Source organism: Photobacterium sp. DNB22_13_2 (assembly GCF_052873915.1).
Genome location: NZ_JBNNXU010000015.1, coordinates 1 through 57,671, shown reverse-complemented (window position 1 = coordinate 57,671; position 57,671 = coordinate 1). Strand labels below are relative to the sequence as shown.

The 57,671-nt window shown below is 44.3% G+C and carries 52 protein-coding genes, 1 pseudogene and 1 riboswitch (1 of these 54 running past the window's edge); of the genes and pseudogenes, 22 read left to right on the top strand and 31 right to left on the bottom strand.

Annotated elements, in window-relative coordinates; all coding sequences use genetic code 11:
- Window positions 1-485, top strand: the 3' portion of a protein-coding gene (locus ACVA58_RS19435) for a hypothetical protein (protein ID WP_446512020.1). The gene continues 97 nt to the left of window position 1, outside the view; only the last 485 of its 582 coding nucleotides appear in the window; the start codon falls outside the window, past its left edge; its stop codon occupies window positions 483-485.
- Between the two features lie 484 nt (window positions 486-969).
- Complete coding sequence (locus ACVA58_RS19430) at window positions 970-1,464, top strand: YcxB family protein (protein WP_446512019.1); 495 nt, start codon at window positions 970-972, stop codon at window positions 1,462-1,464.
- A 27-nt stretch (window positions 1,465-1,491) separates the two neighbouring features.
- Here ACVA58_RS19430 and ACVA58_RS19425 read toward each other — a convergent pair whose 3' ends face one another.
- The 4 genes from ACVA58_RS19425 to ACVA58_RS19410 form a co-directional block, all read right to left on the bottom strand.
- A complete protein-coding gene (locus tag ACVA58_RS19425) occupies window positions 1,492-2,241 on the bottom strand; it encodes an RluA family pseudouridine synthase (protein ID WP_446512018.1) in 750 nt (249 codons plus the stop codon).
- 145 nt (window positions 2,242-2,386) lie between these two features.
- Window positions 2,387-2,578 (bottom strand): YwbE family protein, encoded by a 192-nt coding sequence (locus tag ACVA58_RS19420; protein WP_446512017.1) that lies wholly within the window; start codon window positions 2,576-2,578, stop codon window positions 2,387-2,389.
- 123 nt (window positions 2,579-2,701) lie between these two features.
- The gene (locus ACVA58_RS19415; protein ID WP_446512016.1) at window positions 2,702-3,994 is read right to left on the bottom strand and encodes a DEAD/DEAH box helicase; all 1,293 of its coding nucleotides are present in this window, start codon (window positions 3,992-3,994) and stop codon (window positions 2,702-2,704) included.
- A gap of 79 nt (window positions 3,995-4,073) precedes the next feature.
- Window positions 4,074-4,664: an AAA family ATPase gene (locus ACVA58_RS19410; protein ID WP_446512015.1), complete on the bottom strand. Its 591-nt coding sequence runs from the start codon at window positions 4,662-4,664 to the stop codon at window positions 4,074-4,076.
- Window positions 4,665-4,773: 109 nt separating this feature from the next.
- Between ACVA58_RS19410 and ACVA58_RS19405 the strand changes: the two genes are divergently transcribed.
- From ACVA58_RS19405 to ACVA58_RS19390, 4 genes are all read left to right on the top strand, one after another.
- Window positions 4,774-5,793: a permease gene (locus tag ACVA58_RS19405; protein WP_446512014.1), complete on the top strand. Its 1,020-nt coding sequence runs from the start codon at window positions 4,774-4,776 to the stop codon at window positions 5,791-5,793.
- A 39-nt stretch (window positions 5,794-5,832) separates the two neighbouring features.
- Window positions 5,833-6,069 carry a thioredoxin family protein gene (locus ACVA58_RS19400; protein ID WP_446512013.1) on the top strand — a complete coding sequence of 79 codons (237 nt, stop codon included), beginning with the start codon at window positions 5,833-5,835 and terminating at the stop codon, window positions 6,067-6,069.
- Between the two features lie 191 nt (window positions 6,070-6,260).
- A complete protein-coding gene (locus ACVA58_RS19395; RefSeq protein WP_446512012.1) occupies window positions 6,261-6,662 on the top strand; it encodes a cupin domain-containing protein in 402 nt (133 codons plus the stop codon).
- Window positions 6,663-6,740: 78 nt separating this feature from the next.
- Window positions 6,741-6,840, top strand: a riboswitch (purine riboswitch).
- Between the two features lie 61 nt (window positions 6,841-6,901).
- Window positions 6,902-7,912, top strand: a complete 1,011-nt coding sequence (locus ACVA58_RS19390) for an adenosine deaminase (RefSeq protein ID WP_446512011.1) — start codon at window positions 6,902-6,904, stop codon at window positions 7,910-7,912.
- 85 nt (window positions 7,913-7,997) lie between these two features.
- Here ACVA58_RS19390 and ACVA58_RS19385 read toward each other — a convergent pair whose 3' ends face one another.
- Window positions 7,998-8,336 (bottom strand): DUF1971 domain-containing protein, encoded by a 339-nt coding sequence (locus ACVA58_RS19385; RefSeq protein WP_446512010.1) that lies wholly within the window; start codon window positions 8,334-8,336, stop codon window positions 7,998-8,000.
- 269 nt (window positions 8,337-8,605) lie between these two features.
- Here ACVA58_RS19385 and norR point away from each other — a divergent pair, with 269 nt between their 5' ends.
- Window positions 8,606-10,192 (top strand): nitric oxide reductase transcriptional regulator NorR, encoded by a 1,587-nt coding sequence (norR, locus tag ACVA58_RS19380; RefSeq protein WP_446512009.1) that lies wholly within the window; start codon window positions 8,606-8,608, stop codon window positions 10,190-10,192.
- Window positions 10,193-10,200: 8 nt separating this feature from the next.
- On the opposite strand, the gene ACVA58_RS19375 is transcribed toward norR, so the two are convergent.
- The 7 genes from ACVA58_RS19375 to ACVA58_RS19345 form a co-directional block, all read right to left on the bottom strand.
- Window positions 10,201-12,090, bottom strand: a complete 1,890-nt coding sequence (locus tag ACVA58_RS19375) for a methyl-accepting chemotaxis protein (protein ID WP_446512085.1) — start codon at window positions 12,088-12,090, stop codon at window positions 10,201-10,203.
- A 253-nt stretch (window positions 12,091-12,343) separates the two neighbouring features.
- Complete coding sequence (locus tag ACVA58_RS19370; protein ID WP_446512008.1) at window positions 12,344-13,687, bottom strand: VpsR-related response regulator; 1,344 nt, start codon at window positions 13,685-13,687, stop codon at window positions 12,344-12,346.
- A 296-nt stretch (window positions 13,688-13,983) separates the two neighbouring features.
- Complete coding sequence (locus tag ACVA58_RS19365) at window positions 13,984-14,493, bottom strand: hypothetical protein (RefSeq protein WP_446512007.1); 510 nt, start codon at window positions 14,491-14,493, stop codon at window positions 13,984-13,986.
- Window positions 14,494-14,501: 8 nt separating this feature from the next.
- Complete coding sequence (locus ACVA58_RS19360) at window positions 14,502-15,176, bottom strand: C39 family peptidase (RefSeq protein ID WP_446512006.1); 675 nt, start codon at window positions 15,174-15,176, stop codon at window positions 14,502-14,504.
- Between the two features lie 76 nt (window positions 15,177-15,252).
- Window positions 15,253-15,843, bottom strand: coding sequence for a hypothetical protein (locus ACVA58_RS19355; protein ID WP_446512005.1), 591 nt, complete (start codon window positions 15,841-15,843; stop codon window positions 15,253-15,255).
- A 160-nt stretch (window positions 15,844-16,003) separates the two neighbouring features.
- Window positions 16,004-16,339, bottom strand: a complete 336-nt coding sequence (locus ACVA58_RS19350; protein ID WP_446512004.1) for a carbon storage regulator — start codon at window positions 16,337-16,339, stop codon at window positions 16,004-16,006.
- A 42-nt stretch (window positions 16,340-16,381) separates the two neighbouring features.
- Window positions 16,382-16,981, bottom strand: coding sequence for a hypothetical protein (locus tag ACVA58_RS19345; RefSeq protein ID WP_446512003.1), 600 nt, complete (start codon window positions 16,979-16,981; stop codon window positions 16,382-16,384).
- Between the two features lie 475 nt (window positions 16,982-17,456).
- Here ACVA58_RS19345 and ACVA58_RS19340 point away from each other — a divergent pair, with 475 nt between their 5' ends.
- The 3 genes from ACVA58_RS19340 (at window position 17,457) to ACVA58_RS19330 (ending at window position 19,447) form a co-directional block, all read left to right on the top strand.
- Window positions 17,457-18,491, top strand: a complete 1,035-nt coding sequence (locus ACVA58_RS19340; RefSeq protein WP_446512002.1) for a transporter — start codon at window positions 17,457-17,459, stop codon at window positions 18,489-18,491.
- 126 nt (window positions 18,492-18,617) lie between these two features.
- The gene (locus tag ACVA58_RS19335) at window positions 18,618-19,016 is read left to right on the top strand and encodes a DUF2750 domain-containing protein (protein WP_446512001.1); all 399 of its coding nucleotides are present in this window, start codon (window positions 18,618-18,620) and stop codon (window positions 19,014-19,016) included.
- Window positions 19,017-19,087: 71 nt separating this feature from the next.
- Window positions 19,088-19,447, top strand: a complete 360-nt coding sequence (locus tag ACVA58_RS19330; RefSeq protein WP_446512000.1) for a HopJ type III effector protein — start codon at window positions 19,088-19,090, stop codon at window positions 19,445-19,447.
- Window positions 19,448-19,465: 18 nt separating this feature from the next.
- On the opposite strand, the gene ACVA58_RS19325 is transcribed toward ACVA58_RS19330, so the two are convergent.
- Entirely contained in the window at window positions 19,466-19,795 is a 330-nt protein-coding gene (locus ACVA58_RS19325) for a hypothetical protein (RefSeq protein WP_446511999.1), read from the bottom strand.
- 358 nt (window positions 19,796-20,153) lie between these two features.
- Between ACVA58_RS19325 and ACVA58_RS19320 the strand changes: the two genes are divergently transcribed.
- The 3 genes from ACVA58_RS19320 (at window position 20,154) to ACVA58_RS19310 (ending at window position 22,466) form a co-directional block, all read left to right on the top strand.
- Window positions 20,154-20,942, top strand: coding sequence for a phosphoribosylglycinamide formyltransferase (locus ACVA58_RS19320; protein ID WP_446511998.1), 789 nt, complete (start codon window positions 20,154-20,156; stop codon window positions 20,940-20,942).
- Between the two features lie 258 nt (window positions 20,943-21,200).
- Window positions 21,201-21,986: a RelA/SpoT domain-containing protein gene (locus ACVA58_RS19315; protein ID WP_446511997.1), complete on the top strand. Its 786-nt coding sequence runs from the start codon at window positions 21,201-21,203 to the stop codon at window positions 21,984-21,986.
- 195 nt (window positions 21,987-22,181) lie between these two features.
- Entirely contained in the window at window positions 22,182-22,466 is a 285-nt protein-coding gene (locus ACVA58_RS19310; protein WP_446511996.1) for a Rho-binding antiterminator, read from the top strand.
- A gap of 87 nt (window positions 22,467-22,553) precedes the next feature.
- On the opposite strand, the gene ACVA58_RS19305 is transcribed toward ACVA58_RS19310, so the two are convergent.
- From ACVA58_RS19305 to mrcB, 4 genes are all read right to left on the bottom strand, one after another.
- Window positions 22,554-23,840, bottom strand: a complete 1,287-nt coding sequence (locus tag ACVA58_RS19305) for an L-cysteine desulfidase family protein (protein WP_446511995.1) — start codon at window positions 23,838-23,840, stop codon at window positions 22,554-22,556.
- A gap of 578 nt (window positions 23,841-24,418) precedes the next feature.
- Entirely contained in the window at window positions 24,419-25,000 is a 582-nt protein-coding gene (locus ACVA58_RS19300) for an NUDIX hydrolase (protein ID WP_446511994.1), read from the bottom strand.
- 88 nt (window positions 25,001-25,088) lie between these two features.
- Entirely contained in the window at window positions 25,089-26,786 is a 1,698-nt protein-coding gene (locus ACVA58_RS19295) for an asparagine synthase-related protein (protein WP_446511993.1), read from the bottom strand.
- Window positions 26,787-26,987: 201 nt separating this feature from the next.
- Entirely contained in the window at window positions 26,988-29,345 is a 2,358-nt protein-coding gene (gene mrcB / locus ACVA58_RS19290; protein ID WP_446511992.1) for a penicillin-binding protein 1B, read from the bottom strand.
- A 196-nt stretch (window positions 29,346-29,541) separates the two neighbouring features.
- Here mrcB and ACVA58_RS19285 point away from each other — a divergent pair, with 196 nt between their 5' ends.
- The gene (locus ACVA58_RS19285) at window positions 29,542-29,991 is read left to right on the top strand and encodes an exoribonuclease R (protein ID WP_446511991.1); all 450 of its coding nucleotides are present in this window, start codon (window positions 29,542-29,544) and stop codon (window positions 29,989-29,991) included.
- 69 nt (window positions 29,992-30,060) lie between these two features.
- Here ACVA58_RS19285 and ACVA58_RS19280 read toward each other — a convergent pair whose 3' ends face one another.
- The 3 genes from ACVA58_RS19280 to ACVA58_RS19270 form a co-directional block, all read right to left on the bottom strand.
- The gene (locus ACVA58_RS19280; protein WP_446511990.1) at window positions 30,061-31,767 is read right to left on the bottom strand and encodes a phospho-sugar mutase; all 1,707 of its coding nucleotides are present in this window, start codon (window positions 31,765-31,767) and stop codon (window positions 30,061-30,063) included.
- 206 nt (window positions 31,768-31,973) lie between these two features.
- Entirely contained in the window at window positions 31,974-33,887 is a 1,914-nt protein-coding gene (locus ACVA58_RS19275; protein WP_446511989.1) for a DEAD/DEAH box helicase, read from the bottom strand.
- Between the two features lie 280 nt (window positions 33,888-34,167).
- Window positions 34,168-35,928, bottom strand: a complete 1,761-nt coding sequence (locus ACVA58_RS19270) for a sensor domain-containing diguanylate cyclase (RefSeq protein ID WP_446511988.1) — start codon at window positions 35,926-35,928, stop codon at window positions 34,168-34,170.
- A gap of 296 nt (window positions 35,929-36,224) precedes the next feature.
- Between ACVA58_RS19270 and ACVA58_RS19265 the strand changes: the two genes are divergently transcribed.
- Window positions 36,225-38,225: an exoribonuclease II gene (locus ACVA58_RS19265; protein WP_446511987.1), complete on the top strand. Its 2,001-nt coding sequence runs from the start codon at window positions 36,225-36,227 to the stop codon at window positions 38,223-38,225.
- Between the two features lie 118 nt (window positions 38,226-38,343).
- Window positions 38,344-38,898 (top strand): DUF1415 domain-containing protein, encoded by a 555-nt coding sequence (locus ACVA58_RS19260; RefSeq protein WP_446511986.1) that lies wholly within the window; start codon window positions 38,344-38,346, stop codon window positions 38,896-38,898.
- 514 nt (window positions 38,899-39,412) lie between these two features.
- Here the strand turns inward: ACVA58_RS19260 and ACVA58_RS19255 are convergent.
- The 4 genes from ACVA58_RS19255 to malE (ACVA58_RS19240) form a co-directional block, all read right to left on the bottom strand.
- On the bottom strand, window positions 39,413-39,616 hold the full coding sequence (locus tag ACVA58_RS19255) for a hypothetical protein (protein ID WP_446511985.1): 204 nt from the start codon (window positions 39,614-39,616) through the stop codon (window positions 39,413-39,415).
- A gap of 242 nt (window positions 39,617-39,858) precedes the next feature.
- A complete protein-coding gene (malG, locus tag ACVA58_RS19250; RefSeq protein ID WP_446511984.1) occupies window positions 39,859-40,749 on the bottom strand; it encodes a maltose ABC transporter permease MalG in 891 nt (296 codons plus the stop codon).
- An 11-nt stretch (window positions 40,750-40,760) separates the two neighbouring features.
- A complete protein-coding gene (gene malF / locus ACVA58_RS19245; protein WP_446511983.1) occupies window positions 40,761-42,344 on the bottom strand; it encodes a maltose ABC transporter permease MalF in 1,584 nt (527 codons plus the stop codon).
- A gap of 65 nt (window positions 42,345-42,409) precedes the next feature.
- On the bottom strand, window positions 42,410-43,591 hold the full coding sequence (malE, locus tag ACVA58_RS19240; protein ID WP_446511982.1) for a maltose/maltodextrin ABC transporter substrate-binding protein MalE: 1,182 nt from the start codon (window positions 43,589-43,591) through the stop codon (window positions 42,410-42,412).
- A 607-nt stretch (window positions 43,592-44,198) separates the two neighbouring features.
- Between malE (ACVA58_RS19240) and malK the strand changes: the two genes are divergently transcribed.
- The 3 genes from malK (at window position 44,199) to ACVA58_RS19225 (ending at window position 46,580) form a co-directional block, all read left to right on the top strand.
- Window positions 44,199-45,308, top strand: a complete 1,110-nt coding sequence (gene malK, locus ACVA58_RS19235) for a maltose/maltodextrin ABC transporter ATP-binding protein MalK (protein WP_446511981.1) — start codon at window positions 44,199-44,201, stop codon at window positions 45,306-45,308.
- A gap of 90 nt (window positions 45,309-45,398) precedes the next feature.
- Window positions 45,399-46,271: an alpha/beta hydrolase gene (locus tag ACVA58_RS19230; protein ID WP_446511980.1), complete on the top strand. Its 873-nt coding sequence runs from the start codon at window positions 45,399-45,401 to the stop codon at window positions 46,269-46,271.
- A 126-nt stretch (window positions 46,272-46,397) separates the two neighbouring features.
- Window positions 46,398-46,580 (top strand): hypothetical protein, encoded by a 183-nt coding sequence (locus ACVA58_RS19225; RefSeq protein WP_255043241.1) that lies wholly within the window; start codon window positions 46,398-46,400, stop codon window positions 46,578-46,580.
- Between the two features lie 116 nt (window positions 46,581-46,696).
- Here ACVA58_RS19225 and ACVA58_RS19220 read toward each other — a convergent pair whose 3' ends face one another.
- From ACVA58_RS19220 to ectA, 6 genes and pseudogenes are all read right to left on the bottom strand, one after another.
- On the bottom strand, window positions 46,697-49,516 hold the full coding sequence (locus tag ACVA58_RS19220; RefSeq protein WP_446511979.1) for an amylo-alpha-1,6-glucosidase: 2,820 nt from the start codon (window positions 49,514-49,516) through the stop codon (window positions 46,697-46,699).
- Between the two features lie 103 nt (window positions 49,517-49,619).
- On the bottom strand, window positions 49,620-50,801 hold the full coding sequence (gene malE, locus ACVA58_RS19215; protein WP_446511978.1) for a maltose/maltodextrin ABC transporter substrate-binding protein MalE: 1,182 nt from the start codon (window positions 50,799-50,801) through the stop codon (window positions 49,620-49,622).
- Window positions 50,802-50,946: 145 nt separating this feature from the next.
- Window positions 50,947-51,118, bottom strand: a pseudogene (locus ACVA58_RS19210) (aspartate kinase); the annotation flags it as partial.
- Between the two features lie 101 nt (window positions 51,119-51,219).
- On the bottom strand, window positions 51,220-51,606 hold the full coding sequence (locus ACVA58_RS19205) for an ectoine synthase (protein ID WP_446511977.1): 387 nt from the start codon (window positions 51,604-51,606) through the stop codon (window positions 51,220-51,222).
- Window positions 51,607-51,618: 12 nt separating this feature from the next.
- Window positions 51,619-52,884: a diaminobutyrate--2-oxoglutarate transaminase gene (ectB, locus tag ACVA58_RS19200; RefSeq protein WP_446511976.1), complete on the bottom strand. Its 1,266-nt coding sequence runs from the start codon at window positions 52,882-52,884 to the stop codon at window positions 51,619-51,621.
- Between the two features lie 34 nt (window positions 52,885-52,918).
- Window positions 52,919-53,452 (bottom strand): diaminobutyrate acetyltransferase, encoded by a 534-nt coding sequence (gene ectA / locus ACVA58_RS19195; protein WP_446511975.1) that lies wholly within the window; start codon window positions 53,450-53,452, stop codon window positions 52,919-52,921.
- A gap of 670 nt (window positions 53,453-54,122) precedes the next feature.
- Between ectA and proV the strand changes: the two genes are divergently transcribed.
- From proV to proX, 3 genes are read left to right on the top strand one after another with little or no spacing between them, the layout of a single operon-like run.
- Window positions 54,123-55,310 carry a glycine betaine/L-proline ABC transporter ATP-binding protein ProV gene (gene proV / locus ACVA58_RS19190; RefSeq protein ID WP_446511974.1) on the top strand — a complete coding sequence of 396 codons (1,188 nt, stop codon included), beginning with the start codon at window positions 54,123-54,125 and terminating at the stop codon, window positions 55,308-55,310.
- 4 nt (window positions 55,311-55,314) lie between these two features.
- Window positions 55,315-56,400 carry a glycine betaine/L-proline ABC transporter permease ProW gene (gene proW / locus ACVA58_RS19185; RefSeq protein ID WP_446511973.1) on the top strand — a complete coding sequence of 362 codons (1,086 nt, stop codon included), beginning with the start codon at window positions 55,315-55,317 and terminating at the stop codon, window positions 56,398-56,400.
- Window positions 56,393-57,400 (top strand): glycine betaine/L-proline ABC transporter substrate-binding protein ProX, encoded by a 1,008-nt coding sequence (gene proX / locus ACVA58_RS19180; RefSeq protein WP_446511972.1) that lies wholly within the window; start codon window positions 56,393-56,395, stop codon window positions 57,398-57,400. The genes proW and proX overlap by 8 nt, the downstream gene beginning before the upstream one ends.
- A gap of 89 nt (window positions 57,401-57,489) precedes the next feature.
- Here the strand turns inward: proX and ACVA58_RS19175 are convergent.
- The coding region (locus tag ACVA58_RS19175; RefSeq protein ID WP_446511971.1) for a hypothetical protein at window positions 57,490-57,671 on the bottom strand (182 nt) is incomplete at its 5' end.

Here is a 57,671-nt window from a genome sequence, read left to right as displayed (position 1 = left end):
ACATAAATCAGCAAAATGGCGATTTAGTAGTAACTACAATCAATTCTGCATATATATTTCCATCGGAGAGTAAGTTAGGTGAGGCTCTTCTCCTTACAAGGGAAGAGACTTTTTACCCAGTGTTCGAGGACTTTTCTTTATCGAAAGAGAATGTAGTCAGTGGTCAGGTTTCGTTGGTATTTACTGGGGTTGACCCTTCCAGCGAATTTACCCATAAAATGATGAATCTTGGCTTCACTAATGATGACGTGATCAACCGGTTGAAACTAACTGAACAAATACAGGGTAAGAGATATACCATTGATGGAGCGCTTCCTCTGGAAATGCTAGAAAAGAATTATGTCATATGGGTTGCTCAACCAGCAGAGCCACTCGAAACGGCCGGTAAAGTCGTAGTTACACCTGTAACTATAGCTTACGATGCTGTTGTGACTGTTCCAGCGGTTTTTTTAATGGTGACAGTGATGGCTTTGGATCGCCCCTAACAAGACCATCAAGTCCACCCTTAATACGGCACAGCTTTGGTATGAATTGGCTTGTGAGTTTACGGTGGTCTTTCTAGTTTTGGGGCGGGCAACTTATGGCGGCGTTACCTTTCCATACCAAACTTAATCAATAATATTCTAATTTAGTAATATAGCTAACTCAGTTTTGTCCACAGGCGTGCCAGCACGATCACCGCTAGCATGTGATCACCAAGCGATTCTGTCGTATACGGTATCGGAATCCACGTATTAGCAAAGTAGCGAATCAATTCAAATTAAGATGCGTACGTATACTCAGCTTTACCGAACGCTAGATTTTTTGTTGGTAATGCATCATTGAATACCAATTTGGATAGCAAACTGGCTATGGTGAGAGTAGACCCTGTCGGTATTATTGATTTACAAAAGAGGGTCAAAACAGCTAAAGAAAAGCACCGAGAAGCTATACAATACTCATTCACAGAAAACCTCAAAGTAGCCACATATGTCTAAAGATTTTGATTTCACCACAGAATACACCCTCGACAAGACCTTTTTTGCAGAGTGTTATGATCAAACTAGCCGTCCTGCTGAATTTCCAAAAGCCTATTTAAAAGGAATACTTTTTCTTCTTTTTGGGGGGATTTTAGTAATATTTGAGCTACTACCCAGCGGTTACGTTGGTTGGTTCTTTGTTGTTTTGAGTATCATTGAGGCGCTTAGTGTTTATTTTAAGAGAACCTGGTGGTTATGGCGACAAACACTCAGCATGAGCTCTGGCAGCAAAGTGGTATTTCATGTTGACTTTAACGGTGTGAGTTATAAAAGCGGTAAAAATACCCGTAACATCGCCTGGAGTGAAATCGACCAACTTCAACAAAGCGATTTAGGTTTTATCCTTCATATGGGTAAACAGCGCCAATATATTAGTAAATCTTGCTTAAATGATGAAGTGATCGCATTCATGGTAGAGCAGCACGCTGTGTCAAAAATGAACTAACGACAATGCACGCAACACACTTATTACTTAAAATGGATTAGGGCTATGACCATGGATAGGCTCGCCTGTGGTTGGGTGAGTAAAGTAAATATCGCTGGCATGTAGCATTAAACGCAGTGGGATGTCATTCGCTTCAAGACTGTTGTTGAGTTCTGAGCTGTTATAAAGATCACAACCCAAAATAGGATGGCCAAATTCAAGGCTATGGATCCTCAATTGATGGGTGCGACCTGTAATTGGCCTGTATTGCACTAAAGTTCTAGGGGGGTTATCCAAGCGACTAATTACCTCATAGTCACTAATAGCACTTTTGCCCGTAGAGTGGCAAATCTTTACTCGGGGAAACAAAGCCTTATCTTTAGCAATAGGGGCAGATATTTGGCCACTGTCAGCTTCAACCCACCCAGCTAAAATAGCGAGGTAACGCTTTTGCACTGCCCGTGTTTGAAACTGTTTATTCAGACTCTTAGATGCAGCACTGTTAAGCCCCACAACCATAACGCCAGAAGTCCCTAAATCTAGCCGATGTGGCAATTTAGCATCTAAAAAAGCAGGTGTCGCTCTTGTAGTCAGGGTAGCGCTTTGGCCGTGAACTAAACGATGATGAACTGAATCCCAATTAAGCAGGTTTTTACCCGATAAACTTAACAAACCACTCGGTTTGTTAATCAATAAAATATCATCATCTTGATAAAGGATCTCTACCCTAGCCTGACACTCAGGTGCCACAAAATTATCAATTATTTCACTAGTAAGAAAAGAGTCCGATTTAGACATTTAAGGGTCCTGGTTAAATAAAAGTGAGAAGGTTATTTCCAAAAATGATTTAATTAATAATGGCATCCCACGTTGTTTCAAGATGATTTGCCACGAAAGCCCTGTATACACGGTTTAAAAAGTAAACGCTATTGATGGGAGATCACTAACAGATCTCTTTTACGCGACCGACATCGCCACTTTCTAAACGCACTTTAATTCCGTGAGGGTGATTTGGCGATTTAGTTAAAAGGTCTTTTACAATACCAGAGGTTAATGTTCCGCTACGCTGATCTTTTTTAAGAACAATTTTGACTGCTAACCCAGGGTGAATATCAGCTCGATTGGTTCCACTCATTCTCTCTTCCTTAGTGTTCAGAAAATTTCTGATTAAACGCTTATCATCGATAAGTGTTGTCTGCCAATGACAATACCCAAACCACTTTTAGGTGCTTGGGTATACCATCGGTTGCTTGTTTGGTTATGAATTTCTCAACCAAACATCAGCGTTGCCAAGACCTTTTTTCTTACGTTTTTTCTTACCTGTACCTTCCGGTTTTGCCATCGGCTTATTGGCCTCTAACATCTCTTGGGTAATGGTTTCATCGAGTTCAAACCCTTCCACCTGTTCACGATCAAGGCGGATCTTGTTTTTCTTCTCAATAACTTTGAAATGATGAAAGTCTTCATAATCAATCAATGACAGAGCGAGACCAACTTCACCAGCACGGCCACTTCGGCCAATACGGTGCATGTAGTCTGATGGGCTTCTTGGTAGATCAAAGTTAATCACTACCGGCAATTTTTCGATATCTAAACCTCGGGCCGCGATATCCGTTGCAATCAACACATCAATCTCACCGGACTTAAATGCTTCCAATATACGGGTACGGTAGCCCTGCCCTTTATCACCGTGAAACACTTCGGCTTCAATACCACGCTTATACAGTTTATCGGCTAGGTGCTCACAACTGTTCTTGGCATTGACGAAAACAAGCGCTTGTCGCCATTGATGCTGCTTGATCAAATGCGCTAGTACCGCTGTTTTTTCACCCTTATTTACGTTAAAAGCACGCTGCACAACGGTGCTGGCATCATCACTTTGTAATTGAATTTCAACAGGGTCATTAAGCAGCTCCTGTGTTAACGTCTGTACTTGCTCAGGAAATGTCGCTGAGAACAATAGCGTCTGCTTTTGTTTTGGTAATTGACCCAGCAATTCAGATAGCTCTTCAGTAAAGCCAAGGCTTAGCATTCGATCAGCTTCATCAAGCACTAAGGTCTTGACCTTATCGAGCTTAATCGCATTACTTGACATTAAATCGAGTAATCGACCTGGCGTGGCAACCAAAATATCGGTGCCACCACGTAGCGCCAACATTTGAGTATTCGCAGATACACCACCAAAAACAGCCACTGTTTTAATAGCACCGTTAAAGTGCACAGCGTATGACTTAACACTGTCAGCAACTTGTTTAGCCAGTTCACGCGTTGGTACTAAGATAAGTCCAGTTACATAGTTACCTTGGCTACCCTTCGGGTTCTCTTTGTTTTTTTGCGTAAAGAGATCCTGCAACATTGGCAGTGCAAACGCCGCCGTTTTGCCCGACCCCGTATTTGCGCCTGCAATCAAGTCACGCCCCGCTAAAACACTTGGAATAACTTGCGCTTGAATAGGTGTAGGCTGGTGATATTCCAGCTCTGTTAGTCGAGCTAACAAAGGTTGAATGAGGGCAAGTTCCGGAAAGCTGGCTGGCGTTTGGGCAGTAGTCATTGGGTAATAAAGGCTCTAGCAAAAATATTGGCGTGCATCTTAGCGTATTTGAGCCCTGCGAAGTAGCAGAATGATAAACCTATTCCCGCTGATATCGATTAATAACGTTCTCTATAGTCATTATTCCAAACATGATTTTTCGAACAAATGACTCTGAACTACCGACGAAGTAGAAATTAGGGTGCCGTGACCATATCTTTTGTAAGGTAATATCGAGCTGAGCGGCTTGTTCAGAAGACTCACTTCTCACTGGATTATTGCTACTGATATCATGCCCCGAGGCGCCAGCTGATTCGAAAAAGATAACAGCATCATAACGGGCTATTTCCTCGTCGAAGGTCGAGTTAACCTCCTTGAAAAAATCACTTTCCGTTCCCGGCCAATAAGCTAAGCCATCAAGTGATCCCCGATCGCATACTAGCAACCTTTCTGGAAAATGTGCTTTATTGATATCTTCCAAGTTTTTCTGTAATTGGAAAATTGTTTTCTGAATCATCTTAAGTACTTGCTCATCTTCTGAGCGCGTTATCCCGCCAGAAAATAGAACGGTTGCCGCCTCTGGAACAACAGCAATTTGGTTGCCTAGCTCCCGTCGAAAGAGATCCAAGGCGGTAGTTTTCCCACCTCCCGGACCACCAGTAACGACCACTTTCAGCTGCTTTTTCATCATAGGCTCTGGCTGACTGATATTTATCTAAAAGCTTAGTCAAAAAAATATGAATCCTTTTCATTCCGGCTTCGTCTTTATCAGTAGTGATTCAATTTAATAAGGACGAAGTATGTTCCAAGTCTTCACCGATATCGCCTCTTGGGCGGTTTATTCTGTACTGGGGTTATCTCCCAATACTCAACTAGCAGGAGCCCTGCATTTCTTCATCGATGACACCCTAAAAATATTCGCCTTATTACTTGTCATGATTTATTGCATTGCTTTGGTTCGTGCCTCGCTCAATGTTGAACGGGTAAGAGACTATTTAGCCGGAAAACACCGTGCGCTGGGCTATTCGCTTGGTTCGCTGTTTGGTGCAATCACCCCATTTTGCTCATGCTCTAGCATTCCGGTATTCCTTGGGTTCACTTCAGCCGGGATCCCTTTGGGGATAACTATGGCGTTTCTCATTACTTCCCCGCTGATCAACGAGGTCGCAGTTCTGTTACTGATGAGTCTACTCGGCTGGAAGTTCACCCTAGTATATATCGTGCTGGGTATGTCTGTCGGAATTCTGGGCGGTATATTCTTGGATGCCATCAAGGCTGAACGCTGGCTTCAACCTTTTGCGGCAAACGCCTTGAATCAAGGTAAAAAACTACAAAAAAAGGCGCAAAACAAACAAGAGGATACTCCCTGCTTCCAACCCAGTAAGGCATCCCTGACTTTGACAGAACGACATGATTTCGCCAAAGAAGAGGTTACCACCATTTTTGGCCGGGTGTGGAAGTGGGTCATTATCGGTGTGGGACTGGGTGCCGCCCTTCACGGCTTTGTACCTGAAAGTTGGATAGAGTCTTATTTAGGGGCTGGTCAATGGTGGTCAGTACCTGCAGCAGTTTTGCTCGGCATCCCGCTTTATTCTAATGCAACTGGGGTTATCCCCGTCATGGAGAGCCTTATCACCAATGGGCTACCCATTGGTACTACTCTGGCTTTTTGCATGAGTACAGTTGCAGCCAGTTTTCCAGAATTCATCTTACTCAAACAAGTCATGCAATGGCGTTTACTTGCCACGCTTTTTGCCGTTCTATTGGTAGCATTTACCCTTATTGGCTGGGTATTCAATGCCACGTTCCCAATACTGTAAAACCGATTATCTACCCAATAAATGAAGAAGGATCAAACAATGAAAAACGTAAAAGTACTTGGCTCTGGTTGCAAGAATTGCAAAGTAACCGCTGAACTCATTCAAGATGTGTTTAACAGTCTGGAAGTCAGTTTTGAACTAGAGAAAGTGGAAGATTTGGCGCAAATAATGGCCTACGGTGTAATGTCGACCCCAGCAGTTGTCATCGATGACGTTGTTGTACATAAAGGCAGTGTGCCGAAGCGAGGCAACATCGAAGCTTGGTTAGTGAGCTAAGTCTCGCCAAGTGATGCAATCAAGACAAAACTATTGATGATTCAGGGAGAGACTCAGCACAGCCAGTCTCTCCCTTCTGATAACCAATCTCTCTTATTCATTGAATAATTCACATTGTAATTCTGCTTTTACACAAAAAATTTAAACCCTGTTCTACCCTTATGGCTACCAATGACAAAATGGACACTGCCATGAAACTAAGGATGTTATTACCTCTCACCCTTTTATTTACAACCCTGTCACTCTCAGCCGCAACGTCTAAAGATTTGGTAAAAACGACCACCAGTTGGGACGGAGAGCCTCTGCCTGCGGTTCAATTCAGACAGCCGGAAATAACCATTAAAGAGGTTACTGTAGAGCCGGGAGAAAAATTACCTTGGCACCAGCACCCTGTTATCAATACCGGGATTTTGCTTTCCGGCCAACTCACCGTGCATACACAAGATAAAAAAATCACCATCAACGCAGGTGATCCCCTCGTCGAGGTGATGAATACTTCCCACTACGGGGAGAACACAGGCAGTAAACCCGCAACAGTCATTATTTTCTATATCGCAGAGAAAGGCAGTAAGGTCACCGTATTGGATGATTAACCGTTGCGCTACAGATGTTGCTGTACAATGATCGCCAAAACGTTTGCTTGCACTCCACTGATTTTCGCTACTACACTGAAAGTCATAAGCAAACGGCTTCGTATAACCCCATTAATATGGAATGGGGGTCTCTACCAGAATCCGTAATGTTCTGATTACGAAGAGTTAAGCACCTTAAGACACACAATCAATACGCCTACAGCTGCAAGGCTTGTATATAATTATAATAAGGGCTTGATATGAAAAACTTTATTCAAGGACTACCAAAAGTAGAACTGCACTTGCACATTGAGGGCACCCTTGAGCCCGAATTGATGTTCGAGTTAGCACAGCGCAACAATATTGCCATTCCATTTTCTTCTCCCCAAGCGGTTCGGGATGCCTATCAATTCCATAATCTGCAATCCTTTTTAGATATCTATTATCAAGGTGCCAATGTTCTTATCACCGAACAGGACTTTTTCGACTTAACTTGGGCTTACCTATTACGCTGTAAAGAAGACAATGTGATCCACACGGAAATATTTTTTGATCCTCAAACTCATACCGAGCGTGGTATTGCCTTCAAAACAGTTATTGATGGTATTACACGGGCACTCGCTCAAGCCCACACCCAGCTTAATATTTCCAGCCAACTGATAATGTGCTTCCTCCGCCACTTGGATGAAGATGCCGCTTTTGAAACCTTAGATCAAGCAATGGCCTATAAAGACCAGATCATCGCAGTAGGGTTAGACTCATCTGAACTTGGCCACCCACCCGAAAAATTTACGCGGGTATTTCAGGCTGCAAGAAGTGCTGGCTTCCTCACTGTTGCCCATGCAGGTGAGGAAGGTCCAGCACAAAATATACTCGATGCCATATACCTGCTTGGAGTGAGTCGCATCGATCATGGGGTTCGCTGTGTAGAAGATACAGAGTTAGTCAAACAACTGGCCGAAAGCAGAATGCCACTGACCGTCTGCCCACTATCTAATACCAAGTTAAAAGTCTTTGAACACATGGGACAACACAATATTGTCGATCTTCTGGAAACAGGACTATGTGTCACCATCAACTCTGATGATCCCGCTTATTTTAGCGGTTATATGACAGATAATTTTGTCGCGGTTGCAGAGGCACACCCGCTGACGTACCAGCAATTGGCGAAGTTTACCCTCAATGCTATCGAAGCCAGCTTCATCAAACACACCCACAAAGTGACACTGTCACAAAAAGTACAAGATCATGTCTCTCGTTTCCACAGTTAATTAAGGCTGAAGAGTCTAGAGTCTGACCATACCTAGCAAACAGCCCGGCAATGGCCGGGCTATTTTATCAAGTGACTACTTATTCCTAATCTTTAGTATGGAACAAGGGCTGCCCTTTCTTATCGGCATCCGACCAAAAGTTGATATTGAACTGGGCGTCATCACTCAGTTTGATACGATGCCAGTATTGAGGTGGGCTCGTTGCGAATTGCCCAGCATTAATGACAACCATAACCTCTGGCTCAGTTGCTTCACTTTCAGCAAAGCCAAAATAAGTAACCGTTCCTTCCATAACACACAGCTGACCAAATACACCAGCGGCAGTATTATGGTGGCTGAGTAATGCTGCTGGTACCGTGTCTTTGGTAAAGAAAGGCGTTGAACGCTGTATTGTCCAATGTGCCGGAATACGTTGATGGCTCATGGTAATCTCCAATTCAATTCTAAATCTATTAGCTGATGTATTTACTGTTTCATTCTTTCAACAACGGGAATGCAATGGGCAGGTGCTGCATGCCCCCCTAAATCTGACTAAGACATTGCACTGAGCATGCCAATCTTTTATCTTATTGAAAAATATGTTTTTTATTTTACAGCAAGATAAAGATTGTCTTTTAGACAATCAAATATAACTGTCAAAAACACAATAGGATGTCATAATGACAACATAGCAGTTAGCCAAAAGCCACGACCATGCAAAATACACCGAAAGAATTAACTCAGCTTGCCTTGGATCTTACCCAAGGCATTTCCAGCCAAGACCGATTTGATCGCCTGCTCTCTGTCATCAAATCCCTTTTTGGTTGTGATTCATCCGCCCTGCTTGCTTTTCGTGATCAGCATTTCTCCCCGCTAGCGATCAACGGGCTATATGAAGAAGTACTGGGGCGGCAATTCGATATCAACGACCATCCTCGCCTTGAGGCGATTGCCAGAGCAGGAGATATTGTCCGTTTTCCCCATAACAGTGATCTGCCCGATCCGTATGACGGGCTTATTCCCAGCCATCAAGGCAACCTGCATGTACATGCCTGTATCGGCTTGCCTTTAATTGCCGATGAAACCTTAATCGGAGCATTGACCATCGATGGTTTTGATCCCCACCAATTCGATCTGTTTAGTGATGAAGAGTTACGTATTATCAGCGCCCTAGCTGCTGCGAGTTTACATACAGCCTTATTGATGGAGCAGTTAGAAAGCCAAGCTTTCACCATGCCAGAATCTCACGGACAGGCTGCAATCCAATCAGGGAAATCAACCCCGTCAGGAAAGGTAGAAATGATTGGTAAATCGAAAGTGATGGATGAGCTGAGAAGCCATATTCAAGCCGTCGCCGCAACAGAACTTTCTGTATTGATCTCCGGTGAGACAGGGGTTGGTAAAGAGCTAATCGCTGCCTCGATACATCAATCGTCCCACAGAAGCCAAAAACCGTTGATCTACCTTAACTGTGCCGCACTGCCAGAATCCGTTGCCGAAAGTGAGTTATTCGGGCACGTCAAAGGGGCTTTTACCGGCGCAATCAGTGACCGAAAAGGAAAGTTCGAAATGGCGGATGACGGCACACTGTTTCTTGATGAAGTCGGTGAGTTACCCCTATCCCTACAAGCAAAGCTGCTGCGGGTACTGCAATATGGCGACTTACAACGCGTTGGTGACGATAGTGTCTTGAAAGTAAACACTCGAATTGTCGCTGCGACGAACCGCCAGCTTCATGAAGAAGTGAAAGAAGGTAAATTCAGGGCAGACCTCTATCATCGCTTAAGTGTCTTCCCCATCATAGCACCGCCTCTAAGGGAGCGGGGAAATGACATTATTTTGCTAGCTGGCTTCTTCATTGAGCGTTGTAAAGGCAAACTGGGAATCAAGTCGATGCGACTGAGTAATGAGGCGCTAGCGCAACTTTCTGCCTATACATGGCCAGGTAATGTCCGTGAGCTTGAGCACGCAATCAATCGTGCCTCTGTGGTTGCCCGAGCTGAATCGATGAACTTGGACTTCATAGAATTACAACCACAGCATTTTGAGCTCATTAGTACACCGCTGGCATTTTCAAAAGAGGCACTTTCAGAAGGCTCTCCCTCACACCATGACAATATAAAAAGCCCAATGTCGGTCGAAACCAATATTGGGCTTAAAGGTGCGACTAGCCGCTTTCAATACCAGTTTATTGAAGACTGTTACCAGCGCAACCATCAAAACTGGGCAGCAACTGCCAGAGAGCTGGATCTGGACGCGGGTAACCTCCACCGCTTGGCAAAAAGATTAGGGCTAAAATAAGCTAACCATTACACAATAAAGGTCGATACCTTATCGTTCAAACTTGCAGCCTGTTGGCTTAAACTCTCGGCTTGCTGGCGAGCCTGATGGGCATCATCGGTAAGCTGATCACTCACATCCTTGATGGTGGTGGTATTTTGAGTGATCTCATCGGTCACATGTGTTTGCTCTTCCGCCGCCGTTGCGATCTGGGTTGCCATATCACTGATCATGGCCACTGAGGTATTGATTTGCTCCAATGCTACCGTCGCCTCATCAGCATCGTCCACCGTACACTGAGCAAGCTTTGAACTAGTATGCATCAGGTCAACCGCTTTGGTGGTGATCTGCTGCAAGGTCGCAATCATGCTCTGGATCTCCTCAGTCGATGTATGAGTGCGCTGAGAAAGCACACGTACCTCATCGGCGACAACCGCAAATCCTCGGCCTTGTTCACCGGCACGGGCCGCTTCAATAGCTGCATTCAATGCCAGTAAGTTTGTCTGCTCCGCAATACCCTGAATGGTGGACAAAATACTGTTGATCCCTTGAGCATGCTCATTCAGCTGTCCGATCACGGTCGTGGCTTCACTCACCTCATTGGCGAGATTAGAAATCGAGTGACGACTTTGTATAACCAACTCACGACCGCTATTAGTATGAGAGGTTGAGTCTTGTGCCGCTCGTGCCGTTTGCTCAGCGTGTGATGCAATTTCCTGTGTTGCCGAAGCCATTTCTGTAACGGCCGTAGCCACCATGGTTATCTCATCTTGCTGTCGCTGCAGCTCTGATGCTTGTTTATCGGCACGAAACTCGCTCAGTGATGCGCTTTCGCCCAACTCTGCACCTTGTTTACGCACATGGCCAATAAGCACCTGAAGGCTGGCAACGAACTGGTTGAAGTTTCTCGCCAGTTCGCCGACCTCATCTTCAGTATCGATGTTAATTCGCTGGGTAAGATCACCGCCACCTTGCGCAATAACACCCAGCGCTGAAGAGACTTGCTGTAATGGCTTGAACAAATACACGCACAGCAGATTAAATAAGAAGGCACAGACGACAACCACAAGCAAAGTCATGAATAATTGTTCGTACAAAGTGCTGTAAAGTGGTTCTAGCACCGACTGTGCATTGATAACGATAACGGTTTGTAGTGATTTACCCACAATAGGAGCGACATATAAATAGCTATCGGTGCCATTGATCACAACGCGTTCAATATGGCGACCACTTGCCAAGCGTGACAGCAATTTGCTAGTTAAATCACTATCTTTGTAGTTTGTCGGTTGGTTCAGCAACGAGGTATCAGCATGAGCAAAAATGTTACCCTGCTCATTGGCAATAAACATGTAACCAGAACCCGGCAATACAACATTATCAAGCTGGTTAACAATGTTTTTTATTTCTACATCGGCACCCAGCACCGCTTGGTTACCCAGAACATTTACAGCCTTACCCATAGACACTACGCTTGCACCTGTCGCAGCAGCAACTGTTGGGTTTTCGATCGTTACTTTGCCATTTTGAATAATGGCATTTTGATACCAATGCCACTGACGAGGATCATTATTGCCAGGCGGTAATACGGCCTGATTGGCATTGACTTGAGTTCCATCGGTGAAAGCCAAAAAGACATTATCAAACCCTGCTGAGTTTTTGACTTGCCTTAGATGGGCGGGGATATCTTGAGCTTTGATATCTTGCGGAAATGCCGATAGCGCCATGGCTTTCGAATCTATCCAATCAATAACATACTCGTTATAAGCGGAGGCGACCCCACGTAACCGAGCATTCAACTCTTCATCAAGGCGATTAAGAGAAGAGACAAACGAGAGTACAGTGACCAATGCGCCACCAAGGATAATGGCAATACTTGCTGAAACAGCAAGCTTCTGCCGCAAAGATAAACTTAGCATCAGTTTCCTTTTATTATTAGCTATTATGCATAAATTAATTCACGCCTCGAATTATTGCACTTTTATTGTGTTGAGAGTATCACTTAATAGCATTTTTTAACCGTTATGAATTGAGCAACAAAGCATTTGATCTATGTCATACGCAATGATTTGAATTTAAAAAGATCGGGTAATTATCAGAAGGAATAGCATTCAACCCTAAAATACCCATAAAAAAAGGCCCCTCCCGGGACCTTATTTAGAGAGAGTTAGATATTCACTCTCTCGCATACCCATTATTATAATGGCGAACATCAGGCACAATGTTATGCTTATTTAGCAATCGGTACATAGTTGCTCTTGAAACACCGAGATCTTTTGCTGCTGAAGCAACCTGTCCACGATGGGTCTCAAGCACGGCAACCAACACATCTTTTTCTGCCTCGTCCTTGATATTACGCAGACTCTGTTTGAGGTTAGACTTACTTGGTAAGTCGAAATGTTCGGCTTTCACTTCATTGCCTTCAGCAAGCAAGGCCGCACGTTTTACCTGATTAATTAGCTCTCTTACATTACCTGGCCAGCTGTAGCGCAATAGTAACTGCTTGGAGTCTTCAGAAAACGATGAGGCCATGGTGCTGTATTCACGCGCGAATTTGGTCAAGAAGGTTTCAGCAAGCAAGAAGATGTCAGAACCACGCTCACGCAATGTTGGAACTTTAATATGGAAGACATTCAGACGATAAAACAACTCTTTACTAAATTGTCCATTTGTCACCGCAACTTCTAAATCTACACTGGTAGAAGCAATGATACGCACATCCCCAGAGGCTTCCTCTTCTAAACTGTCACAGCTAGGCGCTTGAAGATACATTAAAAGAGCTTCTTGTAGCTCTTTAGATAATTCATCAACATTATCTAACATGAGCGTGCCATTAAATGGTGTTCCGTCTTCCTGGCGATAACTACCATCAAGGAGGGCCATGTTATCGTCATCTTGACTCAAAGCCGCACAGTTTAACGCAATGAAAGGGGTATTCTTCCGCTTGGAGAGGTTATGGATAGACTTCGCAATCAATTCTTTACCAGTCCCGTTTTCACCAGTAAGAAAAACGTTCACTTCAGTCATCGCAACACGACGGACCATGTCACGCAACTGTTTGATTGATTTTGACTCGCCATACAACCCCATGTCATGCTGCGAGGTGATCTCCACCCAAGAGCTTGACTCAATCTCAAGCATACCAAGTTGATGTCCAATGGTACTCAACATGTGGCTGCTTGGAATTGGCACTGTGAAATAATCAACACAGAAGTTATTAATAAATTGGCAGATAGCATCTGTTTTAAGCTGTTCCTTTTTAATGATGGCTATCCATTTAACTTGCTTAGTTTTATTCGCCCTCAGTGAAATACTATTTAAGCTAAAGTCATTATTACTTAAATCAACAACACATATACATGGGCTGTATTCTTCCAAGATTGAATCAACCGTACGTAGATCATAACAACAGTGGGTTTTCCATCCAGATTGTTCTAAAAGCGCAATCCATGGTTCGTAGTTACATCCAAGTGCTACTAAACGACCATCTATTGATTTATTTTGACTTTGAGTCACCATCGAAGTCACCTTCTATCAACTTATATTTATTGTGTTTGTAATAAGAATATAGGTGACATTTTTGTGTTGTGACACGTTTCAAATATAAGAAACTCCATCAAGACAATTACAAAACTAGGAAACCTTAATCAAATTACAGATTTATCAACAAGTTAGACAATTAAAAATGATAAGAAAAAAAATGAACTTTTTATCGAGGATAATAGAATTACAAAGAATAAAAAAAAGCATTGTAAAGAATACAATGCTTTTCATGACAAAAAAGTACTAAACATCAAACTTTTAGTGCAAACGGTTTAGTATCCGCTATTCAATATTGCACTCTCTAAACGCTGATTTAATAGACTTTGCCTATTGAAATCCTGTACATCAGCCTCAATATCTAGAATGGTCTGAGTTCGTATAATGGTATCATCTTTAGTATTTTGTACCACGAAGCCTATGGCGTCATCTGTATCCTTAATATCAGCAATGTTATTATCCCCATAAGAGAATACCTTCAGTGGATCACCATAATCATAGGTTTTAGTACCATCTTGGCTAGTGAGCACGCCATTACTTATTGTGAAATCAGCAACATGACTGGAAAGTACTGTCTCGCCATTTACCTCTGTTGTTACTGACAAGCCAATATTAATAATACTATCGTTGATGGAGACGAACCCACCACGCAACGATGACATTTCATCATTGGATAGTGTCGTTAAGCCCAGTTCATCAACAGAAAAAAAACCAATAGATGCATGAGTTATGAGAGCCGAGCCCCCTATAGCTGATACAATTAATAACCGTGATAACCTTTTCATACTAGCCTCTAATAATCATTACTACCAGGCAGAGTAATACTAAATGTTGATAGTGAATCTCTCGTAATAGCCTCTGACGTGGGAGATGTGTTATATATATTATAATTATCTGCTGTAATAAAACTTCCCCGCCCCTGTTCAATCCTATTTTTCACCAATAAAACACTACCTTTATATACTCTCTTGAAGTCATCGATAGGTATTAATAGTGTGCCTCTTGAGGGGTCGCCCAAAATCACATTCTCTTGGTTAATGCCTTTTATTACCACAAAATGCATATACCCATCAAAATTTACAATCGTGATCGCTGGGATTTGTAATTCATGAAATTTATCTAGAGGAATGTTATATCCATTGGAATCCAAACCAACAGAATCAAGGTACTTTTTCATATCGAGCATCGAAAAACCTTGCTGTTCGATTTTCTCTTGATCTCCATGCTCGAACATAAATTCAAATATAATGTTCTCTTGAGATTGAATATCATAATGGTAAGTCAGTAATGAGGCTACAGCAGCAGAACCACAACTGAAATCATATTGCTGTCTAAATACATCACCAAATAACTTCTCCTGATAGCTTTTTACTTCCACGTTAAAACCACCTCTAGATGGAAAATAATCTAAAGCGTGAATACTTGATGATGCTAAAACACTGATAAGCATAATTATTGATTTTTTCATATGCTAACGCCTATCACACAATACCAAAAGAAATATTACTCAAGCAAAGCAAGAAAGGGCCTTTCGGCCCTTAGATTTAATATGAGCCACCAGTACCTGATGAAGCTCCACCTGAGCCAACAAGCGACGCGTTGGTACTTGTTGTTTGTTGTACCATTGAGTTGTTACCCACGTTCTGACCAGCAATATTGATACCTGAGGCATCTTGGTATCCGTCAGCCAATACGTTGTGATGAGAAACCATATCATATGAGCCATAGCTACCCTTACAGCATGCACCGCCATAAGTGACCTCAGTACCCATTACGTGACCGTCGATTTCCGACTTAGCTAGAAGCTTTTCAACTTTAATTGTTACTTTTTTGTCTACTTTATACTTGGTTTGAGAATTGTTCTCATAAAGTTTATCGTACGTGTTACCTACATGCTTCATGATTAACTTGTCATCATCTTTGTCTGCATAGTAAGTATCAGTATAAGTTTTGTTAATATTTGCTTCAGCATTAATCGTGATATCATCATTGAAGCTGTTTTCAACCACTACATCACCGAGTTCGTTATCGCTGCCGTAGCCACCGCCGTAGCCACCGCCGTAACCGCCGCCGTTTGCCAGTGCCATAGGTGATGCGATAATTGCTGCTAATAGCATTAGATTTGTTTTACGCATGATTAACTCCAAATATGTAATATTGTTATATCAAATCCATTTGTTAATGGTAATTTCAAAAAATATCAATATAAATAAACCAGAAGCATTTTTGTTACGCCCTGCGAAACCAATTTCATTGGCTGCTGACATTTACATGCCAGCATAGATAGACTAACAATTATTTCAATGTCAGGTTTATTACCGTTGCATTCTGAATTAATACATTACTGCCGGTATTTTGCACGATATTATAAACTCCAGAAGAATCGCTCAACGCACCGCCGTTAAGTACATTGCTTCCTGATGTCGTATTGTACGCGCTATTACCTTCAACACTGCCATACATCTCTGATTGTGCGAGAAGATACTCAGATTCAAGTTCATATTCGCCACCACGGGAGTGGGTCATAAATTCTTCACTCAACTGCTCAGAGCTTGTTAGAATATCCAACTCGTCAGCAGCAGCTGTATTATATGAAATTAGCGCAACTACTATCAGTGTTAAATATCTCATGACATCCTCCTGAGAGCTGCATAAGCAGCTCTCAGTTATGTATTAATTACCTGCCAATACTGCGTTGGTGCTTGCACTCTGTTGAACTAGAGAGTTATTACCTGCATTCTGACCCGCAATATTGATACCTGAAGCACCAGAGAACGCACCACTCATATCGTTCATATGAGAAACAGTGAGTGATGACGCGCCACCAGATGAGCCGTAACCTTTACCTTTACCGTAACCATGACCGCCACCACCACAACACTCACCGCCGTATTCAACACTTGCATAGCCAACATGACCATCAAGCTTAGAATGAGCAACATTGTATGTGTGCATCTCGCTTAATTCGAAGTTTGAAGTGTGCTCATATACACTATTATCAATCCACTCTTTGCTGTACTTATTATTTACATCTTTCATGTACAGAGTGTCGTCATCAGAGTAGTATTTGTGATCTACCGTATATTCTTTATCTACGTTTAGAGTTAAATCTTTATCAATTGTATCATTAAATGAATCGGCAATTTCTACATCTGTGCCATCATCATATGAAGGCGCATATGGGTTATATGGCTGTTGGTAACCACCATTGTTGGCTAGCGCAAGAGGTGATGCGATAACTGCTACTAAAAGTGCGATATGTGTTTTACGCATGGTCATACTCCAAATATATTTAGTAGTTATTTTCTTATAATCACTCGCCGTGTTTGCGAGATAACTTAACTATAGTGTTGGCCAAAAAAGTTCCTGTATTATTTTTAATAATTTCACGAGCATTTACTTATTAAATTTTTCTTTTAATTCCTAACGTTTATAACGTTAAAAATATGAAAATAATTCTCACTTTTTCAAAAGTTAGAATTCTTTCTCACTTACTCTAAGTTATTATTTTTTTCTTATTATTTGGAATTCCGTCTCAAATAACAAACACCCTTTTGATTGTATCAATGAAGAGAAAAGTCAGAAATGTTCTCACAAATAAGACTAATAATAAGATTCTTAATTACCACATAATTCTCACCTCTACTATTATTTTCTTATCTAGCAATATGCTTTTTTTATTGCATATATATAAGCAGAAACCACAACATATTTTTTGGGTAAGCTAAGAGTATTAAGTGAGGAAATCGTGAGTATTTTCAATGACAAAAGCTTTATCGCGCTTCTTGCTTTGATTTCAGGGACTGTCGCAGCTGAGACCGATCAAGCTTCTAACTCCACGCAACCTAACGAAAAGCAGAAACGAGTACAGACATGGGGCGACCTTCTTGATCCTGACTTACCTGGCGTGCTTACACCAAAAGGGTCATTTGTACTCGATACCAGCTTTTCTTTTACGCAAAATTCATCCAATACCGTCTCTGTTGTCGGGTATACGGTGTTGCCCTCTCTTATTGTTGGCCTCATTGAAGCTAACGATACCGACCGGACAACCCTTACCTTTGGTCTAACCGGTCGTTACGGTATTACTAACAGGCTGGAAGTCGAAGCTCGAATTCCATGGGTTTACCGCTATGACTCTATCTCTAAAAGGAGTGTAAACTCAGGCAGTAACCAAGCTGAAACCAAAACGTTTGACAGCAGTGATCTCGGTGATATCGAAGCCGCATTCAAATACCAGATAAATATGGAAACAGCTCCATATTGGATTGCAGGACTTCGCTTTAAAACCACCACAGGGACATCGCCATATGATGTCCCCGTCGATAGTACTTTTGGTTTTGAGGAGTTACCTACTGGTTCTGGATTTCCAAGTATCGAGCCAAGTTTAACTATGATCATGCCTATGGATCCTGCCGTTATCTACGCCAACCTGAGTTACATTTGGAATATTGAAGATGATGTTTCTACCGAGATAGATAATGAAACTATCAGACGTAAAATTGACCTCGGTGACACCATTGGATTTAGCGCTGGTATGGGTTTCTCTGTTAATCCCAAATTTTCATTTAGCCTTGGCCTAAGCCATAGGACTATTCTGAAATCGAAAATTGATGGCTCGACTCAGGATGATGCAAAACTTCTCCAGCTTGATTCGATTTCTATGGGTGCCAACTACGCGATAAACCCAGAAACCACATTGAACGTTGGTGTTAGTGCAGGTTTGACCGCGGATGCCCCTGACTTCCAGCTTACCGTTCGGGTTCCATATACCCTACGCTAATTCTTCACGCTTAAAAAAGCTGACACTTAATAGCCTTACCCATTGCGGGTAAGGCTATTTTCATGACTAAAGTCTAATTTTCCTCTATGCTATGTCGCTACTACTATGTGTAACAGGAAAATAAGAATGTCCACGCCATTAGAACCAAGCCAAATTGAACAGATTCAAGGTTATGATGCCGAAAAGCGTTATAAGTATTTGGTGAAAGAAGTGGTTAGCAACCGCGAAATCTGGATTCTGACGGATGAACATGGGTGCGTCATGCTCAATACCGATGACGAGGACTGTGTACCAGTATGGCCAAACAAAGAGTTCGCTGAATCTTGGGCAACCGGTGAGTGGGAAGAGTGCAAGGCAGAAGCGATTTCCCTAAATAAATGGCACAGCCGCTGGACGCATGGTCTGGAAGACGATGAGCTTGCAGTCGTTATTTTCCCGAATCTTGATGAAGATGGCCTAGTGGTATTCCCTGATGAGCTGGACTTTGAGCTAAAACAGCAAGCAAAAAAGTCAGGTAGCCGCTAACAAACCAATAGCAATCAGTTACTCTGGGGCGATCTCAATATATTTCGCCCCTTCTTTAAAGGATATTTGCCATGGAAGCACTACTAGCTAAACTGAAGTCCCAACCTGACAGCGTCTCTTTTGCTGAAGTAATGGCAATCATCGAGCAATTTTACACCTATCAGCCGACTGCTTTCACCAACGGTTTAGGTAACGATACCCTCTTCAATGAAGCGGCTACTAATGAAGGGTCCTGCCGGATCTTCGCCTTTGCCAAGCTCAATCAGCTGTCAGAAGCGGAAACCCTTGCCTGCTTTGGTGACTATTACCGCATCGATGTTCTGCAACACCCTGACGTGTCCGATCATCAAAACATTCGCCACTTCATGAAATATGGTTGGCAAGGCATTCAATTTGACACCGCACCATTGGCTGAAAAAGCCTGTGCGTGAAAAAATCCCCCTCTGCGCTTACAGTTTTTTCTGACAATGAGAGCACTTCTCAGGTGGTTTCATAAAAAATGGCGAACGAGAGGGACTACCACAGCCGTCACAAAACTTAGTTGAACGAATCGTTAACCACGTCAGCGGCACCATAAAAGCCAATAATCCAAGCATCATGGGCAGTGGGGGTTGCATATATACAATCACAGCACCTATTACGGCATTACTTGCAATACTGTAAATCGGCCACAACTTGCGCTTTCTAGCGACATCTGTACCTCTCTGGAACAACATATAGCTTCCCGCAGCCATTGCGAGCCAAACTGCCGCAAAGATAATCAGTAAATCTTGTTGCATCTTTTATCTCTTAATTAACATCACCAGCGCATTCTAGCATTTCCCTCTCTATCTACGTATATCCGCCAGTAAATGAAAGTCACATAAAACAGTACTGATTCAGAGCCCAGCAAGGCTGGGCATTGTTGATAAAATGACCGAACGTGATAACAAGCTCATTTTGCACCATTCAGACCCTAAAAGGAGAAATTCCTATTTATGGCCTAGCTCACACAGTAAATATGCTGATTGGGAAGCACGTCACAGGATGATAATTTGCCACCAGCTTTTCGACTAGGTTCATATTGAAAACCCAGCCTTTGCCCAGATATCTTACGTATACCGCTTGACGTTGAGGCGGTGATATCGAGGAGATCCAATGATCGCGAAGTCTTTGTTCAGAACGTGTTTTGTTCTGTTATGTGTTTTCGGACGTGGCCCTGTTGCCAATGCAGCTGTACCGCAATTTACTGATTCGGAATTTAAACTTCCATCCCCTACACAAGACACCAAGGATAACTTCCAACGTTCCTTAAGCGGTTTATTTTCAATACCGAGCTTCCGCCAAGAGGCATTAAGCCAGCCTTACAACGAATTCGATAAGCTATACCAGCACGCTCAAGCTGCCCAGCAAGAGCTGGAGCAAATGCTGACCCAAGTCAGCCTTCATACTGAAGCACAACCTATAATTCCTGGTGTGAAATCACGAGAACGTGCAGAGCAAAAGATTGCGACCGAACTCAACGGCCAACCAGAAAAGTTGACTGACCTTGCCCGAGGCACACTTGTCGCAAATAACATTTCGTCACTGGTCGACGCCTTTAACCATCTGAGCCGCGAAAGCACTATCGTCGAAACCAAAAATCGATTCAAACAGCCGGCCTCTTCTGGCTACCGAGATCTAAAACTGCTGGTACAGCTTCCTCAAACGGGTTTAATTGCCGAAGTACAGCTCCACTTAGATACTATTGCAGAGATAAAAAGTGGCCCTGAGCACGACATCTACGAAACTATTCAGCACATAGAGCGCCAAGCCAGCCAAGAACAACGGTTGCTGAATGATATCGAGGTGGCAAAAATCAAAGTACTAAGACAGGAATCTCAGCAGCTATACCAACAAGCCTGGCATCAATACCTTCAGCCAGAGCCTCTGGCACTGGCAAGTTAATAAAAAATTTGTCAAGGGGAGCCGCTGGCTCCCCTTTTATTTCAACCAATTGCGTGATTCTCTGTCAGCAGTCTGTTAACTCTCATCAATGAATTTTCCAAATTCATCCAGCGTTCAGATAACTTTGTTAATCTAGAAAGCATAGAGTAGCTAGCAACTCAAATAAATACGTCACTTTTTCTAAGCAGGCTCTGCCCGCTGAGATACACACTTTTACGTATGATGCCTGATTTAATCAGGCAGCAAAGGAGTTGTTTGATGCATTTTAAATCTGTACTTCGAACGTGTTTTGTTCTGTTTTTCCTGACCCGCGGGTCAGCGATGGCAGCACCATTGATGGCAGACTACTCTGGACAAGACTATGAGGTAACACCTAAGCATTCAGAAGCCAGCAAAAAGTCGTTCCAAAAAAGCCTGAGCGGACTTTATAGCATTGAGAGCTGGCGCGCGGCTGATATTCAACAGCCATACACAAATTTCGAGGATTTATACAACGTCGCACCTTCAGCCCAGCAGGAACTGGCAAACCTGATGAATGAAGTGGGCTTAATGACCAACACCAATATCGTGTTGCCTGATGTGAAATCAAGAGCTCGAGCAGAAAAGAAAATTGCCACGGAGCTCAACGGTGATGCAAGCAAGATTACCGACTTGGCCCGAGCTTCACTGGTTGCAGATGATATCCATGGTCTAGTTGATGCTTTTGAGCTGATTAGCAAAGAAGCGACAATCGTGTCTGTTAAAAACCGATTTAAAACCCCGACCGATTCTGGCTACCGTGACTTGAAGTTACTGGTTCAACTGCCTGATTCCGAGCTAATTGCCGAAGTTCAGTTACACCTAGATGCAATTTCGGATGTTAAAAATGGTGAGGAACACAAAATTTACGAACAAATTCAGCATATTGAGCGAACAGCACTTAGCCAGAACCGCCTACAAAGTGAATTTGAAACAGCACAAATCAAAAAGCTAAGAGCTACTTCGAAGTCTCTTTACCATGATGCATGGCAACAGTACCTTCAGCCTGCGAGCATCGCCGTATAACCATTCCCCCAGAGGTCACTAGCAACGTGGCAGTGGCCTCGACCCTCAATAACATCTACTCGTAAAACCATTTCAAGTTGTTTCAGTTTTAAGCGAGATTCTCATTTTTGACTACGCTTTTAGGTGGTGGCTATGGAATCTTCATTCAACTTGGGGCCAAAACAACAACGCAGCCCCTAATACAGAGACCGCGTTATGACAAATCGTTACCAACCCATCGACTACATGCTGCAAAATCATCTCGACCAAGCCTGTGACGCCCATTATGACGTATTACTTGAGCTCAGAGATGACAGCACCGTAGAAGGGCAATGTATCAATACCGAGATACACCCTGACCGTTCTGAATGGCTCGTATGTAAAACGCGCTACCAGTACACCAAAATCCGCTTAGACTTCATCACAAAAATGAAGTCGTTAACACCGGGATCAAGCTTTTCCGAAGTTATTCCATCAACTCAAGCGATTTTCAAAAGCTAACCAAGTTGTTATACAAATAAAAAAGAGCACCTAAGTGCCCTTTGTCTGTATACCTGACTTGTTCTTCAACTATTCATTACTGAAGAATTATTTATGGACCATGATTTCCAAGATCTGCACGTCTGTTTGCGTCATCGCCCCATTGGCCAGTGCTGACATGTTACGAATAGAGGTATCTACGTCATCAGCAACAATGCCTTCGTTGCCCGTGACTCGAATGCCATCAAGAGCCATTAGTGCCGCCTTGATCGCAGCACTGGCAGACGACGATACCTTCATCGCACAACTTGTCTTAGCACCGTCGCAAATAATACCGGTGATATCACCAATCATACTGCAAATAGCATTGCTGATATGATTGAATTGGCCGCCAAGCAACCACGTCATGCCAGCAACCGCCCCCATAGACGCTGTCGTTGCGCCACAAAGTGCTGATAACTTGTTCTGATAGCTTTTGATATAGATAGCCATCAGGTGAGACATCATCAGTGCGCGCACTGCTGTTTCCTGATTGGCATTGATATGCTCTGCAACCACGACAACAGGCATGGTTGCTGCGATCCCCTGATTGCCCGAACCCGAGTTGCTCATCGCCGGTTTCATTGCCCCATCCATTCGGGCATCCGAAGCCGCCGATGTACGGCGTAAAATGTCCGTCAACAAACCTCCAGATAACAAACCTCGATCGACATTGCGTTGGAAGGTTGCACCAATTTGCAGACCGTATTTACCAGTCAGCCCTTCTTTGGACAGCTCGTTATTCAACGAATACGCCTGCGAGATAAAATCAATATCTTCCAACGGTGCGTGGAGAGCAAACTCATAAATATCTTCAGCTGTCGCTTGTTCGAAAATGTTTTCTTTTGCCGTTGCTTGCGAAGTAGTTACTTGGTCTGCAATAAACATCGCTTGACCATTCTTCTCGATAGAAACAACCTGCGTATGGCTATCAGCAATAATCACCGTCACTGTATCCGTTCCGTCGCCAACGGTAACCTTGGCAAACAGAATATTACTGACATCAGCCACACCTACCGATACCGCGCTGCCATCTAGCATCTTTTTAGCTAAAGCAACGTCTTCCGAAGTAATACTTTTCAATACTTCGAGGCCTGCATCAGCGTCGCCCGCCAATGCGCCCACTGCCGCTGCAATTGGCAAACCGACCATTCCGGTACCCGGTACGCCGACACCCATGCCATTTTTCATCAAGTTAGGTGAAACAAAAGCCTCAATATAATTAGGAGTACACTTTAGTTCACGCGTAGCCATTGCAGCGGCCAAAGCAACAGAAACTGGCTCGGTACAGCCCAGCGCTGGCACAACTTCACGCTTTACAGTCTCAATAAAACCATTCCATAGATGCTTTTTCATGTTCATCACCTTCATGACATTAATAGGGTATCAGGCTTATTTAAATGCAAATTCAGGAGATATAAGCCCTTATCTTTATACCCAAGTTACCTCAAGGTGCAGGATTCAGAAGGTTGTCAGCGCCTTCAATCCAAGGAGAAGGTTTGCAGGAATGGCATTCCCTTTCAAAAAGCTTCAACGAAAGAGTGAATGGGCTGACACCCTCCCGAAGGGCGAGTTTCTAAGCTTCTATACTGCGTTATTGTTTCTTGATTTAGAGCCACTAGATCTTCAAAACAATGCCTTGTCTATAAGCTTATAAATTCTCGCTGAACCTGCATCTTGAAGTAGCTTGGGTATATGGTTAATGTACCGCTATCTCGGGAAAATTATTTTCTTATTTTTCCTCCACCAAAGACCTTTAGTAGAAAAGTTTTCCCCATGGAATGCACTGTGTGACATAAATCATATAATTTATCGTCCTCGGTACAAACAAACACACTAAACGCGTTGATAACTCAAAAACGGGGTATAAAAAAACGGCCCTATTGGACCGTTCTATTTGCAGGGCATCTTACTTGCCTAACATTTACCTTTAATCAGCTCGCTGCTCTTAGTGGTAAAGGCTCGGTTGCCAAACTGTCTGCTTTGCCAAGCAGTTCATCGACAATAGTTTTTAGCAAGAACGTTTCACGTTCAATCGACATGCCTTTTTTCTCACTGTTGGCGATGGTGTGCTCGTTATGGGCGATCGCGTCAAAAATATTGATCCAAACAGGTTTCATGCCATTTTTAACTTCATAATCTTCCAGCTTGGTGTTCCCTAGCTGTTCATCGATGGTGCACACGTAGCAGTATGAGAGCATGTGAACAATGTCAAAATCAGGCTTGTACCAAGGGCGGTATTCTTCGTAGGTACCAAATTCACGAATATCCCGAATATTCTGGGCCCCCGTTTCTTCTTCCAACTCGCGGATCAAGCCTTCAATGGCATCTTCGCCTTCATCAATACCACCACCTGGTAAGGTATAATCGTGGTAACGCTCGGTATACAACATTAAGATATTGTCACCATTCAGAATGATGCCTCGTGCCGCCTTACGGAGAAACGTCTGTTGCTGATTCACAGACGCTTCAAAGTTTTCTAAATCAGGGTGCACGGTTGATTTCAGTAGTCGCATGTTTATTTTCCGAACGTTCAACAAGCGCTGCATTCTAGCTGATAACCCTCCATTACCCAAGCTAAAGACTATACGCAGCCATCCAAAATCACTTAAGCACATAAGCATTCATTCGCTTGACCATTGTCAGCCCGGCAGTGCAATCATAGAGCCTCAGCGCCGTCAGTGTAAATTGCAAACCCAGCACAGAGCGATTATACATATTTCCATTTTCGCTAAACACTGTAGCTATGGCTTCTCGGAGTAACTGATTTTTTGTCTTTGTCGGTATAGAAAACTGCCATTGAGTCTCTTTGGGTTTTTCAACATCAATCGGGCAAGGAATATGCCCGGGGTAGGTTTGCCAGGGAGTCATTAACGCTTGAGGATAGCATTGCTGCAACCAAGCCATGTATATACCATGCTTTAATGCCCATTGCGTTTCCATTGCGAACATAGCTTTGAGCACGGACTTACTGTAAAACGGCAAGCAAAAGTCCAGCTGGAAACGGTCCATGTCTTCGTATGGCAGTGCTAGATGGTGATGTTGATCGTTCTCCCACAAGAACAATTGATAAGCTTTGATGAGCGGTAAATGCGCATACTCCTCGAAGCTATCAATGATATTTTGCTTGAGTCGTTTCTGCAGCATTTCGCCCTGCCTGACTAAACGCGGTGGAATATAAGCCATCTGCTGCTCTAAATAACAATCAACCAACAGCTCAAGGTTCTCTTGTCGACAAGCCTCAATGATAGCTTCACCGGTATAGATCTGCCCGACACATACGCTACCACCATTCCCAGACCAGAAAAGCCGAGGACGAGCTAATTTATCATAGTATTCAAAGTTATCAGGTTGCCAGTGTTTACCTAAACGTTGCTCAACGGTTAGTTCCTGGGTATCAGTCACCCGTATACTGTGAAGAGGAATATGATGATAGGCTGCGAATTGCTGCCCATAACTCGCATCCTGCGAATGGTTCCGCGAAAAGTTAAGGCACTCAACTTCGGCTCCCCTTCTCTGTAGTTCAGCTGCAATTACCCGAGAATCTAACCCTCCGGATAATGTACTGACGGTCGAGCTATCCGAACCAAGGTATCGCTCAGTAGCTTGTTTGAAGCCGGCATCCAAACTATCTAAGCCTTCTTGCAATGAACATGGCGTTATATCGGTATCAGACCACTTAAAGTATCGTTTTCGTTGAAGGCCGATTGAGTCAGACTCCAACATATTCAAATCTGAGATTTCTAGCATCTCACCAGGACGAGAGGCAAACACTTGGTTATAAGGCGTCTTACTCCCTAACGGGTAGCCTAAGGTTGCTATTTCTGTCAGCGCCTCAAGATTATTTTCAAGCGGGATCCCTAGCTCAGGGAACAAGCGTAAGCAGGTGCTAAATATCACGGCGCCTTGAAACTGCATAAAGTAGTAAGGCCTGACCGCTAAACTATCTGTATATATCGATAGTCGTTGGGTCCTTTTCTGGTAATGAAATATACAGAAAGTCCCCTCGGCCTCGAGCAGGGATTGTTCTAGGTGTTGGTATTCAAGCAGCGACTCCATATCGCTTTTAATACTTGAAGTTAGCAATGGGTGCCCAGTCCCAACGACAAAGCCCTTTTCATCGTCAGCCTTCGCAGCACCACCGTAGCACTGATAATCAACTTGACTCAAAAATAGGTAAGAATCAGAAAAACTATGACGAACGTCATCCTGATTGCGTGAAATGTGTCTATCTATATTGTGCTTGACCGCTTTGAGCTCAGGTGTCCAGCGAGTCGAAAAAATGCCTGCTATTATACTCATGCCCACTCCTTATAATCTTTCCATAAATAAGGCAATTTGTGAGCCAACAAGAATTAAAATTTAAATAGTTGAATTTAAAGGAAAAAATCTCCCGCCGTTCATTTTTTTTGCTAATTGCAAAGCAATTAAAAAATCCCCCAAGCCATTAATAAGCTTAGGGGATTTAAAAATATCGCAGTCCTTAAAGGCTCATCTACGCTGTTAATTGAAATCAAATAGGCGCTTAAAGAAACTCTCAACTTTTCGGACACAGCCTTGCTTAAGGGTTCCCTGAGGATCCCAAGCAGGGAGGTGAGTTTGTCCCACACAACTTTGCGATAATACGCCACGTTGATCACGGTAGTAATCAAACTCGGTAATTTGCTCAGGAGCCCGCATAACCAAAGGTTCAGGGTCACGGCTTTGGATATAATCCGCATACAAACGCAGTGGTCCCGAAGAGCCAGTCAGCTTGACCGCCTTGTTATCATCCCTTCCCATCCAAACCGTCACCACCTCGCGGCCATCAACACCGACATACCAGCTATCACGGCCTTTATCAGAGGTACCGGTTTTCCCTGCTAGACGAGAAGAAGGCAAAATTTTATTAAGGTATCTTCCCGTTCCTTCACTCACCACGCGTTGTAAACCATACATGGTCAGCCAAGAAGCTTGCTCAGAAACAGTTTGGGTAGAAACCGGTAACGACTGGAAGAGTATGTTACCTTCACTATCCACTACCGCACCCAGTGCAGATAACTCGGTACGATGCCCGCCACTGGCAATTGTCTGATACATTTGAGTGACTTCTACCGGTGTCAGGGTAAACGCTCCTAACAAAATAGACGGCAATTTCGGCACCTCATTTTTATCAATACCAAGCTTTTCCATGGTACTAATGACTTCATCCAAACCAACAGCCATCCCTAAATTCACCGTCGGGATGTTGTATGATTTTGCCAAAGCAGTATAAAGTGGCACTTCTCCACGATATTGACGATCATAGTTACGCGGCGACCAATTTTCTCCATTCTGACCTTTTAGGGTCAACGGCCGATCTTGAAGGCTTGTTGAAAGAGAAAAACGCTTAGGCAATTCTAACGCCGCCAAATATATAGCCGGTTTTACCACCGAGCCGATCTGACGCTTGGCATCAACGGCACGATTGAAGCCGTCGTATCCCGGACGAGATCCACCCACCATCGCTCGTATCTCACCACTCACTCGGTCTGCGACCACCACAGCCGTTTCAAGCTGGTCACCGGCTTTAGACTCAAGCTGCGGGATCACTTTACGTACAGACTGCTCAGCCGTTTCCTGAGAACGGGGATCCAGAGTTGTAAAGAGCCTTAGCCCCTGTCCTGCCTGATAATTATTCACTTTATCAGCCAACTCACGCTGTAACTGACCAAAATATGCAGGCTGACGGTTTGAGATCGTTCCTTTGTCTTGAATATCGAGCGGTTTATCTACTGCGGCAAGATAGTCATCTTGTTCCAATACCCCGTTTTCGAACATCAACTGCAATACCAGGTCCCGGCGACGCTTGGTACGCTCAGGGTAACGCCATGGATTATAATATGATGGGCCTTTCACTAAGCCAACCAACAACGCTTGCTGATCTACCCGAAGTTCTGACAACGGTAAGCCGAAGTAAAACCGCGAGCCTAGCTCGAAACCATGCACCGCATCGCGACCGCTTTGCGCCAAGTATACCTGATTCAGATAGGCATCCAGAATCTGATCTTTGCTATAACGATAGTCAATGATCAGCGCCATATACGCTTCACGCGCTTTTCGCCATAAACTGCGTTCACTGGTCAAAAACATATTCTTGGCTAATTGCTGAGTCAAGGTGCTACCACCCTGCACTGTCCGTCCAGCCTTTAGGTTAGCAAGAAATGCCCTTGCTATTGCTGTCGGTGAAACCCCGTCGTGCTGATAGAAATCGCGATCTTCTGTTGCAATCAATGCATCGATAAGAGCTTCTGGCATTTCATCCATGGGACGATAGAGACGCTGCTCGTCTGTCTGTGCTTCCAGCATCCCTAGCAGTTTAGGCTCAACTCGGATATAGCCGAGCTCTCGGTTTGTCTCCGCCTCAACAATTGATTTAACCTTGGAGTAGTCAAATTCAACAACTACATGCCGGGCATCTTGCTGACCATCGCGAAATTCAAATGGACGGCGGATCAACTCAACCTTCAATCGGCTAGTCGAAAACTCCCCAGGACGAGAGGGTTTACTGACTTTACGGTATTTAAGAGCTTCCAGTTCGTTGATCAAATCGTCATAGCGGATCACCGCGCCAGGTTGTAGTGCCAATTCACGCGCATATACAACAGAAGGTAATTGCCACAACTGCCCCTCGAACTTTGCTGTCACTTCATCATTAATATTGACACCCATCTTTATCAGCCCACCAGCGGTAAGCAGGCAGACGCCCAATACGGTAAATTTCAATTTACGGTATGAGCGGCGAGATTTACTGACGATTTCTGGCTCTGATGATAGCTGGTTCAGTTCATTGGTTTTAGGATCATTAATTTGAGGCTCATTGGACTTCTGTTGCTTGGTCATAACGTCGCTTTCGTGGCAAATTCGCGCCGACCTTACCCCAAGGTTGAGTTAATTTTGTCAGTATTTTGTCAAAGCATATTACTCCTTTAATCAAGCCGTACCGCCAGAAACGACCTAACCCCTCCTCATGTCTGGATATTACGGTCAAAATCACGCAAAATACGCGCCCCACAACTGATAGCCAAGCAGAGATGAAATGGAACGCGATTACAAACTAGAGTGCCTAATGACAATGCCACGCCATGAACTGGAAGAATTCAGCTTGCGTGTAATTGGCCGCATGGTTCCTGAAGATACGATGCAAGAAATCTTTACCTTTGAACAGGAAGAGATCGACAGCGAAGATCGCATGAAATCTGCCCAGTTTGATGCAATGCTGCGTATGACTGCTATTGCTCTTGGTGAAGTCAGCACCGCTTTCGAAGAATCAGAAAATGCCAAGCAAAATACGGAACGTATGACTCGCCTTGTTCTTTGGCACTTCTATGCCATGTCGTTCAATTTGGAAGAAGCCGTTACTCTTGAGCAACACTGTGAAGAAGTGGAAAAAGTATTAGTTAACGCGCCAAAAGACGCATTTGGCTGGATTAAAGCACTGACGGACTTGCTTCATACTTACGCTGAACTTAACGAAAAGCGTAACTGATAGCTGGTATATACCTAACCATAATCTCTTCTCCAGCCAGAGCCGCTTGCTCTGGCTGGAGTATAGAGGCTACCCTAATGACGCCTGATGCTTGCTGATCAAGTCGTCCATCGCCTCTACAGCGCGCTGCTGAACATGATTAAAACAATCTTCATGGCTCATTGCCTCAACCACCTCGTAATAACATTTCAGCTTTGGCTCTGTCCCTGAGGGCCTAACCACAACGCGTGATCCATCATCTAGGTGATAAATCAACACATCACTCGGCGGTAAATCTATCGGTTCTACCTGCCCGTCGGCATAGATACGTTGAGGTATTTTCAGGTCATCGGTTATGGCCACACCTCGTCCTGCAATCTGGGTCGGCGGCGTTGCGCGAAGTGTATCACCAATCGGCGGTGTTCCTGGCTGTAAAGCAATACTGCGCTGAGCATTAATATATAAGCCATGTTCACGATAAATAGATTCAAGCTGATCCCACACCGTTTTTCCTTTCACGGCCAGTTCCGCGGTTAACTGAGCAAAAGCAACGAGCGCAGACAAACCGTCTTTATCCCATACGACATTACCCACGGTGTAACCGAGTGCTTCCTCATAGGCAAATAAAAACTGGCTATCTTCGGTCTGTTTCTCCATTGCCACATTCGTCAGCCACTTAAACCCTGTCAGCGTCTGAAAGAAGGAAGCATCTACCGACTCAGCAATATTTTTCAGTAAAGTCGACGAAACTATCGTCGTGCCCACCAAATTCTGTGTCGGTCCTGCATGGGTCAACAAGTAATGGCCTAGCAACACACCGACCTGATCGCCAGTCAGCATTTGGTAAATTCCTTCCTCCGTTCGTACGGCGACGGCAAACCGATCCGCATCGGGATCGTTAGCACAGGCCAGCATAGCTTGATGTTTATCGGCTTCGGCGATAACCAAATCCATCGCCCCCGGCTCTTCAGGGTTAGGAAAATTCACAGTAGGAAATCGGCCGTCCGGCTCTCGCTGAGCAGCGACACTGTAAACCTGACTAAACCCAGCATCAGCGAGTAACGACTCAGCCAACTCAGCCCCAACACCATGCATCGCGGTATAGGCCAAGCTGAGCGCTTCAGGCTCGTTATGGTTTGAAAGCAAATCGCTGTTGTTAAGTGCTTTTCGATACTCGGTGTAAAAATCACCATTTAGCCACACAAGCAAGCCTTCCCGTTCTGCATCATCAATAGAGTGCTCAGGTAAAGGTTCAGTGGCTGCGATATCTATCTGCTGAGCGATTCCTGAATCATGAGGAGGGATAATTTGTGCACCATTACCCCAGTACACTTTGAACCCATTATAGGCCGGCGGGTTATGGCTAGCAGTGACAACCACACCAGCAGCAGCGTTAAGATGACGTACGCCAAAAGCAACAACAGGGGTAGGAGCCACTTTTTCTGTCAGGTAGACCCTGATCCCCAAAGACGTGAGCATTGAGGCCGCATCATGAGCAAACTGACGAGAATCAGGACGGCCATCATAACCAATCACCACCCCTTTTGACGCAGACTCGGTATTTTCCTGAAGCAGATATTTACCCAGTCCCAAAGCCGTTTCTTGAATAACCAACCGATTCATCCGGTTTGGCCCTGCACCAACAACACCACGCAGCCCCGCAGTACCAAATGCCAGACGAGCAGAAAACCTCTCAACCAACTCTGATTGGCGATTAGCATCCACTAATTGTTGAAGCTCTTTTCGTGTGACAGGATCTGGGTCCCGCGCTAACCATGTTGAGATTTCTGGTGACATGTTAGCACTCCCTATAAGTAACCGTTTGGGAAAGTATAGAGCGTGTGCCACAAGGAACAATTATCTTTGTCTTAAAAAGCAGACTTAACGATATGAAAAATAAGTCATTGGAAGGTGTGGGGAGTTTCTCGCAGACATAAAAAAATCCAGCCCCGAGAAGGGCTGGATTCATTATTAATCACACTCGATGGTTAAATCTGAGTTGATTAATCTTCGAAGCGAGGCTTACGGTCACGCTGAGGAGCGCCATGGTTACGTTCACCACGGAAGCTACCACGGTTGTCGCCACCACGGTTGCGGTCGAAGCGACGTTCGCCTTCACGACGTGGACGGTTGCCATCGCGGTTACCATCACGGTTACCACGGTAGCCGCCACGGTTACCTTCGCGGTTACCATCACGGTTGCCGTCACGGCCACCACGACGGTGCTCACGTAGTACATCGTCAGCAACAACAACTGCTTTCACTTCGTTCTGGCGAATACGTAGTTTCTTAAGCTGAGAAGCAACTTCGCTTGTCATCTTCTTAGGAAGCTGAACATATGTGTGACCAGGAGCTAGTTTGATAGCACCGATGAACTCTTTGCTCAGACCTAGTTCGTTTGCGATAGCACCAACGATATCTTTAACCTGAACACCTTGCTCACGACCAACCTGCAGCTGGTATGTATCCCAGTCAGCGTTGTTGTAAGTGCGACGCTCACGACGTTCGCCACGCTCACCGCCACGTTCGCTACCACGGTCATCACGACGACGCTCACGACGTTGCTTCTCACGCTCGATAGCAGCGATCATTGGGTCCGGACCTTTGTAGAACAGAGGACGGTTACCCTGCTGACGCTTAAGTAGCATTGCAGCAAGTGTCGCAGCATCAACTTCGATGGTTTCTTGTAGTTTCTCTACAAGCTCAACGAATGCTTCTAGGCTAGATTCTTCTTTCTGAGCTTCTAGCTCCTGACCTAGACGGTTCAGGCGAGAGGCAGCAACAAGATCACGGTTAGGAAGTTGGATTTCTTCCATGCGAGACTTAGTTACACGCTCAATAGTGCGCAGCATACGGATTTGGTTGGTGCGAACCAACAAGATCGCCTTACCATCACGTCCAGCACGGCCAGTACGACCAATACGGTGGATGTATGACTCAACATCGAATGGGATGTCGTAGTTAAATACGTGAGTGATACGCGGTACATCAAGGCCACGAGCTACAACGTCAGTCGCAACTAGGATATCGATAACACCTTTTTTGATGTGATCAACAGTACGTTCACGCAGTGACTGAGGAATATCACCGTGTAGTGCTGCAGCTTTGAAACCACGAGCAGATAGCCAGTCAGCTAGACGCTCGGTATCCTGACGAGTACGAACGAATACGATAGACGCATCAGTTTCTTCAGTTTCAAGAAGACGCATCATTGCTTCGTCTTTCTCTACGCCTTTAACTACCCAGAACTGCTGCTCAACCTGAGAAACAGTACGGTTTTCACCAGCAACGTCAATACGCTCTGGGTTACGTAGGAAGCGGTCAACAATTTGCTTAACGATTGGAGGCATAGTTGCCGAGAACAATACGCGCTGAGCTGACTCTGGAGCTTGTTCCATGATCCAAGTAACGTCATCAACAAAGCCCATTTTTAGCATTTCATCGGCTTCATCAAGTACAAACGTACTTACTTCATCAAGGTGCAAGCGGTCACGAGAGATAAGATCTTTCACACGACCTGGAGTACCAACAACAATGTGAGCACCATTTTTAAGTGCACGCATTTGATCAACGATAGATGCACCACCGTAAATCTCTAGTACTTTAAGACCCTTGATGTTTTGACCAAGAACTTTAATTTCAGCAGCAACCTGAATTGCCAGTTCACGTGTTGGAGCCATAACAATAGCCTGAGGCTTATGCTGACCTAGATCCAACTTGTTTAGTAGAGGCAAAGAGAATGCCGCTGTTTTACCTGTACCTGTTTGCGCTTTACCTAGTGCATCAGTACCAGTAAGTAGAAGAGGAATAGACGCCGCCTGGATAGGTGTCGGCGCAACGAAGCCCATTGAGTCTAGTGCGGATAGTAGTGTGTCGGCCAGTTCTAACTGACGAAATTCTGTAACAGATTCTTGCATTGGGATCCCAATAAATGATCTAACGTAAAACGGGGCCCCTAACGCTAATAAACGGTTCTGCAACAGCAACCACAAGCTTGGGCCTCGACTATAGAGGCGCGCATTGTGCGCCAATACAAGATAAAAAGCCAGAAAAAATTGAGCACTGTCACAAATTAACCTTCAAGTACCTATTATTTATACAAACAGGTTGATTTGGTAACTCCCTTCATACTATCAGTCTTAAATTTGAAGCTAAACCCTCTTATTAATAGGGGGATATAACGACATAAACTCCTCTTTATACTGGCAATATGTCGGAATCATAAATGCAAAGTTGATTTCGACCTGCTTTTTTTGCCCGGTACAAAGCCATATCCGCTTTATTTATTAACTGACTAGCCTCGTCCGCCTGCGATATATCAAATAATGGCTGTTGTGATATACATTCAGAAGCTTCTGTATCAACATCGCACAGGGGTAACTCTGCAGCTGGCATATAACACCCACCACCGCTAAGCGTAATGACTCCTTGCTGATTCATTCGGTGTTCCAGCTTCATTAGTCTTGCCCCTTCAATCATATCGTTGGCTAACATTTCCAATTGCTGCTGGCTGCACTTTGGCAAGATACATGCAAACTCTTCACCACCAAAGCGTGATAAAACAGCACCTTCATATTTTCCAGCCAATGTATCTAACATACTCGCGATCTTTTTGAGGCACGCATCACCGTGCAAATGGCCATAGCAGTCATTGAATGCCTTAAAATGATCGATATCTAACATTATGATCCCCAATGATGAGCCATTTCCCTTTGCCTCTTGCCATAATCTTCGGTAAGCATCATTAAAGAAACGTCTATTCGTGACTTGTGTTAGTCCATCTTGCATCGACCAATGCTCCAATTTTTGATTTGCCGCCTCTAAAGCATTATTAGTAGCGAGTAACTCCTGTGTCCTTTGGTTTACCCTCTTTTCCAACTGCTGATTGAGCTGCCTCAATTCTTCATATTGTTGATGAATTACAATCTGCTGAGCCAGAGCAGCTCCAAACAATTTGAATATTTGTTTTACATGCTCAGTAATCGGCTGGCGCTTAAGCAAGTTATCTGCAGCAATCCAGCCAATACATCTATCACCATTCCACATCGCTATCATCGCGTTCCAGCCAGTTCCGACTTGTTCAGTGCCGTAATAAAGAGGGGCGTTTTCTTTCACAACGACATGATCCTTTCGGCTCAGAGCCTCATTGACTAATGGATGATCAGGCACTGCACTACAAAATGAGCGTCGGCATACCAACTGACCATCAGGATCGGTGCCGTATGTTCCTCGCATTTCATTTTTATCAAAATCAATCAGAAACACCGCCATTCGATCGATATCAAGTTTTTCTCGACCCAACCTCACCGCCGTTTTAAACAATTCATCACTGGTAGTTGCTTTTGACAAACTTAATGTCAGCTCATGTAGGTTTTTGAGCAATTTCAAATACTGCTTAAGGGATTGGTTCCGCAATGCAAGCTCAGCTTCGGCGCTCTTACGGCATTGATGTTGCGAGTCTAATTCTTTCATCAGTACCCGCGCACTGACATCAGACGCAATTACCGCAAAAAAATTTTCGACTTCTTTAAGCCTTGCTTCAAAGTATTCAGGCTTATCCGTTTCGGCATAGATATAACCCACTGGTCTATCATGCATAACAATAGGAAGCACTAATTGGCACCAATCACCACTAGTGTCATACCAAATAGCTTTATATGGCCTATTAACATAGGTTCGAACAAACTGGCCACTATCACGAGCAAATTGAATAGGTCCTAGCGGGACACCATTATATTCATCAAGCGATAGCCCCGCCGAGTAATAATCAAAGACGCCATCTACCCAACTTGCATACACCATAATTTCACTTTCCTGTTCAATCAGGAACGTCATGTTTTGTAAGTGAAAGTTATTCTGAAGCGTAACCAACAACTTTTGACACCATTCGGCCATATTTTCCTGTCGAACCAATTGCTCAACGAGTTTGTCAAATTCTCTATTTATCACTTTTACCATAATCTGCACCTAGCCATGCTGTAACAGCTATTTTGCTTATACGTTGATAACTAAGCGTCTAGCCATCAAAGTGCAACTGTTTGTTATTCCAGTTATATCTTATTATCAGGCACTTGGTTGTGAGGCAATTTGTAGAATGAGGCCAATGTTATAAATTTATTTCGTTATCGATCATTTATTCGGCGACTCACATGCTGCCATGAGTGAAGGTCATTTTTGCCACATTGGGTCTTGAGCTTGGTTTTATGGGCTGAAAACTTTATAGTGTGCATGTTAACAACCTGAGACCGGGCATCATGTTTCAAGATAATCCTTTACTAGCACAGCTTAAAAAACAAATTCAGGAAACGCTTCCTAAAAAAGAAGGCAGCATCAAAGCAACTGACCGTGGCTTTGGCTTTCTTGAAGTCGACAACAAGGAAAGCTACTTCATTCCACCTAACTATATGAAAAATGTTATGCACGGTGACCGTGTTATGGCCGTTATTCGTACGGAAAAGGAACGTGAGGTTGCCGAGCCACAGGAACTTATTGAGCAATTCGTTACTCGCTTTATTGGACGAGTGAAGCTTATTCGTGATCGCCTGCATGTTGTTCCCGATCACCCGCAGCTGAAAGATGCCGTTAAAGCTCGCCCTGTCAAAGGCCTTAACCCAGAATTACTCAAAGAGGGTGACTGGGTTGTTGCCAACATGACACGTCACCCGCTGGTTGGTGACAACAAAACTTTCTTCTGTGAAATTAAAGAAAAGATCACCGACAGTAACGACAAGATCGCGCCATGGTGGGTAACACTGGCTCGTCATGACCTGCCAAAAGCAGAACCTGCACCTCAGGATAGCTGGTCGATGCTTGAAGAAGGTCTAGAACGCGAAGATCTAACCGAACTTCCTTTCATTACTATCGACGGTGAATCGACCAAAGATATGGACGATGCTATTTACACCGTTGCTAAAGATGATGGCAGTTTTGAAATCACCATCGCCATAGCTGATCCAACATCTTATATAGAAGTCGGTGAAAAAATGGATAAAGAAGCACGTGAGCGTGGTTTCACCATTTATTTACCAGGTCGTAATATCCCGATGCTTCCTCGTGAGCTAAGCGACGAACTCTGCTCTCTACTAGAAGAAGAAAAGCGCCCAACGATCTGCTGCCGTGTAAGCATTGATAAAGACGGCGTCATCCAAGATGACATCCACTTCTTCGCCGCTTGGATCAAATCACAAGGCCGATTGGCTTACGACCATGTCTCTGATCTGCTTGAGAACGGCAACAGTGACAAGTGGACCCCAAACGAAACGATCCTAGCGCAAATTAAAGCGCTTCATGGTTTTGCTATTGCTCGCAGCGAATGGCGTGCGACCAATGCAGTTGTATTCCCAGATCGCCCAGACTACCGTTTCGAACTAAGTGAAGATAACGATGTTGTTGCGATTCACACCGATCCTCGCCGTACTGCCAATCGTATGATTGAAGAAGCGATGATCACTGCAAATATCTGTGCAGGTCGCGTGCTGAAAGAAAAATTCGATTTAGGTGTTTACAACTACCACAACGGATTCAACCCAGAGAAACTGGATACAGCAATGGACTTCCTATCCAAAGCCGAGGCGCCGTTCGAAAAAGATCAACTACTGACTTTAGAAGGCTTCAGTGCACTTCGCCGGTGGCTAAATGATCAAGACAGTACGTACCTTGACAACCGCTTGCGCAAGTTCCAAGCATACAGTGAAGTTGGCAATAAACCGGCCCCTCACTATGCTATGGGCCTAGATGTATACGCGACATGGACATCACCAATCCGTAAGTATGGCGATATGATCAACCATCGCCTGCTTAAAGCGGTTATCTCAGGGCAAGAGCCAAGCCAAACACCAGATGACAGTGTCGGTGAAGAGATTGCAATTCATCGCCGTAGCCACCGCATGGCTGAGCGTGATGTTGCTGATTGGCTATATGTCCGTCTGCTTAAAGATGCAGTTAAAGAAGCGACAGTCTTTACTGCTGAGATTTTCGATATCAACCGTGCAGGCATGCGTGTTCGTCTTCTTGAGAATGGTGCAGCAGCTTTCATACCTGCCCCGTTAATCATCGACAATAAAGCACGCATTGAGTGTAACGGTGAACTAGGTATCGTGAACATCGACAAGGTAAAAGAATACCAACTTGGTGATCAGCTTGAAGTAACCATTGCCGAAGTGCGTTCTGCAACTCGTCAACTTGTTGCCAAGCCTATTAAACAGTTCCCGGCACCAGAAGCTGAAGTTGCACCAGCGGAATCCGCTGAGGCTTAATCAGCAAAATTGACCAGATAAAAGGGCCAGCACTTGCTGGCTTTTTTTATATTTTCTGTTTTATCACTACATTTATTAAACCAGCCACATGCTCAGTGGCCTAATGAAAAAGTCAGCTATGCCAAATTATATAAAAGAAGAAGTACACCAGCAGGTAACACATTGGTTGGAAGAAGTCGTCATTGGACTCAACCTATGCCCTTTTGCAGCTAAACCTAATCGCAACAAACAAATTCAGATTTTTATTTCTGAGGCGCCAAATGAAGACGTGTTACTTGAAGAAATCTATCAGCAACTTCAAAAGCTGGATACTACACCTGTAGAAGAATTGGAAACCACCTTAGTCGTCACACCGAACCTGTTCAGTGATTTTGCAGACTATAACCAATATCTCGATCTCATCGATGCACTTGTATTCCAAATGGGCTATCAAGGCACCTATCAAGTCGCGAGCTTCCACCCCGATTACTGCTTCCACGGTACCGAACCTGATGATGCCGAGAACTTAACAAACCGCTCGCCTTATCCTATTTTTCATCTTATTCGCGAAGCAAGTATGGAAAAAGTGTTGAAGCACTACCCCGATCCAGAAGCTATTCCAGAACGTAATATTGAATGTGTAGAGAATTTAACCGAAGAAGAAGTAGCTCGATTATTTCCATTCTTGAAGTGATGTCAGATTCGCTGGGCTGTGCAACAGCCTGGCTGGCTTCTTATCATTAATGAATACATGAAGATAAAAAAACCCGAACAAGCTGTCGGGTTTTGGTTACCAATAAACTTACTCTTCTTGCAAAGGTAAGCCAGCTATGCAGCAACGCCAATATAAATGTGGGACCTAGCTAACCCTAGCAGATCGGCGGCCAAACCATTGCTAGGCACTAAGCCCGGGAGTTGCTTGCCTAAGTGAAAACAAGCATCTTGTTATTATCTCTGAAGGTAATCATTTATACCTTACTCAAATGATTCTATCAGCCCACATTAAAATGTGAAACCATAAAGAAGGTATAAATACCTAAAATTCATCATTTATTCAAAAAAAACCTTTTGAGTATTCTGAAAGTAATAAGTGACAAAATTGTAGGCTAGTAAACTGATAGATAAGATAATTTACTTAATAAAAGTTCACTTTATAAAATTAAAGTGACCAGTATTTCTGATCACTTTAATCTCTAAAAAGTGGTCAATTACTTGTTTGCCCCTTCTTTCATTTCTTTTTTCAACTTCGTGCACTCATAGGCTGGAATAGCGGTTACACCTAATATTTTCCCTTCATACATACATATGATTTGTGGTGTCGAGACAGAGCTACCACCGCTGTGACCAGAAGAAGAGTTGGCAAAAGTAAAGCTAGAGAAAACAAGCATCACCAAAACAAACAATCTTTTCATTAGAAGCCTCCACGAGTTAGGGTTTATTTACAACGTGAACCAACATTAAAAGCGTAGCAGGTAATGGCTGTAGTAAAAGCAGCGTGCTACTTCCAACCCGTGATATAGCGCTCTATGTTTAATTTATGAGGTTCACTATTGTTTAAGAGACAAAAAACCATATTTCTGGATGTGCACAAAAAAACCGGATGCCAAGACATCCGGTTTTAGTTTTGTATGGTGCAGGGCTAACCGTTAATGTATTACCCTTTCACGCCACCTGAAGTCAGGCCGCCCACCAAGAATTTCTGCGCCAGCAAGAATACTGTAGTGATTGGAATCGCTGACAATACTGCCGCTGCTGCAAAGTCGCCCCACAAGTAGTTCTGCGGGTACAGATACTGCTGCATACCAACAGCCAATGTATAGTTGTTTACATCAGTCAGTAGCAGTGAAGCTACCGGTACTTCAGTCACCACACCGATGAACGACAGGATAAACACCACAGCAAGGATCGGCACAGATAATGGCAACAATACCAAGCGGAATGCCTGCCACGGTGTTGCACCATCTAGGGCTGCCGCTTCTTCCAGCGAGCCATCAATTGTTTCGAAGTAACCTTTGATTGTCCATACGTGCAGTGCAATACCGCCAAGGTATGAGAAAATCAGACCACCGTGGGTATTAAGACCCAAGAATGGAATGTACTGGCCAAGACGATCAAACAAGGCATATAGAGCAACCAGAGCAAGTACTGCTGGGAACATCTGGAAGATCATCATCCCTTTCAAGATGGTGCTCTTACCTTTGAAGCGCATACGGGCGAACGCATAAGCACTAGTTGTCGACAGAGCAACAATGATTACCGAGGTAATGCCAGCCACTTTCACCGTATTCCACAGCCATAGCAGTACTGGAAATGGTGGTGGTGTGACGCTCCCATCGCTATTTGTCACCGAGAAGCCCAAGGCTAATCGCCAGTGATCGAGTGTTGGATTGCTTGGAATTAGCTCACCACCAGCAAAGTTACCTTCACGAAAGGAAATAGCAACAATCATCAGCAGCGGAAAAATCGTTGCAGCCAAGAACAAACACAATCCAATGTGTGTTGCCCATACCCGATATTTTAATGACTTAGGTTGAACCATTGGCATGACGTCTCTCCTTAGTCCTGCGAAAGCTTAGTGTTGGTAAATTTCAGGTTAAGTAGTGCCATACCACCTACCAAGATGAAGATAATTGTTGCGATTGCACCGGCTAGACCGAAGTCCTGACCACCGCCACCTTCGAATGCAATACGGTAGGTATAACTTACAAGCAAGTCTGTGTAACCTGCAGGCTCTGAGGTTCCAACCATGTTCGGGCCACCAGAGGTTAATAGCTGAATCATAACAAAGTTGTTGAAGTTAAACGCGAAGCTGGCAATCAGTAGCGGCGTCAGCGGTTTGATCAACATAGGTAATGTAATGTTGAAGAAGTTCTGGATAGGGCCTGCACCATCAATGGCAGATGCCTCATACAGATCTTCAGGAATCGACTTCAATAGACCCATACATAGAATCATCATGTACGGGAAGCCAAGCCAAGTATTCACCAGTACAACCATCACTCGAGCCATCACAGGGTCAGAGAACCATGATGGTTTGATGCCAAACATGGCTTCAAGCAACATGTTTATCTCACCAAAACTCTGGTTAAACAGGCCCTTAAAGATCAGAATCGAGATAAACGACGGTACGGCATAAGGAAGAATAAGCAGTACGCGGTAAATACCACTACCTTTCAGCGGCTCCCACTGTACGATTACGGCTAGGATCATCCCTAGTGCAAGCGTCAGAGCAACAGCAAGGAAAGCAAAAACAACAGTCCAGACGAAGATGCCAAGGAATGGTTCTTTAATACCATCGTCCGTCATCACTCGTTCGAAGTTCGCCGCACCAACACCAACCACAAATCCTGGAGAAATAGGTTTTTCAACAAACTCGCCATTAGCATCAATCGGTTGATAGAAACCAATCTCATAGTTTGGTTTGAACAACTGGTTTGTTTGGTTATTAAACAGCGATTCACCGTCGTCCTGTAAAGTAAATAGTGCTGTTTCAGCAGCAAACTTACGTAGACCACTCATGCGGATGTGTTCACCACCAGGCATCTCCAGTTCGACCTTATTTAGGTTTGAACGGTTTTGCACAATAGTACGGATGATTTCTTTCTCACCCTGCACAGCCCCTACTTGACGCAGGTTCATGGCCTCTTCTGCAGGCGGATTCGCAATATCAAACACGTCAGAGGCTAATAAGTCGCCATTCGCTTTAATAATGAGCTGATGACCACTATCAACCTTATAAAGGTCAAAACCGTAGCTCTCACCAGACAAGAAAGAGCGCTGCTGAAGTACCGTCTGCGCACGTTCCAAAGATAACTGGTTGGAGGCGCTGTAGTTAGTAAATGCCAACCCGACCGTATATATCAGAGGGAAGATAATGAAAATAATCATCCCGGCAATACCAGGATAGATATAGCGATGGGCGTAGGTTTTCTTACTACCAAAAATATAAAGAGCAAGAGCTGTGAGAACAACGGTAAGAAGCGCGAAGGGAATTTCACCCTGAGCATACATTAAGACAGTAGCATAACCGTTAACCGTACCGATCATGCCTAGCAGTGACCATTTAAGCCACTTACGATAATTTAATTTCGAACTTTCCTGAGGTGAATCGAGGAGTTCTGCACCTTGAACTGACTGCATCTCAGCTCCTTGCTAGCAAAAAGAAAAATAAATATGGGGAGAGTTACCCCTCCCCGCAAAAGGTATTACTTAAGAATGTGACCAGCGGCTGCATCAAGGGCGTCATCAACACCCTGGCGGCCGTCAACAACGTTCTGGATGGCGTTACCTTGCGCATACCAGAAAGCAGTCATTTGTGGAACATTTGGCATGATTTCACCGTTCATTGCGTTGTCCATTGTCGCGGCAATGCGGGTGTCTTTATCAAGCGTCTGCTGGAATGATTTCAGTGCAACAGCACCTAATGGCTTATCAGCGTCAACTTTAGCCAGACCTTCGTTAGTTAGTAGGTAGTTTTCGATGAACTCAACGGCTAGGTCTTTGTTAGGAGAAACTGCGCTGATGCCCGCAGTAAGAACACCAACAAAAGGTTTAGACGGGTTGCCGTTTAGCTTAGGAAGCAGAGTGACACCGTAATCAATACCAGACTTCTCAATGTTGCCCCAAGACCATGGGCCATTGATTGTCATTGCAACAGTACCTTTATTGAACTCGGCTTCTGAAATGCTGTAGTCCATATCTGGAGAGATAACTTTCTTATCAACCAGTGACTTGATGAAGTTCATGCCGTATTTCGCGCCTGCGTTGTTCACACCTACATCTTTTACGTCGTAGCCGTTCGCAGTAAATTTAAAGGCATAACCACCGTCAGCCGTAAGGAGAGGCCATGTGAAGAACGGTTCTTTTAGGTTCCACATGATCGCTTTCTTGCCATCTTTTTGAAGCTTCTTATCTAGCGCTTCGATATCTTCCCAGTTCTTAGGTGGGTTCGGAACAAGATCCTTGTTGTAAATCAGAGAAAGTGCTTCTACAGCAACAGGGTAGCCCACATATTTACCGTCATAAGATACCGCGTCCCAAGTAAAATCGATGATTTTGTCTTGCATCTCTTGAGATGGGTTAATCTCTGCTAGTAAACCAGCTTTTGCATAGCCACCGAAGCGGTCGTGTGCCCAGAATACGATATCCGGACCATCACCAGCGGCTGCTACCTGTGGGAAACGCTCTGCTAGGTTATCAGGGAAAGCGACAGTAACTTTTACGCCAGTGTCTTCTTCGAACTGTTTACCTACTTCTGCCAAGCCGTTGTAACCTTTATCACCATTAATCCAAATGGTAAGTTGACCTTCTTCAATCGCTGCATGTGCAGAGACTGAACTAAGTGCAGCAAGGGTACATAATGCGACTGTGCTGAGGACTTTCTTCATTATTAACATCCTTCATGATTGTTATTGGCTGTATTGCAAAAGCAACTCTGCAATACAAATTTCAGTCTGTATCTTCCAACAGTATCAAGCACTCGGCATCATCCTGTGTCCTACGCCCCCACCCCTTATGTGTGAAAAGCGTGATCTCCGTCGTTTCGCTTAGTGATGCAGATCTAATAACGACGGGCGATTGTGATACAGCGCACATACTACTGGGAATAAAACAGTCCTTCAGCCCTTACAATGACAAAGTGTGATCCAAACACTCCTCCCCCCTTCATCCCCCTTTTTATTTATCTATAAGGAGGATGTTTCTGTGCCCATCCTCAGCAAGAATACAACCATACCCACTGGGTAGTTGAAGACACTGTTCTTTTTCTTAGGTAATGCACTTTTGCACTAACCACTCTTTTTAAAGACGACAGCACCATTTTATTTCTTGGGGAAGTAGATAATTTGGATTTGGTCAGGGTAGACGTCTATTCCCTTAATGAATGACGCTCTACCCAGTTTTTCTTCAATTACACTGAAAAATTCTTTACCCGCAAGGTCACGCGCGAATAAGATGAGGCCTTGCTGGCAACAACAACTTAGAGGAATAGGCTCGATGACGAGTGTTACTTTACGAAATGTATGTAAAGCATATGGAGATAACCTGATATCGAAGAACGTTGATCTCGATATTGCTGAAGGTGAGTTCGTTGTCTTCGTTGGTCCATCAGGCTGTGGTAAGTCAACACTTCTACGTTGTATCGCAGGCCTGGAAGATATCACTTCCGGTGATTTGTACATCGGCGAAGAGCACATGAATGACGTGCCACCATCTGAACGTGGTGTGGGCATGGTATTCCAGTCTTATGCACTTTACCCTCACCTTAACCTGTTTGATAACATGTCTTTCGGCATGAAGCTGGCTAAAGCCGACAAGGACGAAACCAAACGCCGAGTTGACCACGCAGCAGACATCCTCCAGCTAGGACACCTTCTTGAGCGTAAACCAAAGGCTCTTTCTGGCGGCCAGCGTCAGCGTGTTGCAATTGGTCGTACCTTGGTGTCCCAGCCAAAAGTTTTCCTACTGGATGAACCACTTTCTAACCTTGATGCTGCGCTACGTGTACAAATGCGTATCGAAATTGCCAAACTTCACAAGCAACTGGGTTGCACCATGATCTACGTAACCCACGATCAGGTTGAAGCGATGACCATGGCACAGAAGATCGTGGTTCTTGATGGCGGCTATGTTTCTCAGGTAGGTAAACCGCTTGAGCTATACCACTACCCTCAAAACCGCTTCGTTGCCGGTTTCATCGGTTCACCAAAAATGAACTTCATGAGCGTGTTCATTGAACAAGTCGAAGCTGAGCGAGTGATGGTTCAAATGGCTGACGGTAATTCATTCTGGATCTCTGTTGACGGTTCTACGGTAACCAAAGGTGACCGCATGTCACTGGGTATTCGCCCTGAGCATTTAGTTCCAGAAGGTGAAGGTGATGCAACTATCGAAGGCAAAGTACAAGTTGTTGAAAAACTGGGCTATGAAACTCAAGCTTACCTGCACCTTGAGCACATGGATGCTGATTTCATCTATCGCCGCCCAGATACTATTAATGTCGATGCTGGCGATTCGTTCAAAGTAGATATTCCTGCGCATCGTTGTCACCTATTCCATAGCGATGGCAGAGCATGTCAGCGCCTATACAAAGAACCTTGCGAATAAAAAGACCCGTTTTATTTTTTAACTAAACAAGCGCTGTTGATTAAACCCAACAGCGCTTTTTTTATATCTAATTTTGACTCTGGAGCCATTATGCCAGACAGTTCATCGCTCAACCCGAAGCAAAAAAATTATGATCCTGCTCGGATGATAATCCATGAAAACATGCTGATTCCTCAACTCAATCGTCACCGAAATATACGAGTTTACCTACCTTCCGATTACGAAATTAGCGATAAAAACTACCCCGTCATTTACATGCATGATGGCCAGAATGTGTTTGAACCAGATTTGTGTATTTCGGGTTCAAGCTGGCAGGTTGCAGAGCAATTGGACGCATTACAGCACCAAGGAAAAACTAGTGGCCACATTGTTGTCACGATTGATTGTAGCCAGCTAAGAGGCCATCTTGGCCGCCGGGATGAGTATTCACCTTGGCCCTTCAGCCCTCCAGCTTCTCTTGCAAACTGGCAGCAAGCCAAAGATCCACAAGGTGGCGAGGGACAGGAATATTGTAATTTTCTCATTCAAACCCTCAAGCCTTTTGTCGATACCCATTACCGAACGCAACCAGAACGTGAGTCCACCACCATCGCTGGCAGCTCGATGGGGGGCTTTATCAGCCTGTATGCAGTATTAAAATACCCAGATACCTTCTCCAAAGCCGGTGTGTTCTCGCCTGCTTTCTGGTTCGCTCCTAACGAAATGAAATTATTCATTGAACAAGCCAGTATTGAGCAACCAATAGAGATCTATATGGACATAGGTACCAACGAGACCAGCGACCATACAATAGAGTTCTTTCCGGCTATCTATCATGATTTAGCCGTCGAGTTTGCTAATTTGCTTACCCGAAAATCTCAAAAACTGAAGTTCCATTTCGAAATTGAAACCGGTGGGATCCATAGTGAAACCGCCTGGGCCAAACGTTTCATCACGATGATAGAAAAATGGAGCATTCATTGATCCAAAAGCCTTCCAGCTCAGTAAAGGGTGGAACAGGAGTAAATCCACTCCTACACTAAAACTGAAACGGCAAGTTGGTCATACCGCTTATCTATTGGGTATGACTCTCGTATGGAGGATCATGACATGAGCAGCCATGATAGGATCGAAGATATAGAACAACGCATCCATTTAGCTTATCAAGAGGGCAATTATCAAGAGGCAAAAGCACTTGAGGCCAAGATGCAAAAGCTTAGAGGGCAACGAAACCTATACGACGACAATGAACCCTACTCCCTTGAAGGGCGTACCTATATGGAATTCGACTGAAAACCGTGCTGCTCCTTTAGCTAGCGACCGACGACCAGAAAAAAGCGCTGCAAACGCAGCGCTTTTCTTTTTTGGTTTATAAACCAGATGGCTAAGTATTCTATTATTCGATGCTGTTAATCTGTAGCTAAGGCAAGATCACCATGTTCGACTTGCTTCTGCAATACATGCTGGTCTTGCAGCACAGGGAATACCAAGGAATGGTCCGGCTCGGCAAAAGTAAGATCACCAATGGCACCCACAAAACTCGGTTGAATAAGCGCAAGATCACGAACTTGGCCATTCACGCTAACTGATGAGTATGTAGGATCAAACTTGATCTCAGCGGGTAATTCATCGGCATTAATCACGAGTTGATACTTCGCTTTGTCCTTTGCCATCAAATGCAGCTCAAGCTGAACAGGATTATGACTCTTGTACTGCAGCTCAAAACATTGCAGTCCTTGTTCGTTAAGCTGGTAACTAACTAACAGCGCATTTGAATCACCAAAACGAAGCTCCGCATCAAACTGCTGCCATGCTGATGGTATACAGGGTGCTAGCACAACCTTGCCTGCTAACAATTCAGGCTTAAAGCCGACATAGTCCTGGTAACCATTACGCGTAAACTCTGACACCGACCATGCTTGGGCATAAGTTCCTGTGGTGGTCAGTCCGCCTTGCTCATTCAAAAATGCATCAAGGTTTTCACTCATTGCCCCGCGATGACCTAAATACAAAATCTGATCGGACAGATTTTGGGTCAACTTGTAAGCAAAGTCTGCATAACCGTACTCAATCAGGCTTGAAACAGTAAAGCCCGCATTCCAACCCCAGATGGTACCGTTGTGATAGGCAGCATCTTTGTGATACTCGTTTCGATTGGCATGGTATGGGTGGAAAATAGGATCATGTTGTGACAATGATGTGATCCCCCAAGGGAACAACAACTCGCTCACGGCATTTTTAACCACTTTCGCCCCAATAGCTTTTTCCAGCAACCCATTATCAAACGGTACTGTTACCGTCATCAATTGGTTCGATCGGACCTGCAGATCACGCTGATCATCACTATAAAGGCGATCGGCTAACTTTTGCTGCTCTTTATCCCAGAACAGATTTTGAAAGCTTGCCCTTACCTGCTCGGCCATTATTTGATAATGCTCACTCCCCTGCACATCGTCGGTTAGCTTCGCCAACTCGACAGCGACCAATAAGCTGGTGTACCACAGAGCCTGAATGTCATTGGCACGCGTACCACGGGCTGACCAAGGCAGCTTACCTTCCAGTTTGGCATCCATCCAAGTATCAGGGTCGCGGTGAGTCATGAGTCCATGCTCATCAAGGTAGTGCTTTTCTATACCCGCAATATAGGTTTGAACCACTGGGTAAATAGCCGCAGCATAATCTTTGTCTCCGCTATAGCGCAGATAATCCCAGATTTCCCGTACCATCCACGGTGTACCATCTGTGGTGTTATAAATAATATTGGTTAAGCTGGTAACCCTGTTAGGGATGCGGCCAAAATTAACACTGCTTTCATCACTCAATTGCATCGAGGCAAAGTTATCAATAATAGTTTTAGCATCATCAAAGTCGCCATTGACCAAGGTGATCCCCGGTACGGCAATAAAGGAGTCACGCCCCCAGCAGTCTTTAAACCAAGGTAAGCCAGCCCAAATACCCTTGCCAAACTCCGTTGAGAGGAATACTTTCCCTGCCGCTTTCGCCCACATCAAAGCACGGTTGTATTCCCTATCTGATGTCCAAACATAGGAATGGGTCAGCATGTCATACACCTGCTGCTGGTGAATATTCACCCCATCATTGTCAACCAGTGCTTTTGCTTGTGAGATTGCCTCATCTTCACTTTCGGCAAAAGCCAAGTACACAGTCATCTCTGTTTGTGGCTCAGTCGAGATCAATAATGGTTTAACATGGTGACCACTCAGGTGAAGCTTGTCTTTCAGATCTGGCGTTTCGCCAAATGTAGTTTCTTTAAAACCAAACGCCCGATTTGCACAAAGGGCAATAAACGATGGCGTTCCCGGCAGGCGTAATGCATTAGCAAGCGAGTACACCACACCACCTTCGAATGCCTTCACCATTGAGCTATCCATCGCAAGGTTTAGCTGAGGGGCTATTGTCAGCGTAGCGGGCTTATCTGAACGTACCGTTATTGCGGCACTGCGCTGGCGGCTTTCCTGCCCCGAAAACAACATGAAAGTTTCTTCAGTATTATTTCCAGAGTCATTATTGAAGGTATGAGTAACACCGTAGGGATAGATACGCGCTTCTGGTGCCGAGGTTTTATCATTGAGTACACCATCGACAAATGATGCCATCGCTCCAAGGTACCAGCCTTGTTTATGACGGTACTTACCAGCTGCCACATACCCATGGGTGACACCATCGAAATAACCATCAATGTTATCGCCGAATACAAATGGAGAGCTTTGCTCAACACTAATAGCCAGCTCATTAAACAACGACTCTGGGTCCAATACTTTATTTCCCTTGCCAGCCACTTTCCCCTGACCTGCTATTACTGAAAATGAAGCGCTGAACAGGTCACGGTTCGGCTCGCTATCAAGGTTTTCACCACCGGCTTCAATCACCATTTCAACTATTTCATCTGAAACCTTGACTGAAATAGTATATAGGCCTGTCTCTGGTGCCATAAAGGTAAGGTCGTTGCCGATCCCTTTCGCAGGGATCAATTGCAGCCACTGTTGCAACTCACAGGCAACGGCTTTGTATTTATCAGCAGCAAAACTGAACGCTTCACTACCTTGCTGATCAGAAACCTTAAAATTATGAAGATCAGCAGAAAAGCAAACCACAGCCTGATACCAGCCTTCACCAATATACAGCATTGGTGTGTCATCCCCCCAACCATTAAAAGTCCCTTTAACATATAACGGCTCGTTAAAAGGTGCTTGTTCAATCGTGCTCACATGTAATCCTTGGGTAATCGTTCATTACAAAAATGCGCAGACTCTACAAAAAGAGCTGCGCATAATATTGATGTCTTCTGTTTATCCAGACATTTGGGCCGAATTAGCGGATCTGGGAAGCTGCTGTATCTAGTGCTTCTTGAACAGTTTGACGACCTAGAAGAGCGTTCTCGATTGCGGCGCCTTCAGCGAACCAGTATGCGGTCATTTCAGGGATATTCGGCATAATTTCGCCGTTTTCCGCGTTGGTCATGGTTGCGGCAATACGGCTGTCTTTAGACAACTCTTGCTGGAAAGATTTCAGCGTCACAGCACCCAGCGGCTTATCGTCATTTACTTTAGCCAACCCTTCATCAGTGATCAGGTAATTTTCTAGGAACTCAACAGCTAAGTCAGTGTTAGGGCTTGCTGCGTTGATACCCGCGCTTAGTACACCAACGAATGGGTTTGATTTACCACCATCCAAGGTTGGGAATACTGCAACACCATAGTTAATATTCGACTTTTCAAGGTTAGCCCAAGACCATGGACCGTTGATCGTCATCGCCACGTTGCCCTTGTTAAACTCAGACTCAGAAACGGCGTAATCCATATCGGCTGATACAACCCCTTTGTCCGAGAGATCTACCAAGAAGCTCAGGCCAGCAACGCCGGCTTCGTTGTTCAGACCCACTTGCTTACCATCAAAGCCAGTCTCTGTTTTCTTGAAGGCGTAACCACCGTTAGCTGAGATCATCGGCCAAGTGAAGTATGCGTTCTTCACGTCCCACATAATGGCTTTCTTGCCTTTGGCCGCCATTTGTTTTTCGATATCGTACAGTTCTTCCCACGTTGTTGGTGGCTCAGGTAGTAAATCTTTGTTATAAATCAACGAAGGCGATTCTAATGCCACAGGGTAACCCACCAGCTTGCCATCGTAAGTTACGGCATCCCAACTGAAATCAACTAGCTTATTTTTAAATTCAGCTGATGGCTTAATTTCAGTCAAAAGACCAGATTTTGCATAGCCACCGAAACGGTCATGAGCCCAGAAGATAATGTCAGGGCCGCCGCCTGTAGGCGCGACTTGCTGGAATTTGGCTTCCAGTGAGTCAGGGTACTGAACGTTAACTTTCACCCCTGTGTCTTCTTCAAATTGGCGACCTACTTCAGCCAAGCCTTCGTAGCCTTTGTCGCCATTAATCCAAATAAGGATTTCACCTTCCTGCATCGCCGAAGCAGCCATAGGAAAAGCAAGAGCAGCAGTTAGAGAGCACAGAGCAAAGGATTTCATCACACGTTTCATAGATATTTCCAAATTATTTTTATTCGACCTGAGCATTTTCCTCCTCCCACTTCAGATGAGCATCATCCCCCCGCCTACGCCCCCCTAATCTTGATTCAACTCTGTGAAATTGAACACATTTTGTAGATATCAGCATTCAAGAGCATCATGCTACTTTGCTATCAAGTCTTGTGTGACTACCACCCTCAAAAAACTCATAATGCGAGCTCGGATGGCTTGCTGATACTCGTTGTCACTCACCACAAATGTAAATTTACATTACGCATTGATGAATGCATCGCGATCGGTGTTACCCCATAGTTCATCAGCGACATCATAGTTGGTCATTTGACAAGGGTTAGTAAAATAAATAAAAGGTGGAGCCAAGGATCACTCCACCTTTTATATACATAGCCCAAATTAAAGTCATATGGGTATATTAGTCGACAAGGGGATAGACACCCTTTTCGTCATGGACTTCTGCCCCTGTAATAGGTGGATTAAAGACACAAGCCATGACCATTTCCTTGTTTTCGTATGCTCTTAGAAAATGTTCATCGTGCTTATCTAAGATATACAAAGTACCCGGTTTGATCGGATAGGTTTCCCCTCCTACAACTTCAATTTCTCCTTCACCACTCATGCAGAAAACAGACTCTAAATGATTTTGGTAATGTATATGGGTCTCTGTACCTTCGTAGATTGTTGTAATATGGAAGGAAAAGCCCATATCGTCGTCTTTCAGCAACATACGGACACTTTCCCAATTACCCGCAACGACCCGTCTCTCACTTTTGCGACACTCATCGAGTGTTCTAACGATCATAATTCTTCCTTGTTAAGATGCTTTTTTATACAATTTTTCAGCAATTGTCTCCACTGCCCCCTCGAATATACTCAACCCTTGGGTCAGTTCAGCGTTACTGATTGTTAGCGGACAAAAGAACTTCACGACTTCATCGTTTGGGCCCGCAGTTTCGATGACCATACCGTTCTCGAAGCACGCTTTAGCTATATCACCGGCGACATCACCATTCTGGCATTCAATGCCAATCATCATGCCACGTCCTTTGCTTTGCACGAACATATCTGGAAAACGCTGCTTACAACGGAGAATAACGTCGATTACCTGTTGTGAGCATTGCTGAATGTGCGCTTCAAAATTCGCATTGGACCAATAGATTTCAAGGGCGTGGGCAGCGGTAATAAACGCATGGTTATTGCCACGAAATGTGCCGTTGTGCTCACCTGGTTTCCAATGATCAAGTTCTGGTTTTAGTAGCACGACGGCCATCGGTAAACCATAGCCGCTAATAGATTTTGAGAGCGTTACAATATCCGGCTGGATACCTGAAGGTTCAAAACTAAAAAAAGTGCCTGTACGGCCACAGCCTGCCTGAATATCATCAACAATAAGCAAGATGTCGTTTGACTGACAAATTCGACTTAATTTCTGAAGCCATTCGTTCGAGGCTACATTGAGGCCACCCTCTCCCTGTACGGTTTCCAGAAGTACGGCAGCAGGTTTATCGATACCCGCGGAATTATCAGCCAGCATAGTTTCGAATAGCTTAAGGCCATCAACCCCGGCATAGCCTTCAAACGGTAAGCGGGTGACATTGTGTAGCTCTGAGCCCGCACCTTGTCGGTGATGTTGGTTTCCAGTGGCTGCTAATGCACCCGCTGTACAACCATGAAAGCCATTAGTGAAGGCGACAATGCTGCTTCGCCCTTTAACCTTTTTGGCTAATTTCAAAGCGGCTTCAACCGCATTCGTGCCTGTCGGGCCTGTAAATTGCACTTTGTACTCAAGACCTCTTGGCTCGAGGATTATCCGGTTTAAAGCATCAAGAAAAAAAGCCTTTGCTTCCGAGTGCATGTCTAAGCCGTGTGTAATGCCATCCATTTCGATGTATTCAAGAAGCGCTTGCTTAAGCAATGGGTTATTGTGACCGTAATTAAGAGATCCCGCACCAGCAAGAAAATCTAAATAACGTTCACCTTGATCTGTTTCCAGCCAACAACCTTTTGCTTTTCGAAAAACAACTGGAAAGCTGTTTGAATAAGAACGAACATTAGATTCTTGCTTTTGAAAAATATCCATAATAAGACCGTTTTTGATACCTATTTGATGAGGATTATTTAAGAGGGATTCGATACAGGTACTCTGTATCATGCTTATCTTTGAAATGGTCCTTTTCATCGAGAAAAGTCGTCACCTCTCCGAGTTTTCCGTGAAGTAAATCTAGCTTTTGAAACAATGCCCAAGAAGCTTCATTTTCTTTGGTAATAGTCGTTTCAACTGCAGTTATATTTTCTAACCCTTTCCTATTCAGAAGCGCTTCCAACATACAAAAAGCCAAACCTTTACCCCTGCAATAAGGGGCGACAGCGACTTGCCAGACAAAAAGCACATTCGGTTCATCCGGTTTTTGGTAGCCCGAAATAAAACCCGCTATCTCGGTGTTGTGCTCAGCTAAAATGCAGGTCTTGCTGAAATGGATAGATTGCAGAAAGTTACAATAAGAGGAATTCATATCTAATGGCGGACATTCTGCGATGAGACGATAAACGTCATCACCATCATAGCGGTTAGGTTCCCGAAAATTCCATTTAGGGATTAAACCCTCTCCAACGTCTGAATGTAGCATCCAAGGAGCTGATGTGATCATGCGTGAAAAAATTCCTTTGATCTCTAATCAATTTCATTTTTATTATGAGCACTTTTTACCGCTTTTAATCAACAAAACAGCAAAAAAATAAGCATTTACGCGACGTGAATCACACTTAAGAGTGAAAACGTTGAAATGTATTGATTCGCCCTCTAATGTATTTTCTCAGTATGCTAATAGGTAGTTCAACTTGCCACATACCAATGAGTGTATTCGCCTTCTTGAAATGATGAGAACGACCCCTTACTAAAAACTTACCCAAATACAGCCATTTATTCCAACTACCAAGCAGACTGACGTAAAGTATTTTACAGCCTGTAAACCAACAATCGAAAAACAGAAAAAAACACCAAACACAACAATTAGAACTCTAACCATTATGCAGGAGGTGCAGCTCAACATCTCGGCTCTCCAGAGAGAAACACATTGAATACGAACACATCAAAAATTAAAGAATATTTAATAAGAGCAAATACTCAATAACAAACAAACAACAACCCAAAAAATAAACCTTTATTTACAAGAACTTAAAAAATAACACCCTTGACTAAACACTTTATAAAAAACCACTATCACCCATCTTACCGTACCTCATACCTTGAAATTTTCGATCAGATTACTTAGAGTACAAAACGTTCCACAACAAAACTTATACAAAAGGACGATTGACATGGATCCCATACTGGAAGTTAAGGGACTGTATAAAGTGTTTGGAGACGATCCTGACCGCGCATTCACGCTTATTAAGGATGGTATCGATAAAGATCGAATTTTCGAGCAAACTGGACTAACTCTAGGTGTCAACGACGTTTCTCTTACCATAAATGAAGGAGAAATTTTCGTTATCATGGGTCTATCTGGTTCAGGAAAGTCGACGCTTGTCCGGCTACTGAATCGGTTAATAGAGCCCACCAAAGGCAGCGTCTACCTGAAGGGGAAAGACATTGCACATATCTCAGAACAAGAGCTTAGAGAAGTTCGCCGCAACAACATCTCAATGGTATTTCAAAATTTTGCACTGATGCCTCACATGACAGTGATTGAAAATACCGCATTTGGCCTAGAGTTAGCAGGCATCAATGTTAAAGACCGAAACGCCAGTGCGCTATCTGCACTAAAACGCGTCGGTCTCGACCCTTATGCCGAATCCTATCCTGATGAATTGTCTGGCGGTATGAAGCAGCGTGTTGGTTTGGCTCGGGCACTGGCTTGCGACCCTGATATTTTGCTCATGGACGAAGCGTTTTCAGCACTGGATCCTCTCATAAGAACTGAAATGCAGGATGAACTAATACGCCTGCAAAACGATGATAAGCGAACGATCGTTTTCATCTCTCATGATCTGGATGAAGCGATGCGGATCGGGGATCGCATTGCGATTATGCAAAACGGTGAAGTCGTTCAAGTAGGTACGCCTGATGAAATTCTTCACCGTCCAGCCAATGACTATGTCGAAGCCTTTTTCCGAGGTGTAAACATAGCCAATGTACTAACAGCTAAAGACATCGCCCGTAAAAAGCCTTCGGCAATGTTCAAAAAATCGGAAAATGACGGTCCAGGTTCCGCATTGCAGCTTTTAATGGATCATGATCGTGATTACGGCATCGTTATTGATAAATCCAGCCGCTTCTCTGGCATCGTCTCACTTGATTCGTTGCAACTTGCGCACAAGGAGAATCGCTCATTAGCCAGTGCCCAGTTAAAAGATACGATCACTTTACAACCTAATCAGTCAATTAACGACATCTTAGGCCCTGTTGCTAGCGTGCCTTACGCCGTCCCTGTCGTTGACGAAGAAGGTCACTATCTAGGTGTCGTGACTAAGTCACGTCTTCTGCAAACATTGGATAAGGATTAGTCTTATGTCATCAGAACAAACAAACAGCGATCCTTGGTCACAGCCAACAAGTCAGCAGAGTGACCCTTGGTCACAAGGAACAGATGCAGCATCAGGTCCAGACTGGTTAAGCTCAGAAGTCGTACAGGAGAAGCCTTTCGATTTTTTGAATCCATTTCAAGATGCCGTTTTACCGCTCGATAATTGGGTAGAATCGGGTCTAAACTGGTTAGTCGAACATGGGCGCCCAGTCTTTCAAGCCATTCGTGTTCCAATCGATTTCATACTAACGTCTTTTGAAACAGCATTAGTTTCAACGCCGGCCCCTTTCATGCTGCTTATCTTATTCTTATTAGCCTGGCAGTTTTCTAATTTCCGGCTGGGTGTGTCAACCATTGCATCGCTGGTGTTTATTGGCCTAATCGGTGCTTGGTCACAAGCCATGACCACACTTGCCTTGGTCTTGACCTCCGTTTTCTTCTGCCTGCTGATCGGACTCCCAATGGGTATTTGGCTCGCGAGAAGCAACACTGCGGCAAGATTTATTCGGCCCATTCTCGATGCGATGCAAACTACCCCTGCTTTTGTGTATCTGGTGCCAATTGTCATGTTGTTCGGGATTGGTAACGTACCCGGAGTGGTGGTCACCATCATATTCGCTTTGCCTCCAGTCGTTCGCCTGACCATTTTAGGGATTCAACAAGTGCCTGAAGAATTAATTGAAGCGGGTCATTCATTTGGCGCAAACAAAAAGCAAATGCTATATCGCATTCAGCTCCCTTTGGCCCTTCCTACCATCATGGCAGGGGTCAACCAAACCCTGATGCTGTCTTTGTCCATGGTTGTCATTGCTTCGATGATCGCTGTCGGAGGCTTAGGTCAAATGGTACTTCGTGGCATTGGCCGCCTGGATATGGGGCTCGCCGCTGTTGGAGGCTTAGGTATCGTTATTCTGGCCATCTTGCTAGACCGTATTACCCAAGTCCTAGGCACTAACGCTGGTAATACAAAGTTACGCTGGTACCACACTGGACCGGTTTCATACCTATTAAAACGTAAAAACAAAACAAAGCAGCCTACTATCAACTTGAGGAGAAATACAAATGAGTAATTCATGGAAGAAAGCGCTTTTAGTAGGGGCCATCGCCTCTGTCAGTTTTTCCGGTCATACACTGGCAAATGAACTACCGGGCAAAGGTGTATCCGTTCAACCGCTGCAATCCACCGTTGCCGAAGAAACCTTTCAAACATTGATAGTTAACCGCGCTCTAGAAGCACTTGGCTTTGATGTTCAGCCAACTAAAGAGGTCGATTACAACGTCGGTTATACGTCTATCGCTAAAGGTGATGCGACTTTCCTCGCCGTTGGCTGGTTTCCTCTTCACGCTGATAAATACACCATGTCTGGCGGTGACGACAAATTCTCTCGCCAGGGGCAGTACGTCAGCGGTGCAGCACAAGGCTACTTAATCGACAAGAAAACCGCTGAAAAGCATGGTATTACCAACATTGGACAATTAAAAGATCCAGAGCTGGCCAAGCTGTTTGATGCTAATGGTGACGGTAAAGCAGACCTAACGGGTTGTAACCCTGGTTGGGGCTGTGAAATGGTGATTGAAGAGCAACTTAACGCCTACAGCCTACGTGATACTGTCACCCACAACCAAGGTAACTATGCGGCAATCATTGCAGATACCATTTCGCGCTACAAAAAAGGCGACCCGATCCTGTATTACACTTGGACACCATATTGGGTAAGCGGCGTACTGGTTCCGGGTAAAGATGTTGTTTGGTTAGAAGTACCGTTCTCCGCCCTACCTGGCGAGCGCAAGAATGTTGATACAACACTCGCCAACGGTAAAAACTACGGCTTCGAGATGAACTCAATGCGTATCGTCGCCAATAAAGAGTTTACTGAGAAAAACCCTGCGGCCGCTAAATTATTCGAAATAATTAAACTCAACATCAATGACGTCAGTGCCCAGAACATGATGATGAGCCAAGGTAAGAACAGTTCTGCGGATATTGAATCGCATGTAAACGGTTGGATTAAAGCGAACCAAAAGCAATTTGACGCATGGATAGCTGAAGCCAAGAAGGCTTCGCTGTAAGCGAGCCTAATTTAGAAGCCTCTTTGGGCTTACAAAATAACCCTCACTTTTGTAAAAAGTGAGGGTTTTCTTTGAACGGACTCTTCTTACTACATAAGCAATCTTTCAATCACCAGCAAGTCTTCACCGTTTCCACGTTGTAGATGATAAGCTTGGACACCACACTTCCGCGCCATATCAACATTCTCTAAGACATCATCAAAAAACAAATCATTAATGAAAATATCAGAAAAAAGAGGATACGAGCACAAAATAATGAAGTATGAAAGGA

Bases quoted from the DNA above. Each gene is read 5' to 3' on its own strand.
- ACVA58_RS19230 (WP_446511980.1), top strand. From the start codon at position 45,399: ATGCCAGACAGTTCATCGCTCAACCCGAAGCAAAAAAATTATGATCCT.
- ACVA58_RS19395 (WP_446512012.1), top strand. From the start codon at position 6,261: ATGAAACTAAGGATGTTATTACCTCTCACCCTTTTATTTACAACCCTG.
- ACVA58_RS19270 (WP_446511988.1), bottom strand. From the start codon at position 35,928: ATGGTAAAAGTGATAAATAGAGAATTTGACAAACTCGTTGAGCAATTG.
- ACVA58_RS19300 (WP_446511994.1), bottom strand. From the start codon at position 25,000: ATGCGACTACTGAAATCAACCGTGCACCCTGATTTAGAAAACTTTGAA.
- ACVA58_RS19205 (WP_446511977.1), bottom strand. From the start codon at position 51,606: ATGATCGTTAGAACACTCGATGAGTGTCGCAAAAGTGAGAGACGGGTC.
- ACVA58_RS19305 (WP_446511995.1), bottom strand. From the start codon at position 23,840: ATGAAAAAGCATCTATGGAATGGTTTTATTGAGACTGTAAAGCGTGAA.
- ACVA58_RS19325 (WP_446511999.1), bottom strand. From the start codon at position 19,795: ATGCAACAAGATTTACTGATTATCTTTGCGGCAGTTTGGCTCGCAATG.
- ACVA58_RS19345 (WP_446512003.1), bottom strand. From the start codon at position 16,981: ATGCGTAAAACACATATCGCACTTTTAGTAGCAGTTATCGCATCACCT.
- norR (WP_446512009.1), top strand. From the start codon at position 8,606: ATGCAAAATACACCGAAAGAATTAACTCAGCTTGCCTTGGATCTTACC.
- ACVA58_RS19400 (WP_446512013.1), top strand. From the start codon at position 5,833: ATGAAAAACGTAAAAGTACTTGGCTCTGGTTGCAAGAATTGCAAAGTA.
- ACVA58_RS19320 (WP_446511998.1), top strand. From the start codon at position 20,154: ATGATCGCGAAGTCTTTGTTCAGAACGTGTTTTGTTCTGTTATGTGTT.
- ACVA58_RS19275 (WP_446511989.1), bottom strand. From the start codon at position 33,887: ATGCAAGAATCTGTTACAGAATTTCGTCAGTTAGAACTGGCCGACACA.
- ACVA58_RS19285 (WP_446511991.1), top strand. From the start codon at position 29,542: ATGGAACGCGATTACAAACTAGAGTGCCTAATGACAATGCCACGCCAT.
- malF (WP_446511983.1), bottom strand. From the start codon at position 42,344: ATGCAGTCAGTTCAAGGTGCAGAACTCCTCGATTCACCTCAGGAAAGT.
- proV (WP_446511974.1), top strand. From the start codon at position 54,123: ATGGATCCCATACTGGAAGTTAAGGGACTGTATAAAGTGTTTGGAGAC.
- proW (WP_446511973.1), top strand. From the start codon at position 55,315: ATGTCATCAGAACAAACAAACAGCGATCCTTGGTCACAGCCAACAAGT.
- ACVA58_RS19365 (WP_446512007.1), bottom strand. From the start codon at position 14,493: ATGAAAAGGTTATCACGGTTATTAATTGTATCAGCTATAGGGGGCTCG.
- ACVA58_RS19405 (WP_446512014.1), top strand. From the start codon at position 4,774: ATGTTCCAAGTCTTCACCGATATCGCCTCTTGGGCGGTTTATTCTGTA.
- ACVA58_RS19310 (WP_446511996.1), top strand. From the start codon at position 22,182: ATGACAAATCGTTACCAACCCATCGACTACATGCTGCAAAATCATCTC.
- ACVA58_RS19425 (WP_446512018.1), bottom strand. From the start codon at position 2,241: ATGTCTAAATCGGACTCTTTTCTTACTAGTGAAATAATTGATAATTTT.
- ACVA58_RS19350 (WP_446512004.1), bottom strand. From the start codon at position 16,339: ATGAGATATTTAACACTGATAGTAGTTGCGCTAATTTCATATAATACA.
- ACVA58_RS19265 (WP_446511987.1), top strand. From the start codon at position 36,225: ATGTTTCAAGATAATCCTTTACTAGCACAGCTTAAAAAACAAATTCAG.
- ACVA58_RS19330 (WP_446512000.1), top strand. From the start codon at position 19,088: ATGGAAGCACTACTAGCTAAACTGAAGTCCCAACCTGACAGCGTCTCT.
- ACVA58_RS19315 (WP_446511997.1), top strand. From the start codon at position 21,201: ATGCATTTTAAATCTGTACTTCGAACGTGTTTTGTTCTGTTTTTCCTG.
- malE (WP_446511978.1), bottom strand. From the start codon at position 50,801: ATGAAACGTGTGATGAAATCCTTTGCTCTGTGCTCTCTAACTGCTGCT.
- ACVA58_RS19410 (WP_446512015.1), bottom strand. From the start codon at position 4,664: ATGATGAAAAAGCAGCTGAAAGTGGTCGTTACTGGTGGTCCGGGAGGT.
- mrcB (WP_446511992.1), bottom strand. From the start codon at position 29,345: ATGACCAAGCAACAGAAGTCCAATGAGCCTCAAATTAATGATCCTAAA.
- malE (WP_446511982.1), bottom strand. From the start codon at position 43,591: ATGAAGAAAGTCCTCAGCACAGTCGCATTATGTACCCTTGCTGCACTT.
- ACVA58_RS19390 (WP_446512011.1), top strand. From the start codon at position 6,902: ATGAAAAACTTTATTCAAGGACTACCAAAAGTAGAACTGCACTTGCAC.
- ACVA58_RS19295 (WP_446511993.1), bottom strand. From the start codon at position 26,786: ATGAGTATAATAGCAGGCATTTTTTCGACTCGCTGGACACCTGAGCTC.
- ACVA58_RS19420 (WP_446512017.1), bottom strand. From the start codon at position 2,578: ATGAGTGGAACCAATCGAGCTGATATTCACCCTGGGTTAGCAGTCAAA.
- ectA (WP_446511975.1), bottom strand. From the start codon at position 53,452: ATGATCACATCAGCTCCTTGGATGCTACATTCAGACGTTGGAGAGGGT.
- malG (WP_446511984.1), bottom strand. From the start codon at position 40,749: ATGCCAATGGTTCAACCTAAGTCATTAAAATATCGGGTATGGGCAACA.
- ACVA58_RS19255 (WP_446511985.1), bottom strand. From the start codon at position 39,616: ATGAAAAGATTGTTTGTTTTGGTGATGCTTGTTTTCTCTAGCTTTACT.
- ACVA58_RS19225 (WP_255043241.1), top strand. From the start codon at position 46,398: ATGAGCAGCCATGATAGGATCGAAGATATAGAACAACGCATCCATTTA.
- ACVA58_RS19415 (WP_446512016.1), bottom strand. From the start codon at position 3,994: ATGACTACTGCCCAAACGCCAGCCAGCTTTCCGGAACTTGCCCTCATT.
- ectB (WP_446511976.1), bottom strand. From the start codon at position 52,884: ATGGATATTTTTCAAAAGCAAGAATCTAATGTTCGTTCTTATTCAAAC.
- ACVA58_RS19260 (WP_446511986.1), top strand. From the start codon at position 38,344: ATGCCAAATTATATAAAAGAAGAAGTACACCAGCAGGTAACACATTGG.
- proX (WP_446511972.1), top strand. From the start codon at position 56,393: ATGAGTAATTCATGGAAGAAAGCGCTTTTAGTAGGGGCCATCGCCTCT.
- ACVA58_RS19385 (WP_446512010.1), bottom strand. From the start codon at position 8,336: ATGAGCCATCAACGTATTCCGGCACATTGGACAATACAGCGTTCAACG.
- ACVA58_RS19370 (WP_446512008.1), bottom strand. From the start codon at position 13,687: ATGGTGACTCAAAGTCAAAATAAATCAATAGATGGTCGTTTAGTAGCA.
- ACVA58_RS19335 (WP_446512001.1), top strand. From the start codon at position 18,618: ATGTCCACGCCATTAGAACCAAGCCAAATTGAACAGATTCAAGGTTAT.
- ACVA58_RS19355 (WP_446512005.1), bottom strand. From the start codon at position 15,843: ATGCGTAAAACAAATCTAATGCTATTAGCAGCAATTATCGCATCACCT.
- ACVA58_RS19280 (WP_446511990.1), bottom strand. From the start codon at position 31,767: ATGTCACCAGAAATCTCAACATGGTTAGCGCGGGACCCAGATCCTGTC.
- malK (WP_446511981.1), top strand. From the start codon at position 44,199: ATGACGAGTGTTACTTTACGAAATGTATGTAAAGCATATGGAGATAAC.
- ACVA58_RS19430 (WP_446512019.1), top strand. From the start codon at position 970: ATGTCTAAAGATTTTGATTTCACCACAGAATACACCCTCGACAAGACC.
- ACVA58_RS19360 (WP_446512006.1), bottom strand. From the start codon at position 15,176: ATGAAAAAATCAATAATTATGCTTATCAGTGTTTTAGCATCATCAAGT.